This is a genomic window from Halovibrio salipaludis (assembly GCF_002286965.1).
Classification (GTDB): Bacteria; Pseudomonadota; Gammaproteobacteria; order Pseudomonadales; family Oleiphilaceae; genus Halospina; species Halospina salipaludis.
Map to the genome: position 1 here is coordinate 230,687 of NZ_NSKD01000003.1, position 56,459 is coordinate 287,145.

At 60.2% G+C, this 56,459-nt stretch carries 56 protein-coding genes (2 of these 56 running past the window's edge); 23 read left to right on the forward strand and 33 right to left on the reverse strand.

Annotated features, from left to right (window positions below; all coding sequences use genetic code 11):
• The 5 genes in view from CK501_RS08740 to CK501_RS08760 are tightly spaced (at most 2 nt apart) and all read left to right on the forward strand, a layout consistent with a single transcriptional unit that may run on beyond the window.
• Positions 1-49, forward strand: partial view of an MSMEG_0568 family radical SAM protein gene (locus CK501_RS08740; protein ID WP_198949448.1) — the end only. 1,052 nt of this gene lie to the left of the window's left edge; only the last 49 of its 1,101 coding nucleotides appear in the window; its start codon lies off the left edge, out of view; it ends in the stop codon at positions 47-49.
• Complete coding sequence (locus CK501_RS08745) at positions 39-593, forward strand: MSMEG_0567/Sll0786 family nitrogen starvation N-acetyltransferase (RefSeq protein ID WP_095617354.1); 555 nt, start codon at positions 39-41, stop codon at positions 591-593. Before CK501_RS08740 ends, CK501_RS08745 begins: the two co-directional genes overlap by 11 nt.
• Positions 593-1,573, forward strand: a complete 981-nt coding sequence (locus CK501_RS08750; RefSeq protein ID WP_077531002.1) for a sll0787 family AIR synthase-like protein — start codon at positions 593-595, stop codon at positions 1,571-1,573. The genes CK501_RS08745 and CK501_RS08750 overlap by 1 nt, the downstream gene beginning before the upstream one ends.
• A gap of 2 nt (positions 1,574-1,575) precedes the next feature.
• Positions 1,576-1,863 carry an MSMEG_0570 family nitrogen starvation response protein gene (locus CK501_RS08755; protein WP_095617355.1) on the forward strand — a complete coding sequence of 96 codons (288 nt, stop codon included), beginning with the start codon at positions 1,576-1,578 and terminating at the stop codon, positions 1,861-1,863.
• Complete coding sequence (locus tag CK501_RS08760; RefSeq protein ID WP_095617356.1) at positions 1,860-3,176, forward strand: MSMEG_0569 family flavin-dependent oxidoreductase; 1,317 nt, start codon at positions 1,860-1,862, stop codon at positions 3,174-3,176. Before CK501_RS08755 ends, CK501_RS08760 begins: the two co-directional genes overlap by 4 nt.
• Positions 3,177-3,298: 122 nt before the next feature.
• On the opposite strand, the gene fghA is transcribed toward CK501_RS08760, so the two are convergent.
• Positions 3,299-4,141 carry an S-formylglutathione hydrolase gene (fghA, locus tag CK501_RS08765; protein WP_095617357.1) on the reverse strand — a complete coding sequence of 281 codons (843 nt, stop codon included), beginning with the start codon at positions 4,139-4,141 and terminating at the stop codon, positions 3,299-3,301.
• A 9-nt stretch (positions 4,142-4,150) separates the two neighbouring features.
• Positions 4,151-5,260, reverse strand: coding sequence for an S-(hydroxymethyl)glutathione dehydrogenase/class III alcohol dehydrogenase (locus CK501_RS08770; RefSeq protein ID WP_095617358.1), 1,110 nt, complete (start codon positions 5,258-5,260; stop codon positions 4,151-4,153).
• A gap of 114 nt (positions 5,261-5,374) precedes the next feature.
• Between CK501_RS08770 and CK501_RS08775 the strand changes: the two genes are divergently transcribed.
• Positions 5,375-6,262 carry a LysR family transcriptional regulator gene (locus CK501_RS08775; protein WP_095617359.1) on the forward strand — a complete coding sequence of 296 codons (888 nt, stop codon included), beginning with the start codon at positions 5,375-5,377 and terminating at the stop codon, positions 6,260-6,262.
• Here CK501_RS08775 and eutC read toward each other — a convergent pair.
• The 22 genes from eutC to CK501_RS08880 all read right to left on the reverse strand — a co-directional run bounded on the left by eutC (position 6,256) and on the right by CK501_RS08880 (position 30,564).
• Entirely contained in the window at positions 6,256-7,029 is a 774-nt protein-coding gene (gene eutC, locus CK501_RS08780; RefSeq protein ID WP_095617360.1) for an ethanolamine ammonia-lyase subunit EutC, read from the reverse strand. The genes CK501_RS08775 and eutC overlap by 7 nt on opposite strands.
• Positions 7,026-8,438 carry an ethanolamine ammonia-lyase subunit EutB gene (locus tag CK501_RS08785; protein ID WP_095617361.1) on the reverse strand — a complete coding sequence of 471 codons (1,413 nt, stop codon included), beginning with the start codon at positions 8,436-8,438 and terminating at the stop codon, positions 7,026-7,028. Before CK501_RS08785 ends, eutC begins: the two co-directional genes overlap by 4 nt.
• 64 nt (positions 8,439-8,502) lie before the next feature.
• Positions 8,503-9,171 carry a helix-turn-helix domain-containing protein gene (locus tag CK501_RS08790; RefSeq protein ID WP_095617362.1) on the reverse strand — a complete coding sequence of 223 codons (669 nt, stop codon included), beginning with the start codon at positions 9,169-9,171 and terminating at the stop codon, positions 8,503-8,505.
• 58 nt (positions 9,172-9,229) lie between these two features.
• Complete coding sequence (locus CK501_RS08795) at positions 9,230-10,558, reverse strand: FMN-binding glutamate synthase family protein (RefSeq protein ID WP_095617363.1); 1,329 nt, start codon at positions 10,556-10,558, stop codon at positions 9,230-9,232.
• Positions 10,551-11,252 carry a protein glxC gene (locus tag CK501_RS08800; protein ID WP_095617364.1) on the reverse strand — a complete coding sequence of 234 codons (702 nt, stop codon included), beginning with the start codon at positions 11,250-11,252 and terminating at the stop codon, positions 10,551-10,553. The genes CK501_RS08795 and CK501_RS08800 overlap by 8 nt, the downstream gene beginning before the upstream one ends.
• Complete coding sequence (locus CK501_RS08805) at positions 11,249-12,175, reverse strand: class II glutamine amidotransferase (protein WP_095617365.1); 927 nt, start codon at positions 12,173-12,175, stop codon at positions 11,249-11,251. The genes CK501_RS08800 and CK501_RS08805 overlap by 4 nt, the downstream gene beginning before the upstream one ends.
• A gap of 26 nt (positions 12,176-12,201) precedes the next feature.
• On the reverse strand, positions 12,202-13,536 hold the full coding sequence (gene glnT / locus CK501_RS08810) for a type III glutamate--ammonia ligase (RefSeq protein ID WP_095617366.1): 1,335 nt from the start codon (positions 13,534-13,536) through the stop codon (positions 12,202-12,204).
• A 17-nt stretch (positions 13,537-13,553) separates the two neighbouring features.
• Positions 13,554-14,033 (reverse strand): hypothetical protein, encoded by a 480-nt coding sequence (locus tag CK501_RS08815; protein WP_095617367.1) that lies wholly within the window; start codon positions 14,031-14,033, stop codon positions 13,554-13,556.
• A complete protein-coding gene (locus tag CK501_RS08820; RefSeq protein ID WP_095617368.1) occupies positions 14,030-16,939 on the reverse strand; it encodes an FAD-dependent oxidoreductase in 2,910 nt (969 codons plus the stop codon). Before CK501_RS08820 ends, CK501_RS08815 begins: the two co-directional genes overlap by 4 nt.
• Positions 16,920-17,192 carry a sarcosine oxidase subunit delta gene (locus tag CK501_RS08825; RefSeq protein WP_095617369.1) on the reverse strand — a complete coding sequence of 91 codons (273 nt, stop codon included), beginning with the start codon at positions 17,190-17,192 and terminating at the stop codon, positions 16,920-16,922. The genes CK501_RS08820 and CK501_RS08825 overlap by 20 nt, the downstream gene beginning before the upstream one ends.
• Before the next feature lie 4 nt (positions 17,193-17,196).
• On the reverse strand, positions 17,197-18,438 hold the full coding sequence (locus CK501_RS08830; RefSeq protein ID WP_095617370.1) for an FAD-dependent oxidoreductase: 1,242 nt from the start codon (positions 18,436-18,438) through the stop codon (positions 17,197-17,199).
• 7 nt (positions 18,439-18,445) lie between these two features.
• Positions 18,446-19,300, reverse strand: a complete 855-nt coding sequence (gene purU, locus CK501_RS08835) for a formyltetrahydrofolate deformylase (RefSeq protein WP_095617371.1) — start codon at positions 19,298-19,300, stop codon at positions 18,446-18,448.
• 453 nt (positions 19,301-19,753) lie between these two features.
• On the reverse strand, positions 19,754-19,963 hold the full coding sequence (locus CK501_RS16725; protein WP_143421411.1) for a hypothetical protein: 210 nt from the start codon (positions 19,961-19,963) through the stop codon (positions 19,754-19,756).
• Positions 19,964-20,034: 71 nt separating this feature from the next.
• A complete protein-coding gene (locus CK501_RS08840) occupies positions 20,035-21,336 on the reverse strand; it encodes an ammonium transporter (RefSeq protein WP_095617372.1) in 1,302 nt (433 codons plus the stop codon).
• 301 nt (positions 21,337-21,637) lie between these two features.
• Positions 21,638-22,546 (reverse strand): DMT family transporter, encoded by a 909-nt coding sequence (locus CK501_RS08845; protein WP_095617373.1) that lies wholly within the window; start codon positions 22,544-22,546, stop codon positions 21,638-21,640.
• A gap of 211 nt (positions 22,547-22,757) precedes the next feature.
• A complete protein-coding gene (locus tag CK501_RS08850; protein WP_198949449.1) occupies positions 22,758-25,115 on the reverse strand; it encodes a DUF1989 domain-containing protein in 2,358 nt (785 codons plus the stop codon).
• A gap of 48 nt (positions 25,116-25,163) precedes the next feature.
• Positions 25,164-26,531, reverse strand: a complete 1,368-nt coding sequence (locus CK501_RS08855; RefSeq protein ID WP_095617375.1) for an NAD(P)-binding domain-containing protein — start codon at positions 26,529-26,531, stop codon at positions 25,164-25,166.
• Between the two features lie 83 nt (positions 26,532-26,614).
• Positions 26,615-27,685 (reverse strand): heme-dependent oxidative N-demethylase family protein, encoded by a 1,071-nt coding sequence (locus tag CK501_RS08860; RefSeq protein ID WP_269844188.1) that lies wholly within the window; start codon positions 27,683-27,685, stop codon positions 26,615-26,617.
• Positions 27,686-27,727: 42 nt separating this feature from the next.
• A complete protein-coding gene (locus CK501_RS08865; RefSeq protein ID WP_095617376.1) occupies positions 27,728-28,693 on the reverse strand; it encodes a PDR/VanB family oxidoreductase in 966 nt (321 codons plus the stop codon).
• Positions 28,690-29,316 carry a dimethylamine monooxygenase subunit DmmA family protein gene (locus CK501_RS08870; RefSeq protein ID WP_143421412.1) on the reverse strand — a complete coding sequence of 209 codons (627 nt, stop codon included), beginning with the start codon at positions 29,314-29,316 and terminating at the stop codon, positions 28,690-28,692. The genes CK501_RS08865 and CK501_RS08870 overlap by 4 nt, the downstream gene beginning before the upstream one ends.
• 30 nt (positions 29,317-29,346) lie before the next feature.
• Positions 29,347-29,703: a cupin domain-containing protein gene (locus tag CK501_RS08875; RefSeq protein WP_198949450.1), complete on the reverse strand. Its 357-nt coding sequence runs from the start codon at positions 29,701-29,703 to the stop codon at positions 29,347-29,349.
• Positions 29,704-29,973: 270 nt separating this feature from the next.
• Complete coding sequence (locus CK501_RS08880; RefSeq protein WP_095617378.1) at positions 29,974-30,564, reverse strand: acyl carrier protein phosphodiesterase; 591 nt, start codon at positions 30,562-30,564, stop codon at positions 29,974-29,976.
• Positions 30,565-30,730: 166 nt separating this feature from the next.
• On the opposite strand from CK501_RS08880, the gene CK501_RS08885 reads away from it, so the two are divergent.
• A complete protein-coding gene (locus CK501_RS08885; protein WP_095617610.1) occupies positions 30,731-31,669 on the forward strand; it encodes a sensor domain-containing diguanylate cyclase in 939 nt (312 codons plus the stop codon).
• 473 nt (positions 31,670-32,142) lie between these two features.
• Here CK501_RS08885 and CK501_RS08895 read toward each other — a convergent pair whose 3' ends face one another.
• Entirely contained in the window at positions 32,143-32,763 is a 621-nt protein-coding gene (locus tag CK501_RS08895; protein WP_158223081.1) for a fused DSP-PTPase phosphatase/NAD kinase-like protein, read from the reverse strand.
• A 135-nt stretch (positions 32,764-32,898) separates the two neighbouring features.
• Between CK501_RS08895 and CK501_RS08900 the strand changes: the two genes are divergently transcribed.
• Positions 32,899-33,273, forward strand: coding sequence for an ArsR/SmtB family transcription factor (locus tag CK501_RS08900; protein WP_143421413.1), 375 nt, complete (start codon positions 32,899-32,901; stop codon positions 33,271-33,273).
• Here the strand turns inward: CK501_RS08900 and CK501_RS08905 are convergent.
• Positions 33,258-33,974, reverse strand: a complete 717-nt coding sequence (locus tag CK501_RS08905) for a type 2 periplasmic-binding domain-containing protein (protein ID WP_095617380.1) — start codon at positions 33,972-33,974, stop codon at positions 33,258-33,260. The two genes, CK501_RS08900 and CK501_RS08905, sit on opposite strands and share 16 nt — an antisense overlap.
• A 410-nt stretch (positions 33,975-34,384) precedes the next feature.
• Between CK501_RS08905 and CK501_RS08910 the strand changes: the two genes are divergently transcribed.
• The 4 genes from CK501_RS08910 (at position 34,385) to CK501_RS08925 (ending at position 37,468) form a co-directional block, all read left to right on the forward strand.
• Complete coding sequence (locus CK501_RS08910) at positions 34,385-35,173, forward strand: ABC transporter ATP-binding protein (protein ID WP_095617381.1); 789 nt, start codon at positions 34,385-34,387, stop codon at positions 35,171-35,173.
• A 93-nt stretch (positions 35,174-35,266) separates the two neighbouring features.
• Positions 35,267-36,019, forward strand: coding sequence for a transporter substrate-binding domain-containing protein (locus tag CK501_RS08915; protein WP_095617382.1), 753 nt, complete (start codon positions 35,267-35,269; stop codon positions 36,017-36,019).
• An 18-nt stretch (positions 36,020-36,037) separates the two neighbouring features.
• Complete coding sequence (locus CK501_RS08920; protein ID WP_077530928.1) at positions 36,038-36,742, forward strand: ABC transporter permease; 705 nt, start codon at positions 36,038-36,040, stop codon at positions 36,740-36,742.
• Between the two features lie 3 nt (positions 36,743-36,745).
• Positions 36,746-37,468: an ABC transporter permease gene (locus tag CK501_RS08925; protein ID WP_095617383.1), complete on the forward strand. Its 723-nt coding sequence runs from the start codon at positions 36,746-36,748 to the stop codon at positions 37,466-37,468.
• Positions 37,469-37,482: 14 nt separating this feature from the next.
• Here CK501_RS08925 and CK501_RS08930 read toward each other — a convergent pair whose 3' ends face one another.
• On the reverse strand, positions 37,483-37,968 hold the full coding sequence (locus CK501_RS08930; RefSeq protein WP_095617384.1) for a GNAT family N-acetyltransferase: 486 nt from the start codon (positions 37,966-37,968) through the stop codon (positions 37,483-37,485).
• A gap of 101 nt (positions 37,969-38,069) precedes the next feature.
• Between CK501_RS08930 and CK501_RS08935 the strand changes: the two genes are divergently transcribed.
• Positions 38,070-38,678 (forward strand): trimeric intracellular cation channel family protein, encoded by a 609-nt coding sequence (locus CK501_RS08935; RefSeq protein ID WP_095617385.1) that lies wholly within the window; start codon positions 38,070-38,072, stop codon positions 38,676-38,678.
• A gap of 19 nt (positions 38,679-38,697) precedes the next feature.
• Here the strand turns inward: CK501_RS08935 and CK501_RS08940 are convergent, their stop codons facing one another.
• The gene (locus CK501_RS08940) at positions 38,698-39,171 is read right to left on the reverse strand and encodes a nucleoside deaminase (RefSeq protein ID WP_095617386.1); all 474 of its coding nucleotides are present in this window, start codon (positions 39,169-39,171) and stop codon (positions 38,698-38,700) included.
• Between the two features lie 101 nt (positions 39,172-39,272).
• Between CK501_RS08940 and CK501_RS08945 the strand changes: the two genes are divergently transcribed.
• Complete coding sequence (locus CK501_RS08945; RefSeq protein WP_198949451.1) at positions 39,273-39,956, forward strand: SOUL family heme-binding protein; 684 nt, start codon at positions 39,273-39,275, stop codon at positions 39,954-39,956.
• A 51-nt stretch (positions 39,957-40,007) separates the two neighbouring features.
• The gene (locus tag CK501_RS08950; RefSeq protein WP_095617388.1) at positions 40,008-40,352 is read left to right on the forward strand and encodes a DUF6482 family protein; all 345 of its coding nucleotides are present in this window, start codon (positions 40,008-40,010) and stop codon (positions 40,350-40,352) included.
• Here CK501_RS08950 and CK501_RS08955 read toward each other — a convergent pair.
• The gene (locus CK501_RS08955; RefSeq protein ID WP_233128877.1) at positions 40,345-40,848 is read right to left on the reverse strand and encodes an MOSC domain-containing protein; all 504 of its coding nucleotides are present in this window, start codon (positions 40,846-40,848) and stop codon (positions 40,345-40,347) included. The two genes, CK501_RS08950 and CK501_RS08955, sit on opposite strands and share 8 nt — an antisense overlap.
• 88 nt (positions 40,849-40,936) lie before the next feature.
• Positions 40,937-41,449 (reverse strand): glutathione peroxidase, encoded by a 513-nt coding sequence (locus CK501_RS08960; protein ID WP_198949452.1) that lies wholly within the window; start codon positions 41,447-41,449, stop codon positions 40,937-40,939.
• Between the two features lie 241 nt (positions 41,450-41,690).
• Here CK501_RS08960 and CK501_RS08965 point away from each other — a divergent pair, with 241 nt between their 5' ends.
• From CK501_RS08965 to CK501_RS08985, 5 genes are read left to right on the forward strand one after another with little or no spacing between them, the layout of a single operon-like run.
• Positions 41,691-42,077 (forward strand): response regulator, encoded by a 387-nt coding sequence (locus tag CK501_RS08965; RefSeq protein WP_095617390.1) that lies wholly within the window; start codon positions 41,691-41,693, stop codon positions 42,075-42,077.
• The gene (locus tag CK501_RS08970) at positions 42,070-43,728 is read left to right on the forward strand and encodes a diguanylate cyclase (protein ID WP_095617391.1); all 1,659 of its coding nucleotides are present in this window, start codon (positions 42,070-42,072) and stop codon (positions 43,726-43,728) included. The genes CK501_RS08965 and CK501_RS08970 overlap by 8 nt, the downstream gene beginning before the upstream one ends.
• Positions 43,729-43,736: 8 nt before the next feature.
• Positions 43,737-46,208 carry a GAF domain-containing protein gene (locus CK501_RS08975; protein ID WP_198949453.1) on the forward strand — a complete coding sequence of 824 codons (2,472 nt, stop codon included), beginning with the start codon at positions 43,737-43,739 and terminating at the stop codon, positions 46,206-46,208.
• Complete coding sequence (locus CK501_RS08980) at positions 46,209-48,569, forward strand: ATP-binding protein (RefSeq protein ID WP_095617392.1); 2,361 nt, start codon at positions 46,209-46,211, stop codon at positions 48,567-48,569.
• Positions 48,566-50,341 carry a sensor histidine kinase gene (locus tag CK501_RS08985; protein WP_158223082.1) on the forward strand — a complete coding sequence of 592 codons (1,776 nt, stop codon included), beginning with the start codon at positions 48,566-48,568 and terminating at the stop codon, positions 50,339-50,341. The genes CK501_RS08980 and CK501_RS08985 overlap by 4 nt, the downstream gene beginning before the upstream one ends.
• On the opposite strand, the gene CK501_RS08990 is transcribed toward CK501_RS08985, so the two are convergent.
• Together CK501_RS08990 and CK501_RS08995 are read right to left on the reverse strand one after the other, a co-directional pair.
• Positions 50,315-51,487, reverse strand: coding sequence for a response regulator (locus tag CK501_RS08990; RefSeq protein ID WP_095617394.1), 1,173 nt, complete (start codon positions 51,485-51,487; stop codon positions 50,315-50,317). The two genes, CK501_RS08985 and CK501_RS08990, sit on opposite strands and share 27 nt — an antisense overlap.
• A gap of 72 nt (positions 51,488-51,559) precedes the next feature.
• Entirely contained in the window at positions 51,560-52,999 is a 1,440-nt protein-coding gene (locus tag CK501_RS08995) for an aminotransferase-like domain-containing protein (RefSeq protein WP_095617395.1), read from the reverse strand.
• A 317-nt stretch (positions 53,000-53,316) separates the two neighbouring features.
• On the opposite strand from CK501_RS08995, the gene CK501_RS09000 reads away from it, so the two are divergent.
• The 3 genes from CK501_RS09000 (at position 53,317) to CK501_RS09010 (ending at position 55,743) form a co-directional block, all read left to right on the forward strand.
• Entirely contained in the window at positions 53,317-54,141 is an 825-nt protein-coding gene (locus CK501_RS09000; protein ID WP_095617396.1) for an SAM-dependent methyltransferase, read from the forward strand.
• A gap of 152 nt (positions 54,142-54,293) precedes the next feature.
• Positions 54,294-55,505: an enoyl-CoA hydratase gene (locus CK501_RS09005; RefSeq protein ID WP_198949454.1), complete on the forward strand. Its 1,212-nt coding sequence runs from the start codon at positions 54,294-54,296 to the stop codon at positions 55,503-55,505.
• A gap of 16 nt (positions 55,506-55,521) precedes the next feature.
• Positions 55,522-55,743, forward strand: a complete 222-nt coding sequence (locus CK501_RS09010) for a hypothetical protein (protein ID WP_143421414.1) — start codon at positions 55,522-55,524, stop codon at positions 55,741-55,743.
• 19 nt (positions 55,744-55,762) lie between these two features.
• Here the strand turns inward: CK501_RS09010 and CK501_RS09015 are convergent, their stop codons facing one another.
• Positions 55,763-56,459, reverse strand: the 3' portion of a protein-coding gene (locus CK501_RS09015) for a 5-oxoprolinase subunit C family protein (RefSeq protein ID WP_095617398.1). 278 nt of this gene lie beyond the right edge of the window; the window shows 697 of its 975 coding nt (coding positions 279-975); its start codon lies beyond the right edge, outside the window; its stop codon occupies positions 55,763-55,765.

Below are 56,459 nucleotides of genomic sequence, written 5' to 3' on the forward strand. Positions count from 1 at the left end.
TTCATCACTGTCCGCCTATGAAGAGGAGTCGATCAGCGATGTTACCTGATACCCCCGACAACACGGTGGTTCCCTTCCGCCCCGGCGCCTATACCGTCAGGCTGGCCAACCGGGGCTGGGAGCGGGATCATGCGCTGGCCCTGAGACACCAGGTTTTCTGTGTCGAGCAGGGTCTGTTCAGCAAATCCGACAGGGATGAAGTCGACCGCCACGCCCAGCCAATCGTAGCCCTTTCCTGGTACTCCGGTATGGCGGACCAGGTCGTGGGGACGGTCAGAATCCACGAGGCCAGCCCCGGTCTCTGGTACGGCTCGCGGCTGGCTGTGGCAGAAGGCTACCGCCGCATGGCCTGCCTTGGCACCGAACTCATCCGGCTTGCGGTGGGTACAGCCCATGCGCGGGGCTGCACTCGCTTTCTGGCCCAGGTCCAGCAGCGCAATGTGCCACTGTTCGAGTCCCTGCACTGGCAGGCACTTGAAACCATCGATGTACGCGGTCGGCCCCACGCCCTTATGGAAGCTGATCTGGCCCAGTACCCGCCCTGCGCCGAAAGCGAGCTGGGCATTGTCACCACCAGCCACCGGGTCGCCTGATGCTTGATGCGCTGGTTGAGGCCGTACATGCCAGCCCTGGCATCGCAGGGAAGGCCGACATCGCGCCGGTGATGGAGCGGCTCGCCCCGCATGGCGCCGAATCCGGTGCTATCCGACTCGGTGATGACTGCGCGGCGATTCCGGATGGCGACGGCTGGTTGCTGTTCGCGATGGAAGGCTTCCTGAACACCCTGGTTGCGGAAGAGCCCCATTTCGCTGGCTACTGCGGGGTCCTTGTCAACATCAGCGATATCGCTGCCATGGGCGGTCGCCCCACCGCCGTGGCCGACGCCATCTGGAGCCGGGACCAGGAACACATGACGCCCATTATCGAGGGCATGATGGAGGCCTCCAGGGTCTACAACCTGCCCGTCGTAGGCGGCCACAGCAGCACGGCCAGTGACGGGGAACAGCTGGCAGTGGCCATCATCGGCCGGGCCCGCCAACTGCTGACCAGCTTTGATGCTGCCCCCGGCGACCGTTTGCTCGCCGCCATCGACCTGCGGGGCCACTACCACGAACCCTGGCCCAACTGGGATGCCAGCTCAGGCCAGGACCCGCAACGCCTGCGTCAGGATCTCGCCCTGCTGCCGGAGATCGCGGAAGCCGGCCTGTGCCGTGCGGCAAAGGACATCAGCATGGCCGGATTGATCGGTACCGCCCTCATGCTTTTCGAAAGCTCAGGCGTTGGCGCCACCCTCTACATCGACGATATCCCGATGCCGGAATCCACGGACCCCATACGCTGGCTCGTACACACCTTCCCGAGCTACGGCTTTCTTCTGGCTGTGGCCCCGGAACATGAGGAAGCCGTGATCGAACGTTTCGCTGAAAGGGACATTGCGTGTGCGCGTATCGGCACCTGTGACGCCACCCGAACCGTTCGGCTTCGAAACAACGAGGGTGAGCGTGGGATCTGGGACTTCCACCAGACACCTCTTACGGGGTGTCCAACCGTTACCCCCGAACAAGGAGCCTAACCATGCCCCAGGTCTGGTTTCACGTCCGCTGGCCCGATAACCACGTGACCCGGTGTTACTCGCCATCGACGGCCATCCGGGATTACCTGGCACCGCACACTGATTACCCCGTTACCGATTTTCTGGAACGCAGCCGACAGGCGCTGACGCAGGCCGGTGAGCGTGTTCGCCAGAAATACGGCTATGCCTGTAGCAGTGCGGCGGACCAGCTCGAAACACTGGAGATCACCGCCCAACCCTTTGTTGATCAGACGGATGCCATGATCCGTGTGGAGGAGTTTGAATCATGACTCGGCAGACGCCCTTTGCCCCCGTAAATGACCAGATCCACTGGCCCGTCATCGTTATCGGCGGCGGCCAGGCCGGCCTTTCCGCCAGCTACTGGCTCCAGCAGCACAGCATCCGGCACCTGGTGCTGGAAAAACACTCGGTGGGCCACGCCTGGCGCAACAACCGCTGGGACTCTTTCTGCCTGGTAACGCCGAACTGGCAGTGCCGGCTCCCGGGCTTCCCCTATGACGGCAATGACCCGAACGGCTTCATGCCCCGCGATGCCATCGTTGATTACATCGAACGCTATGCCGCCTTCGTCAAACCGCCCCTGCTTCAGGGTGTGACGGTTGAGACCCTGCAACAGCACGACTCCGGAGGCTACGAGCTGGTAACCACCGAGGGAAGGTTTACCGCAGACCAGGTGGTCATGGCGGTCAACGGCTATCACGTCCCCAACTGGCCAAGGCTCAGCGAACGCCTGCCAACGTCCATCGGGCAGTTGCATTCATCCGACTACAAGTCCCCCGAAACGCTGCCTGCCGGCGAGGTCCTGGTCATCGGCACGGGCCAGTCGGGGTGCCAGATCGCGGAGGACCTGCACCTGGCCGGACGCCGCGTTCACCTCTGTGTCGGCCGGGCACCCCGGGCGCCGCGCTGGTACCGGGGCCGTGATTCCGTGGACTGGCTGGAACGCATGGGTACCTACGATGTGAGCGTGGAGGAACACCCGGAACCGGCCTGGGATCTACGCCACAAGGCCAACCACTACATGACCGGCCGTGACGGCGGGCGCGAGATCGACCTGCGCCGGTTCGCCCTGGAAGGCATGCAACTCTATGGTCGGGTTGCCGACATCCGTAACGGTACCCACCTGATCTTCGGGCAGGATCTCAGACAGAACCTGGACGCGGCGGACGACACCTACTGCCGGATCCGGGAGAGCATTGACCGCTACATCGAAAAGAACAATATCCAGGCCCCCTTAGAGCCCGAGTACCGCCCCGTTTGGGAACCAGAGCGTGAGCCGGCGGAACTGGACATCGCGGACACCGGCATCACCAGCGTCATCTGGGCCACCGGCTTCCACAGCGATTTCAGCTGGGTCCAGCTTCCGGTTTTCGACGGCGCCGGGGAACCAGTGCACCAGCGTGGCGTTACGCCAACGCCGGGCGCCTACTTCCTCGGCCTCCCCTGGCTCCACACCTGGGGCTCAGGCCGGTTTGCCTCCGTGGGTGAGGACGCGCGCCACATCGTGGAAGTCATTGCCAGTCGCCTGGAAAACGCATCACAGGTATCACCGTCCGCGCAGGGGGAGGCTATCCAGGCCTGATCAGCGAAACCATCTCTCCCAGCTTCGATCATGATGCTGGGCAAATATGGATATGCTCCGGGAGCGATTCCCGGAGCACAGGGGACTGTTCGAGGCGTTGACACGGAAATAACCGCCACCAATCACAGGTGGCGGAAATGAAACCGCAGGTGGTCCTCGATGAAGCTGGCAATGAAGAAGTAGGAATGGTCATACCCGGGCTGATGCCGCAAGGTCAGGTCGCCACCAACCTCGCCACAGGCGGCTTCCAATGCCTCCGGCTGGAGCTGACCCGCTTCCAGGAAGTTGTCCGCACCCCCCTGGTCCACCAGAAGCGAATGCGGTGCCCCGTTAGCGCGGATCAGCTCGCAGGCATCCCATGCCTTCCAGGTGTCACGGTCATCGCCCAGGTAGCCCCCGAACGCCTTTTCGCCCCAGGAACAGTTGAGGGGATGACAGATGGGTGCAAAGGCCGAGACGGACTGGTAGCGCTCCGGGTTATGGAGGGCACAGACCAGGGCGCCGTGGCCACCCATCGAGTGCCCTGAAATGGCCTCCTGCCCACTGAGCGGGAAGGCGTTGTGCACCAGGTCCGGCAGCTCATCCACCACATAGCTGTACATGTGATAGTGCTGGTTCCAGGGCGCCTCAGTCGCATCCACGTAGAACCCCGCGCCCGATCCGAAATCGTAGCTGTCGTGCTCACCGGGCAGGTCCGTGCCACGCGGGCTGGTGTCCGGGCAGATGATCGCCATGCCCAGTTCAGCCGCCACACGGTGGGCACCGGCCTTCTGCATGAAGTTCTCGTCCGTGCAGGTCAGGCCCGAGAGCCACCAGAGCAACGGGACGGACTGGGTTTCCGCCTGCGGCGGCAGGTAGATCCCGAAAACCATATCGCAGTCCAGGACCTCCGAGCGGTGGCGGTACCGCCGGAGCCAGCCGCCGAAGCTCTTGTTCTCTGAAACCAGTTCCAGTGTGTCGGTCATGTATGTTCCTCAGTAGTGCAGGACGGTACGGATGCTTTCGCCGCGGTGCAGCAGCTCAAACGCCTCGTTGATTTCCTCGAAGGGCATGTTGTGGGTGATGAACTCGTCGATCTTCACCTTGCCCTTCATGTAGTCATCCACATAGGTGGGCAGCTCACTGCGCCCCTTCACGCCGCCGAAGGCGGAACCTTTCCAGACGCGCCCGGTCACCAGCTGCACGGGCCGGGTACTGATCTCCTCGCCGGCACCGGCAACGCCGATGATGATGGATTCGCCCCAGCCCTTGTGGCAGCACTCCAGGGCGGAACGCATGACGTTCACGTTGCCGATGCACTCAAAAGAGTAGTCCACGCCACCGTCGGTCTGGTCGATGATGACCTGCTGGATGGGATCGTTGTAATCGTTCGGGTTCACGAAGTCGGTGGCGCCGAACTGGCGGGCCAGGTCGAACTTCTCCGGGTTCACGTCGATGGCAATGATCCGCTCAGCACCGATCATCTGCGCGCCCTGGATCACGGCCAGGCCGATGGCGCCGAGACCAAATACCGCAATGGTCGAGCCCGGTTCCACCTTGGCGGTGTTGTGAACAGCGCCAATGCCGGTGGTCACGCCGCAGCCGAGCAGGCAGATCTTGTCCAGCGGTGCCTCCTTCGAGACCTTGGCCAGCGACACCTCGGGCAGCACCGTGTACTCACTGAAGGTCGAGCAGCCCATGTAGTGGTGCAGCGGCTTGCCGTTGAGGGAGAAACGCGAGGTGCCGTCCGGCATGACGCCCTGCCCCTGGGTGGCCCGCACGGAACTGCAGAGGTTCGTCTTGCCGGAGCGGCAGAACTTGCACTGGCCGCATTCCGCGGTGTAAAGCGGGATGACATGGTCGCCGGGCTGCAGGCTGGTCACGCCCTGCCCCACTTCCTGCACCACACCGGCGCCTTCGTGGCCGAGCACTGAGGGAAAAAGCCCCTCCGGATCCGCGCCGGAGAGTGTGTAGGCATCAGTGTGGCAGACACTTGTTGCGGCCATGCGCACCAGGACTTCGCCCTGCTTCGGGCCTTGCACATCGATTTCCTCGAGTACCAGGGGCTTGTTGGCCTCCATGGCGAGTGCAGCGCGTGATTTCATCGGAATCCTCCGGAAACGGTATGCGGGTTTATTGATTGGTATGGCGCAGTATAGGTATCTACGACCAGCGCTTTAATGCACCATACGACAAAGGATTATTGCTGGAGAGCAACAATGCAGCACTGGGACCGGATCGAGGCCTTTGTCCAGGTGGTGCGACAGGGGTCATTCGCCAACGCCGCCCGTCACCTGGGGGTTTCAAGCTCCCATGTCAGCCGCCTGGTAACCCGGCTGGAAACCCAGCTTGATACCCAGCTTCTGTACCGCACCACCCGCCAGCTGGGGCTGACAGACGCGGGCGAAGTGTACTTCAACCACTGTGCGCACCTGTTCGATGGTTTCCAGGAGGCCCTCAACGCCATCGGCGATTACCAGCAACGACCAAGCGGTGTCCTGCGTCTCACCTGTGCCGCCACTTTCGGGGAGCGCTACATTGCGCCACTGGTCAATAACTTCCTGCTCCGCCATCCCCAGCTGACTGTCGACCAGGAGTACACCAATCGCTGGGTGGATATCGTCAATGAGGGCTTCGATGTGGGGGTGCGTGCCGGCTCCATGCCCAGTTCATCGCTGATCGGGCGTCGACTGTGTGACAGGCGTGAATACGTTGTCGGTTCTCCAGCCTACTTCAGGCAGCGACCACGACCTGAGTCGCTTGATGATCTCGCCAGCCACAATTGTCTGGTGGGCTCCAACGACTACTGGAGCTTTGACGTCGCGCAGCAGCACCGCACGCTCAGGGTCCACGGCAACTGGCGGGGCAATTCCGGGGAGGCGCTTCTGGATGCGGTTCTGAAGGGGATCGGCCTGGCACAGCTGCCGGACTACTACGTGCAGCCCTACCTGGAGACGGGAGAGCTGGTTTCAGTACTCGATGACTGTATGTGTACCCACACTGCTGTCTGGGTCGTTTACCCCCGGCATAGGCACGTGTCTCCCAAGGTACGCCAGTTCGTGGATTTCCTGGTTGAGAACATCAACGCCGACGAAACACCTCAGTAACCCTCGATCCCCGGCTCGCCCTGTTCGAGCAACTGGCTTTCATCCTTCAGCGAGACGCCCGTCAGGCCGACCCGGAGTGCGCCCTTGACCAGGTACATCATGGTGTTTGCCGCCACCTCCGGCGCCTGGCCACCATCCCGGATATTCGAAAGGCAGTTTCGCTCGGCATCCGTGATACCCGGGCGCGGGCCATAGGTCAGGTAGGCACCCAGGCTGTCAGCCGCCGAGAGCCCCGGACGTTCCCCGATGAGTACGACCACCAGTTTCGCACCAAGGCCGGCGCCGATCGGATCACCAATGGCCACGCGCCCCTGGCGGGCCAGGACGATGGGCGCGAGACTCAACCCCTCCCCGGCAGCAAGCCTGCCAAAGGCCTGAATGAGCGGAACCGCGTTCTCCGCAACCGCCAGGCCGGACAGACCATCCGTAACCACGATGCTGACATCCCAGGGGGCCCCTTCCATTCCCTCAAGCCGCTGGTTCTCACCCTCTGCCAGCTGTCTGCCCAGGTCCGGCCTCCGCAGGTAGATCTCACGCGAGTCAGCAGCGCTGGCGACCTCCGCGCAGGGGTACCCGAGTTCTTCGATACGCGCCTTCAGGGCGCCGAAGTCGAGTTCGTAGTAGACCGCATCACGGGCTCGGGCCCAGTCATACTGGAAGGCCAGCAATTCCCTGGTGCCCAGGCTTGAGCCTGCAGTGCCCAGGGCAATCCGGGCGTTGGTCAGTTCACGCAGGCGGCGGTAGGCGGGTGGCAGTTCCCGGTTCATGTCGGGTCCTCCATGGCGGCGGCCGGGAGCTGCCGGGCGTGCGCCAGCAACTTCTGGTCCCCGCTCGGGGACAGCAGCCGATTCTGGGCGTCGAATACGCCCATGGCCTGCAGCCACTGCTCGAATTCAGGCGCCGGGCGTTTGCCCAGCAGCTGGCGGATGTAATTCACATCGTGAAAGGAGGTGCTCTGGTAGCCGAGCATAATGTCGTCCGCTCCCGGCACTCCCATCACGAACTGGCACCCAGCGGTTGCCAGCAGTGTCAGCAGGCCATCCATGTCGTCCTGGTCCGCCTCGGCATGGTTGGTATAGCAGACATCGCACCCCATGGGCAGCCCCATCAGCTTGCCGCAGAAATGATCCTCCAGCCCGGCACGGGTGATCTGCTTGCCATCCATCAGATACTCCGGGCCGATGAACCCGACCACCGTGTTAACGAGCAGTGGGTCGAATTCGCGGGCAACCGCATAGGCACGTGCCTCGCAGGTCTGCTGGTCAATGCCATGATGCGCGTCTGCGGACAGGGAACTGCCCTGTCCGGTCTCAAAATACATAACGTTCTGGCCAATGCTTCCGCGCCCGAGCTCAAGCGCTGCTTCATGGGCCTCCCGCAGCAGCGCTAGATCAATCCCGAAGGCGCTGTTCGCAGCTTCGGTTCCGGCGATCGACTGGAAGATCAGATCGACCGGCGCATTGCGCTTCATGGCTTCAATCGCCGTCGTGACATGCGCCAGGACACAGGACTGCATGGGAATGGCGTAGGCCTGGCGGAGATCATCCATCAACTGCGTCAGCGCGATGTAGGACTGGACATTGTCCGTTGCCGGATTGATGCCCACGGTGGCATCGCCGCAACCGTTCAGGAGCCCATCGAGAATGGAGGCCGCAATCCCCGTCGGGTCATCAGTGGGGTGGTTCGGCTGGAGGCGGGAACTGAGCCGCCCTTCTCCACCAATGGTATTACGGAACCGGGTCTCAATCTGGATGCGACTGGCCACGAGGATCAAGTCCTGGTTCCGCATGAGCTTGCTGACAGCGGCCACCATTTCCGGGGTCAGTCCCGGCGCCAGCCGGGCCAGCGCCTCACCGTCGGCCTCGTAGCCCAGGAGCCAGTCCCGCCACTCCCCCACCGTCATGTGCGCAATCGGGCCGAAAGCCCCTGCATCATGCTGGTCCAGAATCAAACGGGTTACCTCATCCTCGTCATAAGGAATGATCGGTTCCTCAAGAAACCGCGAGAGCGGCACATCAGCAAGCGCCATCCTGGCCGCCACCCGTTCCTCGGCTGACTCGGCCGTTACTCCCGCCAGCTGGTCACCCGATCGGAGCGGACTCGCCCGGGCCAGCAACGTGGCCAGATCCGGAAAGGTGTAGCGCCGCGCGCCAAGATCGACCGAATAGCCCTTCATCTTTACCCCCTGTCAACGGCATTCCCTTTCTGGGCCATGCAAGTTGGCTGCCACACGCATCGCGTCACTCCTTCTGGGAGAACACGGTCATGGCGAGAAAGCGAATCGGTACCCGGTTAAGCCGCTCGGGCCCGTGGGGAACCTGAGCGTCAAAGGTGAATGAATCCCCCGGTTCCAGGGTGTAGACATGCTGACCGTGACGGTAATCGATCTGCCCTTCCAGCATGTAGATAAACTGCACCCCTTCGTGCTGGAAGGTGGGGAAGGCCTCGCTTTCATCGTCCATGGAAATCAGGAAGGGCTCGAAATTGCGCTGATGCCCACGGTTGTACGCCAACAGATGATAGGTGTGCCCCTTCTTGGTGCCCCGACGCACCACTTCAAGCCCGTCACCGGCCTTGACGTGCTGGGCACCGCCTTCCGGTGAATCGTAATCGCGGAACAGCTGGGACAGAGTCAGCCCCAGTACACTGGTGAGGCGGGCCAGTGAATCCAGGCTCGTGGCCACCTGCCCGTTTTCGATCTTGCTGACCATCCCGCGGCTGAGCCCCGCCAGTTCCGCTACATCCGCAATCGTGAGCTCCTGGTTGATGCGGGTCTGGCGAAGCACCGTTCCGATGTAGCTTTCAAGCCCCATCTGGCGGTCCTCGTCAACGACCCTAGTCGCCAGTGTCTTGGGCACATAAGGATCTTTCGTCACGGCAACCGGTACCTTCTTCTGATCGACGTTCATCCCGGGGCTACCTCCCGTAACCCCGGGCATGAAGAATCAGTATAGCAAGGGGGCGCGGTCAACCAGGTGTCGATCCGGGAACCCATTCCGTACCAGCGAGGGGCACCCGCGCCATGGCAGCGGCCTCCATGTTCAGGGCCACCAGGTCCTGGGGCTCAAGGTTATGCAGGTGCGACTTCCCGCAGGCCCGTGCGATCGTCTGGGCCTCAAGGGTCATGACCCGGAGGTAGTTGGCCAGTCGCCGCCCCGCCTGCTCCGGATCCAGGCGGGCCGCCAGTTCCGGATCCTGGGTCGATATGCCCGCGGGATCCTGGCCTGCCTGGTAATCGTCGTAGAAGCCAGCTTCCGATCCAATCCGCTGATAATCCTCGCTCCAGCGCGGATGGTTGCACCCCAGGGCAATCAGGGCCGCGGTCCCGATGCCGACGGCATCCGCCCCCAGCGCCATGGCCTTCGCAACATCCGCGCCACTTCGGATGCCACCGGAAACGATCAGTTGTACACGCCGGTGCATACCCATCTCCTGCAGGGCCTGGACCGCCTGTGGAATCGCAGCAAGAATCGGGATACCGACATGCTCGATGAACACTTCCTGGGTGGCCGCCGTACCGCCCTGCATGCCGTCGAGGACCACCACGTCGGCACCGGATTTCACCGCCAGCTTGACGTCGTAGTAGGTGCGACTTGCGCCCACCTTTATGTAGACCGGCGTCTTCCAGTCCGTGATCTCGCGCAGTTCCTCAATCTTGATGGCAAGGTCATCGGGGCCTGTCCAGTCGGGATGACGACAGGCGCTGCGCTGGTCGATGCCTGCCGGCAGGGTGCGCATCTCGGCAACACGGTCACTGATTTTCTGGCCCATGAGCATGCCGCCGCCGCCCGGCTTCGCGCCCTGCCCCAGAACCACCTCGATGGCATCCGCCATGCGCAGGTGATCGGGGTTCATACCGTAGCGTGAGGGCAGGTACTGGTAGACAAGGGTGCGGGACTGACCACGCTCCTCATCCGTCATGCCCCCATCCCCGGTCGTGGTACTGGTCCCCACCGCCGAGGCGCCGCGTCCGAGAGCGTCCTTGGCATTGGCCGACAACGCCCCGAAACTCATGCCCGCAATGGTTACGGGAATATCCAGATGCAGCGGCCGGCTCGCGTAGCGGTCCCCCAGGACCACGTCTGTGGCGCATTTTTCCCGGTAGCCCTCCAGGGGATAACGGGACATGCTCGCCCCGAGAAAAAGCAGGTCATCAAAATGGGGCAGGTGGCGTTTGGCCCCGAAACCGCGGATGTCGTAGATGCCGGTATCCGCGGCGCGCTGAATCTCATGAATCGTGCGCCGGTCAAAGGTGGCGGATTCACGCAGCCCCCAGTCTTCGGTACGGTCACTCATGGCTGTCTCCTTGTTCGATACCGGCATTGTCGACGTGAAAGTTGTAGAGCTCCCGGGCGGAGCCATAACGGCGGAACTCGCTGGGATCGAAATCCATCCCGGCATGCGCCAGAAGGCCCCTGAGTTCCTCCCGGTGTTCGTCACGCATGGGCTTTTCGATGCAGTCCGCTCCAAGTGATTCCACCTGCCCCCGGACATACAGACGGGCCTCGTAGATGGAGTCACCAAAGGCTTCTCCCGCGTCCCCACACACCACAAGCCTTCCAGCCTGCCCCATGAAGGCACTCATATGACCCACGTCACCACCCACGACAATGTCGATCCCCTTCATCGAGATCCCGCAGCGGGCAGAGGCGTTGCCCTCAATGACGAGCAGGCCGCCATGGCCGGTGGCACCGGCGGACTGCGACGCGTTGCCGCGCACCCGCACAAGGCCCGACATCATGTTCTCGGCCACCCCCACGCCCACGGTTCCGTTGACCACAACGGTTGCGTGCTGGTTCATGCCAGCACAGTAATACCCGGCATGGCCGTCAATGGTCACTTGCAGCTCGTCGTTCAGGCCGCAGGCAAGCGCATGGCGCCCGTCCGGGTCACTGACATACCATTCGGTACCTCCATCCATGGCCTGGGGATCGTGAAGCGCTGAGTTCAGCTCGCGCACTGAATGCTCAGCAAGACTCAGTTTTTTCATGTTCCCGTCTCCTCGCTGGCCTGCTGGGCGTTTTCCCAGACATAAACCCGTCCCGGCTCGGGCTCCCACACGCGCGCCCCGGAGATGCCCGGCAGACGCGCCAGTGCCCGGTATTCCGAGGCCATTGCCACATAGGCATCCGTCTCGGCGAGCACCGCTGGTTTGCAGGCAATAGGGTCACGCAGTACGGCGAACCCATCCCGGGTGCCAATGGTGAAGGTATAGAAACCGTCAAGATCCTGGATGGCGCTCTCCAGAGCCTGGGTCAGGGTTTCACCCTCGCGCAGCTTCCAGGTCAGATAGGCCGCGGCCACTTCCGAGTCATTCTCGGTTTCGAACGTCATCCCCTGACGCTCGAGCTCCAGCCGCAACCGGTTGTGGTTCGACAGTGACCCGTTATGCACCAGACAGAGATCCAGGCCCGTGGTGAACGGGTGGCTGCCCTCCATGCTGACCGCACTCTCGGTCGCCATACGGGTATGGCCGATGATATGCGAGCCCTGCATACCGCTGAGGGAGAACCGGTCCGCCACCAGCCTGGGATGCCCAACTCCCTTGAGGATTTCGATACTGTGGCCAACGCTCATGAGGCTCACCGCCGGTGCGTTCCCGGCCAGCCACTCACGCACCCGCTCCTCCCCGGAGTCGGTCTTGATCACAACCGCCGTGGCGTTGCGGAACCAGTCCAGCTGGCCGCCAAGGTCCCGTTCCATGGCGGTGACCAGCCCCTCCCAGTCGTAGCCGGGTTCCGCGCTCTGGAGCGTAAACTTGAGCTGGTCTGACGGCACCTCATCCCCATAGATGGCGAAACCGGCACTGTCCGGCCCACGGTCCGCCATGGCCAGCAGCATGGGCTCGAACAGTTCACCGAGCCGCGGTTCCAGCGACGGATCCTTCAGATACAATCCAACAATTCCACACATAGTCCTGATCTCCTCGCATCACCGACTCAGAAGAACTCCGCGTAACGCGCGACTTCCCAGTCAGAGACATGACGACTGTATTCAATCCACTCATCCCGCTTGATCCGCAGGAATTCGCTGACCACGCCCTCCCCGAGCGTCTCCTTGAAAAGGGGATCGGCCTCCAGGGCATCCAGAGCCTCGTTGAGGTTCTGCGGCAGAAGCCCGATGCCGGCTTCCTCGCGCTGCTGGGGCGACAGGTCGTAGAGATTGATGTTCTGGGCCTTGCCCGGGTCCAGGCCCCGCTCAACCCCGTCCAGCCCCGCAGCGATCATGGCGGCGGTCACCAGGTAGGGATTACAGCCGGAGTCCGGAAGCCGGAACTCCAGCCGGCCGTAGGGCACCCGCACCATCGCAGAACGGTTGTTGTCGCCGTAGGTAATGTACACAGGCGCCCAGGTAGCCCCGGAACTGGAGCCGCCTACCACCAGTCGCTTGTAGGAATTGACGGTGGGTGCGGCGAAGGCGCAAAGCGCGGGCGCGTGGTGCAGCAAACCGCCCAGGAAGTTGTACGCCAGCGGTGACAGGCCCAGCCCCTGGGGGTCGCTGTCGTCACCGAACAGATTGCGGCCCTGCTCATCCGTGATGGACATGTGGTAGTGCATACCATTGCCCGTGCGGTTCGACATGGGCTTGGGCATGAACGAGCAGACCATCCCCATCCGGTTGGCGATTTCCCCCGCCCCCATCCGAAGCAGCACGAAACGGTCGGCGGACGTGAGGGCATCACTGAACTTGTAGTTGATCTCGAACTGGCCGTTGGCATCCTCGTGGTCGATCTGGTACACCTCAAAGCCCACCTCCTGGAGGCTGGACACCAACTCCTCCAGGAAGGAACGGGCACGGGAAAGACCCTTGTAGTCGTAACAGGGCTTATCCAGGTTGTCGGTGTCGTCCACCAGCTGCAGCTGCCCCGAGTCACCACGCACGAACAGCGAGAACTCCGGCTCCAGCCCGGTATTGAAGGTCCAGCCCCGTTCGTTCAGGCGTTCCAGCTGTCGCTGAAGAACGTACCTGGAGTCGTAGGGGTGGGGCTCATCATTGACGTAGCCCGTGCACGCCAGGCGTGCGTAGCCGGGCTGCCATGGGATCGGGGTGAGCGTATTCAGGTCTCCCCGGGCCATGAAGTCAGGACCATGGGGCTCGATCCCCAGGCCCCAGACAGCAAACCCGGCGAACCCGGCACCATCCTCGACCACGTTCATGAGACAGTTCGCCGGTACGGACTTGGTCTTGGCCACACCATGGATATCCACGAACTGCGCCAGAACGTATTGGATGTCATGCTCTGACAACAGTGTTTCAGCTTCTCTTTGCAGCATGGTCCTACTCCTCTCACTCAATTGAATCTCTGATAACGGTCCGCGATGACCGCATCCAGAACACGCCGAAGGTAATCCCCCAGTGACGGATCACACCCGATCAGGACGCCTCCGTCCCCATCGCCGCCCATGGCGTAAAGCCACACATCAACGCCGCCGACACTGCCCATGAACCAGTCTCCGGGGCTCATGCGCCGCATGTCGTGCGAGCACAGCTCGCTCATAACCTCACACCAGGTTTTCCCCTGGAGCCGCAGTAGCCGGTCGCAGCGCTCAAAGCACCAGGGCGGCATGGTCACGTCGGGCGTCCAGCCCAGACGGTGTGCCACCAGATACTCCCGTGCACCGGTTCGCGCGACGAACCCCTGGTCGTGAGGCAACGCCTCCAGTTCGCCGGGGGGCTGGGGCAGCCCACTGTCCGCAAGCGCCTCGGCAGCGCCTGGGCCCACCAGCTGGTGGAGCGCAAGCCTGTGTTCCTCGGTTATCCGTGTACTCATTGGTGACTCTCCTCGCGGCTCTCCGGGTACCCGGCGACCTGACGTTTACCCTCCGGGTCATAGAAGGGAGTGGCCATGCGCCGGGCGCTTACCATCTGCCCACCGTCAATCCGTATCTGCAGGAGGGCTTCACGCTTGGCCAGCCCGCTTTCCACCATTGCCAGCCCAATTGGGTGGCCGAGAGTCGGGCTGTTGGCCACACTTGTGACGCGGCCGGCAATATCGCCCTCCTCGATGATCAGGTGACACTCGCGTGGCAAAGGGGAGTCCGGCGGTAGCGCAAAGGCAACCAGCTTCTGGGATTCTCGCCCTTTCAGGTGAGCCAGCGCCGGACGCCCCCGGAAGAAGGGCTTCTTGAGATGAACCGCCCAGGGCATACCCGCATTGAAGGGTGTGGTCAGTCCATCGGTATCCTGCCCAACGATGATGTGGCCCTTCTCCAGGCGCAGGATGCGCTGGGCCTCCACACCAAAGGGTCGGATGCCGGCACTGGCGCCCGCCTCCATGAGCGCATCCCAGATCCTGCCCATCGCGGAAACGGGGGCGTGGATCTCGTAGGCCAGCTCGCCCACGAACCCCACTCTCAGAAGGCGCACCGGTATATCGTCAATCCGCGATTCACGCGCGCCCAGATTGGGGAAGGCGTCCTCGTCGAGAGGGATATCCACCAGTCTCTCCAGCACGCGCCGACTTTCCGGGCCCGCCAGATTCATGGCTCCCAGCTGACCGGTGCGATTGATCACATGCACGTCCAGTCCCCATTCGAGGACATGGCGCTGCAGCATCCGATAGGTCGCGGCCGCGTGCCCGCTGGTTGCGGACAGGTAGAAGCGATCCTCCGCCAGGCGGGCGACGACCCCGTCATCCTCAATGACACCGGACTCATCAACGATCAGGCCATACCGAGTCATGCCGGCTTTGAGGTTGCCCATCCGCATGGTGTAGGAGCCCTCGAGCAACCTTGCGGCATCCGGGCCCACGACCTCGATCTTGCCCAGAGTTGAGACGTCAATCAGACCCAGGGAACGCCTTACCGCCCTGACCTCGTCGGCAATGGCCGCACTGGGCGACTCCTGGCTGCTGTAATGGGCGACCCTGAGCCATTCCCCAGCCTCCATGAATTCGGCGCTGAGGGCGCGGTGATGATCATGCAAAGGGGAAAGACGGGTTGGCCGCAGACGCCGGCCTGCCAGATCCTCCAGGCGGACCGGGTGATACATGGGACGTGCCGTTGTTGTACCGGTAGCATCCATCCCCTGACCCATATACCGCGCCAGGATCCGGATCGCATTCACGTTGGCATGCTTGCCCTGGCTCGGCCCCATGCCCACGGTGGAGTAGCGCTTGAGCAGCTCGACGTTATCGAAGCCCTCACGCGCCGCCTGTTCCAGGTCCTTGAGCTGGAGATCCTCGTCAAAGTCGACAAAATTCCGACCACGCGGATGCCGGGACACCGGCCAGGCCGCACCATGAGCCACCGTGTCCCGGAACAATGAGCGGGCCTCGTGTTCCGACTCCCCCTCCATGGCGGCAATCAGGCAGCGCACCGCCTCCAGGGCGTCCTCGCGCTGCTGATCGAGCGTAAAGGCCCCGTTCAGACGTCCCGCGGGGACCACCGTATCGGGCCATTCGGAAGGCACCTGCATCTCCAGGGTGTCGTCGTAGCGCAGCCTGCCCCCTGCCTGATACAGCAGGTGGGCCGCCGGTGCCCAGCCGGTACTGACAATGATGCCGTCACAATCAATACGCTCCTGAGCGGCCACTTCGCTTCCCGTGCCAATCAGGGATACTCCGGTAACGGCATTGGTTCCATGGACCTCATTGATGGTGGTCGCGGGCCAGATCGGGACGCCCCCGGAGGCCAGAGCCGCGGCGTCCTCGCCCTCGCGGCCGGATTCGCCACAGGCTGCGATACCGCGAATACTCACCCCCGAGGCCTGCAGCTGACGGGCAGCCGCGTAGGCTTCCGGGTTGGCGGCCAGGACGACCGCCGCCTTGCAGGGCAGGACACCGAAGTGCTCCAGGAGCCGTTGTGCGGCGGAGGCCATCATCACGCCTGGCCGGTCGTTGTTGCGGAAAACAGCAGGCTGCTCAATCAGCCCCGCCGCCACGACGACCCCCCGAGCCCGTACCTTGACTATGCCATCCGGGGTCGACACGGGAAGCCAGTGGTCGTCGTAATAGCCCAGCACCACCGACGAGGTCATCACAGTGATACCCGGATGGGCTTCCAGTTCGTCGAGCAGCCGCTGACGCCATTGAAGGGCGTCCGCATTTCCGCTCCACTGGTACCCAAGGCTCCCGCCCGGGAACGGGTTCTCATCCACCAGGATGACTTCACAGCCACGCCTGGCCGCATCACACGCGGCCGTCATGCCGGCTGGGCCGGCGCCGACCACCAGGACGTCACAGTGCCCGTAACGCTTGGGACGCCGCCGCGCCGGCCATCTCAGATCAACCCGGCCGAGGCCGGCCCGCTGCCGGATCAGCCGCTCGAAGAATGGAAACAGGAACCGGGGGCGATGGAAGGCCTTGTAATAGAACCCCACCGGCATGAAGCGGCCAAACCAGTCCAGGTAGCGGTCACGATCCTTCTCCAACCCATTTCGTACGTTGACCGGCTGGAGTTCCATACCGTCTTCCACGGGTGTGATGTCGCCGCGGATATTGGTATCCGTTCCGGTCGCAAAGAGCGCGTTGACATCATGGTTCGCCATACTGACAACGCCACGCGGCCGGTGATACTTGAAACTGCGGCCGAGGAGAGAAACTCCATTCGCCAGCAACGCCGAAGAAATGGTATCCCCCGGATGGGCCTTGTAAACACGGCCCTCGAACCGGAAGCGGAGCGTGCGTGACCGATCAATCCACTCTCCAGCGCGTACGTCAGAGCATCGGAATGGCATGGGCTACCTCCTCTGGCGTTACAATCCTGTGAACCCGGTCCGTCGCCGTATCCCGCTCCAGGACAAACCAGCGCCCGGTGGGCCGGTGGTACCACCACTCGCGCAGCAGCCCCGGGGCGCCGGCTCGGTAGAAGACCTGCGCCGCAAGCTGGTCCGGTGTCGGGTCCACGATTGGCGGTTCGCCCACCGCGCCGCCGTAGTTGAATTCCGCAACGGGGCGCGGCCCGATAAGCGGACAGTCAATGATTCTCATAGCGTCAATGCCCCACTGAAGCCGCACCCTTCTCCCCGACCAGTTCGAAGTCGCGGAAGCGTGTGTAACGGAAAGGTTCGATAAGCTCGTGATTGCGACCGGTCGCCACTGTCTCGGCCATGGTCTTGCCGCTGATCGGCGTCGCCTTGAAGCCCCAGGTTCCCCAGCCGGCATCCAGATAGAACCCGGACAGCGGCGTGGTCCCCATAATCGGCGCGAAGTCGGGGGTGAGATCGCTCATGCCGGCCCACTGGCGAACAACCCTAAGACGGGCGGTGAACGGCATGAGGTCAACGATGTTATCCGCCAGCCCTTCCACGAAATCGAATGTGGAACGCGTCGAATGGAGCACGAAGGGATCCACCGCCGACCCCATGACCAGCTCGCCCCGCGAGCTCTGGCTGAGGTACAGATGCAGGCTGCCGGAGACCACGATGGTGTTGAGGAATGGCTTGACCGGCTCGGTGACGCACGCCTGGAGCGGGAAGATCTCGATCGGTGTGGGCAGGCCCACCATGTCGGTAATGGTGGGAGTCGACCCGGCCACCATCGAGATCACCGAGTCACATTCAATCGTGCCCCGGTCCGTGGTCACGCCCCGAACACGGCCCCCGTACTGCTGTATGCCGGTGACCCGCGTCTTCTGGTGCAGCTCCACGCCCCGGGCAGCCGCGGCCCGCCCGTATCCCCAGGCAACGGCGTCGTGTCGTGCCACGGCGCCCGGCGCGTGGTAGAGAGCGCCCATCACCGGGCGTGATCCACCACAGTCAGGGTCCAGTCCCGGAACGGCCTCGGCCACCTGGTCCCTGTCCACCATCCAGCTCTCCACGCCCTGATGCCGGTTCACTTCGGCCCGCCAGCGCATGGTGCGCATGGCGTCATCGGAATGTGCCAGGGTGTAATGGCCGCGCGTTGAGTAGAACAGATTGATGTCCAGATCCTCGGAAAGATCCTGGAACAAACGCAGGCTGGCATCGTAGAAGCGGACACCCTCGGGCGTCAGGTAATTGGAACGCACGATGGTCGTGTTCCGCCCTGTATTACCACCGCCCAGATACCCCTGCTCAAGAACAGCGACATTGCGGATGCCATGATCCCGCGCCAGGTAGTAGGCACAGGCCAGGCCGTGGCCGCCGCCGCCGATGATGACCACATCGTATCGGGACTTGAGTTCGCCGGGCTGAGGGAAGAACCGTGGTTCATCGTCCGTTCCTTTCAGTCCCAGTTTCAGCAGATGCAATGACATAGCACACCTATTGGAAAATAACGGTCTTGTTGCCGTGGATAAGGACCCGATCCTGGAGCTGATAACGCAGTGCCCGGGCCAATACGGTCTTCTCCACATCCCGGCCGAGCTGGACCATGTCCGCGACCGTGTTGTGGTGATTGACCCTCACGACGTCCTGCTCGATGATCGGGCCGGCATCGAGATCCGGGGTAGCGAAATGGCTGGTGGCCCCGATGAGTTTCACCCCTCGCTCAGCTGCCTGCCGGTAGGGGTTAGCACCGGCGAAGGAAGGCAGAAAACTGTGATGGATGTTGATGATCTGCCCCCTATAGCGCTCGCACAGGAAAGGCGGCAGGATCTGCATGTATCGAGCAAGGACAATCGTGTCCGCGTCCATGCGCTGGAATAGGCTGTCCAGGGTTTCAAAGGCCGCTTCCCGGTTTTCCGGATCCACCGGCAGATGGATGAACTCAATCCCGTGCCATTCCACGAAATCGCGAAGATCCGGGTGGTTGGAGACAACGCAGGGAATATCAAAGGCCATGTCGCCGCTGCGCCACCGGTACAGCAGGTCCGAAAGGCAGTGGGACTCGCGGCTGGCCATAATGATCACGCGCTGACGCCTTTCGGAATCGGTAACGCGCCACTGCATGGAAAACCGGCGGGCGATGGGAGACAGAACTTCCCGGAAGCCGTCACCGTCGAATGGCAGACTGTCGGCACTGACCTCGTAACGCATGAAGAACCAGCCGTGATCCGGATCCGCGAACTGATGGGCCTCCGTGATCCATCCGCCATGCCGGGCGACGGCATCCGTTATGGCGGCCACGATTCCCAGGTCATCGGGACAGGACAGTATGAGGCGGTAGCTGCGATTCATTGGATGATAGTTTCTCTGTGATCAACTTTGTTTCATTAAAGGAATGCAATCCCCTTGCCAACTCAAACCGTCGCCACACCGCCCTTCAGAGAAATAGAAAAATCTTTTTATTCAGAGTCCTATAGAACAAAGAAGGAAACCGACCTCATCGCCTCCTGCACTTTCTTTGTGCGACTCTTTTTTTACTGATCCAAAAAAGCGCGTCCCCCTTCACCCTTCCGGCGGTATACAGAAACAGTCCGGCGTTCCGGACTGTAATCGGGTAGAAGCAAACAGTTGCCTGAAAGAAATGCGGGCGGGTCTTCACGTGCAGCAAGCGGTGTTGTTCAGAGGGCGTATCCACCTATAAAAATAAAAAAAGCCCTGGGAACTCCAGGGCTTCGAGTGCCCCGGGAAGTCTGTGCCGCTCAACATGCACAAAGCCTCCCGGAGGGGGTCCATGGTCCTGCGGGGTCAAATGTTGGCGCCCCGCAGGCCTCCTTCCTTGACCAGGTCCGGATCCAGGGACCGGAACGTCTGGTTCTCCTGAATGATCATCCGTCCGAGAACGCCCAGACCGACACCAATGGCACCCAGCAGGAACAGCCACATTCCAGCTGATCCGGGCCCGAAGGTGAATACGGCACTGGCACCTTCCCACGCAGCAAATGTACTCGGATCCATAGTTCAACTCCTTCTTTCACAGGTTGATACGAAGGGTCGCCGATTAGGGCGACCCTGAAGCATCCTCCAGCTCACTGATTCGCACGGGCTGGTATGGAGGATTCCGGATAGGCCACGGACGGAACTTCCACTGCGTCCAGGCCAAGCGTCTCGACTTCTTCGGGGACCCTGAGGATTCCCATGGATTTCATCGCCAGAGAAATTCCATATCCCGGAACAAAGCCCAACGCCATCATTACCGCAGCACCGATCACCTGCCCCATAAAGGTAACGTCGGGCAGGTCTCCCACATTCGGGTAACCATGCAGGAAGATCCCGGATGCGATCAGGCTCCAGACACCAGCGAAACCGTGAACCGAGACCGCGCCCACGGCATCGTCAATACCGGCTTTTTCAAGCAGCCGACCGCCAATCGGTGCAATGCAACCGCCCACAAAGGCGACCAGGAAGGCAACCGGCGGGTAATAGACATCCAGACCGGCCGCTGCGGAAATGATCCCAGCCAGCGCACCGGACATCATCCAGAAGGGTTCGCGACTGATCGCGTAGGCACCGATAACACCACCGGCAAAGCCCATAAGCGTATTGAACCCGAAGGCGGACAGATTGGAGGGATTGCCGTAGATGGTGGTCCAGTCGCCGCCAACGTTGTAGATGATGCAGCCCCCAAGGAAGCCGAAGAAACCGACGATGATCAACATCAGGCCGATCAACGCCATGGGCAGGTTATGAGGGCGGATATCGTGGATCTCACCGTTGGGCCCGTATTTGCCCACACGGGCTCCAAGGTTGATCAGAACACCCAGCGCGAAGAAGCCGGCCACGGTGTGAACGACGCCAGCGGCCCCGATGTCGTGATAGCCCAGCTCTGTCAGCATCCAACCGTCCGGATGCCAGCCCCAGGCACCGCCCAGAATCCAGACGCCGGCCCCGAGCACGCACGCCAGGATCACGTAGGCGCTCAGCCGGATCCGTTCGATCAGCGCCCCGGAGAGGATCGAGGCGGTCGTGGCACCAAACAGTGTGAAGGCAGCCCAGAAGATACCGGTGCCCTTATCGGAGAGATTCGGCCCCATGCTCGAACTCCAAGGGGCAGCGGCCGAAGCACCTTCAGTAATCGTAAAACCACCAGGGAAGGCGTTGTAGATCCACCACCCTACAAAATAAAAAGCAGGGATCAGGTAGGCCAGCGCCAGTATATTCTTGACGCCCGCCGTCAACGAGTTCTTAACCCGGGATGCCCCCATTTCATAGGCAAGAAAGCCGGCGTGAATAAGAACCATGATGGCGGTACACCACCAGTAATACATCTCCATCTCGATGGCGCTTAAAAGCTCCACCGTCGATTGCAGTTGGCTCAATTGCTCTTCCATCAGCCTCACTCCCGCAGTTGACAGTTACTTCATTTACTACAAAGAAACTATGTTTCTTCACCGTTATAAAGCATGCAAGCTGCAGGCCACTCAGAGCCAGAAGGAAGTCAGGGTTTGATTAATTAACCGGAATATCAATGCGTTGCAGAAAATAAATACGGGGATCCAAGGGAATGCTGGAGGGATTTATCCTTCAGTCATGCCCCAATGACGGGCGTTTTTGGGGCATGAACCATTCAGGACAGTGCACAGGGCTGACCAGGTAAAGCACACGCAACTGCCACCCCAGCTCTGCGCACGTTCAGGGACGGATTTCCACAGCTGCATGGACCTTTGCTTCACGGGGCCAGGTTTCGATAACGGCCGCTGTCACCACCATGACAGCGCCCAGAGCCATCCAGCCTCCCAGATGTTCCCCCGCAACCAGCACTGCTGAAACCATACCCACGACCACTTCACCCATGAGAAGAATCCCCACACGTGCCGGCTCCATCCGCTGCGTGCTCCAGAGAAAGGCCGTGAGCGCCAATGCCCACCAGAGCCCACCCAGAAACAGGGACCAGACTACAACTCCGGCCAGATCACGAGTACTCACAGCGGGTACGATCATCCCATCCAGACATATGGCCAAAAGAAGTGCGGTGGCAAGCCCCCCAAGGCAGAACACGAAATTGCACTCCACCGCGTTCAGCCCCGGCTGGGTCCGGATTCCGGTCGATGAGATCGCCCAGAGAAGACCGGATATCAATGCCATCCAGTCACCAATCCCACTGGGTAAGGGTACGCCTCCATTGGATGGTCCCATGACCAGCGCAATCCCAAGGAATCCCAGCGCAATGGCAGCCACACGCCATGGCGTGATCGGCCATCCGAACCAGAGCCGGCCAATAAGGGTGCTCCAGATCGGTGTGAGGTAAAAAAGCAGGATGACAACCGCTACCTGTCCGTAAAGCAGCGCGTTTGAGTACAGGACAAACGCGCCACCTCCCGCCCCGGTGACCATCAGTGTACCAAGCCCCACTGACCGGATCCGCCTTAGCGAGACAATAACCCAGGGCGCGAGCAACACAAACGCAAAGAACAGCGCGCAGGCGGTTGACCAGGAACCAAGGGGCGCGGCTTCATTGATCTGGCGCAGCGGAAACCAATAAGTGCCCCACAGACAGCCCACCAGAACAACAACGACACTCCCCAGTCGGTCCTCCTTCATGAGCGTTCATACCGGGTGGAGTTCATGCGGAGCTCAAACAATACCGAAACAACGGCTTTCCGCACGATGGGCACGCTCCAGCTCCATCGCGATGCGTAGGGAATCAAAAGCATGACCTGTTCCTTTATGGATTCATGGCGAACTGGTAGCCAATAGCAGACGGGATAATGCTAATACGGTGCCAGTCTGGATAGCCTTCCCACTTGGCCTCTCAGGAACGCATCCGTTCCCTTCCGGGATCAAAATGGGGCACGGAAACCACCTGTGCCGAAAGCCGCTTCTGAAGCCCATCGAGCTTCCCTACGGCCACTTCGGTGCCCGGGCCAGCATACTCCGGAGAGAGCCGACAGAGCGCGATACTGCGACCGAGCACTGGTGACCGCACAGCACTGGTCACAACCCCCACCTGATGGCGACCTACGAATACACCCTCTCCGTGGGCCGCGGTCTCCTCGTTATTGATCTCAAGACCCACAAGATGTCGATGGGGGCTGGTCTGCCGACGCATCAATGCGTCGCGGCCGATGAAGGCATCCTCCTTTGACCGCAGCGGCACGGTGAAACCGATGCCAGCCTCAAACGGATCCGTACTGTCGTCAAACTCGTGCCCCGCCGCGGCCAGCCCGGCCTCGATGCGCAACATATCGAGCGCCTCCAGTCCCATGGGTGTCAGCCCCTGGTCCGCGCCGGCGCTCTGGAGCTCATCCCACAACATGACGGCATCATCCGGATGGCAGAACACCTCAAAACCCAGCTCGCCCGTATACCCTGTACGCGAGACGATAAGGGGCGGCCCATCCTCGTGATGAAGCCTCGCAATCGAAAAGCGGAAGAGCTTGAGCTCATCCACGGTGGGCTGATCCGGACGGGTCCAGACAATACGCCGCAGGATCGCCCGGCTGTTCGGCCCCTGGACGGCTACGTTGTGGAGCTGGTCGGTCGCGGACTTGATAACCACCCTGTAACCACCGGCCTCTGCCTGCTCACGCAGCCAGTCACCGGCGTAGTCAGTGCCGCAGACCCAGCGGAAGTTATCCCGTCCCAGTCTGAAAAGGGTTCCGTCGTCCATCATGCCGCCATCGTGATGGCACAGGGGTGAGTAACTGACCTGGCCCACCGCGATACGGCGGACATCACGTGGAAGGCAGTACTGCAGCAGTGACTCAGCGTCCGGCCCCATTACCTCGAACTTGCGCAGCGCGGAGAGGTCAATGACAGCCGCTTTCTCCCGGCATGCCCAATACTCATCAATCGCGCCATGCTGGGGATAGTCCGTGGGCAGCCAGAAACCGTGGTATTCCGTGAAATTGCGTGTAAGCGCGGACGTGCGCGGGTAAAAACCGGTTTCCCGGGTCATTTCCACCTCCGAATCAGGTCGCTGACGGAACCCAATTGAACGCCGGGCATTCAGATCAGAGTCATAGACCCGGACGTGGATATCCGTTGGATTCCAGCCATTAGCCGGGTCAATATCGTCGGGGCAGGCCGAGGTCACACAGACCAGATCCGTAAGAGCGCGCAGCAATACATAATCGCCGGGGCGGGACCAGGGCTCGTCCAGAGTCAACACGTTGTGATCGTCGATCGCCGTGTTGTAGAAGAAGTTCATGGACATCCAGCCACGCCGGGCAGTGACACCATAGGGATCCAGTTCGGCGTTGAAGTTGTCCGTGCAGTTGCGATGCCCGAAATACCCCATTTCCTCATAGTATTTGGGGTTGCAGGCAAGGGCGAAGGCGTCGTGGCGGTTGCAGGTGTCCTGGACGATCTGGACCAGGGGCTGGAAATCCACATCGTAGTACTTGGAGTGGAGCCCCGGGTGGGGGGATCCCTGCCCCATGAGGGTGCGGGTGGTGGTAACGTCCAGGCACCGCTCCACCCCCCGCTCGAGCTGGGACATCCGGAAAGCCTGGAAGTCCGAGCACTGGCGTCCTTCCACGTCGATGACCTGGATCCACTGGCCGCTCTTCACGGTATAGGCTCTGGCGGTAGCCCGCTCTACCCGCAGCTCCTCAAGCGGCTCGGCCAGTGGCTCAGGCAGACCTGGTTTCTCACGCTCCACCCGTTCAGGGCTCGCCCGCTCGACAAAGACAGTCAGGTCAGTGGGCGACGCCTGATCGTGGACCGAGCTGGCCCCATCCCCCGCGGCAACAACCACGCATACGCCATCGGCCATGGCCATAAGGCGGGACTCCTGACCCGGACTGCTGCCTTCTGTAAACAGACGGATGGACCGGGCATCGGTCGGATCGAGCCCCCATCCCAGAACCCGTTCCCGCAGCCGGGACTGTCGTGGACTCCGCGATGCAAGCAGAGAACGCAGGCCACCAGCCCAACCATTGGGCTCAAGCGCAAACAGGCCCGCATCCCCCCGCCCCCGGATAAAGCCAGTGACCTCAGCGACCTGGCTTCCCTCAACATCCACCACTGTGAGCCGGTCTCCACCGTATACGGGGAAAACAGTGGCACCACCGCCGTTCACCGGATAGCGTTCCATCCCGCGCGGCAAAGTGGGCTCACCGGGGCTCTGGATGTACGGGTCCGGTTCAGTCCCATGTCTCCGTGCCATCTGCTCCATGCCACCCCCTGACGAGTACTGTCTCCCACCCCGGGCCCGTCAGGCGGACTGGCTGTGGGACTCATTATTGCCTATGTAAGTCTCCATGGAGTCATCCAGCGCATGCCACCAGCCGGTGTGATGGGGCAGCGATTGCGTACCGGTAACCGGGGAGGTGAATCCATGGCGATCCCGATAAGTCACAACGTCTTCGTCCTTGTGGTGCTCCCATTCCTTGAAAATGCTCCGGGTCAGGTCGATATCAAACGCCGGATAATCCGTCAGCCTGACCAGGTCCGCCAGGTGATCAGCCTGAAAGTCTATATCCTCAAAGGCACTACCAAGGGCCTCCTCGCGTGTCCGCCAAGCATCCAGATCCTCCTGTCGCTCGGCGCGGGTCGGCAGCTGGTAGCGTCCCAGGATATAGTCCCTGGCCAGCCAGGCCTCGGCATCGAACAATGTGAAGGTGTAGTACTGGTCCTGCATGCCCAGATACATCACGTCCGGGTTATCCATCCAGAAGACGCCCTTGTAGAGGTTATCCGGATAGAGCCGATTATGGGTCGTGAGCTTGAGGTCTTCCGCCATGAACGGGAAGCTGTGCTGATATCCCGTGCACAGGATAATGGCATCGATCCCCCGGGTACTCCCGTCACGGAAGTGAGCTGTCGACCCATCCATGTGCGTGAGCAGAGGGACCTCTTCGATGCCTTCCGGCCAATCGAAGTTCATGGGCTGAGTGCGGTAGGTGATCGTGATTGGGCCTGAACCATACTTGCGGCACTGGAGCGCGATGTCCTCGGCCGAGTAGCTGCTGCCCATGACCAGTATGCGCTTACCGCAGAATTCCCGGGCATCCCGGAAATCATGGGAATGAAGGATACGACCCGGGAAACGTTCGAAGCCCGGAAACTCGGGGACATTGGGTATGGAGAAATGACCGGTGCCGACAATAACCCGGTCAAAGGTTTCCGTTCGACTCGCCCCGGTATCCAGCGCCTCAATGGTGACCTGAAAACACTGCCTGGTGTTGTCGTACTCAACCCAGCGCACGACGGTACCGAACTTGATGAAGCGTTCCACCTGGTTCTTGCGGGCACGGCCGATGATGTAATCGAAGAGAACCTCGCGGGGTGGGAATGATGGGAGCGGCCCCCCGAAGTGTTCGTCGAAGGAGTAGTCGGCGAATTCAAGAAGTTCCTTGGGCGCATTCGACCAGAGATACCGATACATACTGCCATGTACTGGTTCCCCGTGGGCATCCAGCCCCGTGCGCCAGGTGTAGTTCCACAAACCACCCCAGTTCTCCTGTTTTTCAAAACACACCAATTCGGGCGTCTCGGCTCCCTGTTTGCGTGCTTCTTCAAAGGCGTGGAGTTGAGCAAGGCCACAGGGACCCGCACCTATGATCGCAACACGTTGAGTCATGGCTTTTCCCTCTATTGCAGTTTCAGATTCCATAGAACAGGATCGGCGTTCCCAACCGATATCCTTCCCTCATGCAGGACCCACTACTCGGGCGCCGCCCCGTAGGCCAGCTCCTCCCCGTCGTCAAACTGCGACAGGTATTCCACGACAATGGGACGGTAATCGATGAAGCCTTTGTAGTCCGCCAGGTCATCGGGAAGCGTCTTAAGGACCCGATGGAAGCGCTTGGCCCATTTGGGAATAGTAGCGAGCTCGTTCACACTGATGAGGTAACAGCGGATACTGAAAAGAACGGCGTTACTGCGCGGCAAGCGGTACAGAGCCTGGAGTTCAACACGCAGGTGGGCCTTATCGCCGACGTTCTCGGGGGTCACCGTGGCACGGTCAATGCCCCACTTATGGTAATTCTCGGGCGAGGTATCCATACGCGGGTTGACGGTCATGGTCCAATTCAGGCGCCGTACGGGATGACCAACCTGCAGATTCAGGAGATACTTCAGGGCGCGGTCAAACACTCCCATTTCATGGGCCCGCGGTACCGGCCCGTGCCACTCATAGAAGTTCATACCCAGATCGAACTGGAGTGACCAGTCCGCCTGACAGGTGAGCATACCGCCATCCATGTAGAGCATGTCGTCACGCTGGTCGTGAAGGGTGAAATCCCCCTGGACCTGACGCGTGATGTACTCGAACGGCTCCATCGGCAGGGTCTCCGGGTCTCCGAACGTAAAGGTATCGTGAATGCCGAGTAACCGGTTCTCCCAGGTCCAGCGATCGCCCTCCCGGGTCAGGGAGAAGTGCTGCGGGTAGTCCGTGGAGAGTGACTCCATCAGAAGTTCGAGCGTATCCCACTGGGCCGTCATCATGTGCGGTAATACCGTACAGCGACTCGGATCCTCTTCCAGCACCTTCCGGCGCTCCTCGATCTCCGACAGGTAATGTTCGTCGATGTCGAAGGCCGGCGCGTAAGCCGATCCCGGTGGCCCCCCGTTGTGCGGCTCAATGTTGACCGAGTACATATAGCTGTCCTCTGGGAACGGGAAGGGGAAGCGCCGGATGGCTTCCGGGCTGTTGCTATAGGTAAAATCATCGCGGAACGTTTCCACGGGTTTCACTCTAGGCTCTGCAACCGTTGATTCTGCTTGCATGGTCATGATTCGACTCCTGAGCGTTGACCGCAGCCAGATGCCGCTGGCCTATAGATCGAGAACAACACGTGACGTGCGAGCCCTGGATACACAGATCATCATCCGGCTGTTCGCCGCTTTCACGTCATCGGATAGGAAGTGGTCATGATGCTCGATATCACCTTCGAGCACCCTGGTTTCGCATTCACCGCAGGCCCCGCCCCGACAGGAGCATGCTGGTTCCAGTCCCGCTCCCTCCAGGGCCTCCAGGACGCTGGCGGTGCCGGGCACTTCGATCTCCCGCTCACTTCTGTGACAGACCACAGTGAATGGCTCCCCGACAGGGGGCGCGGTAAACGCTTCGGAATGGACATGGCGAGGCGGCCACCCAAGCTTCGTTGCAGCGGCGCTCACATCGTTGATCAGTCCTGCAGGGCCACAGACGTAGACATGGGTGCCCAGCGGCTGGTCACGCAGAATCGCGAGCGGGTCCAGGTACTCGCCCTGATCACTTTCGTAGAAGCTGGCGGTTGGCTCCCGGGCCGCAATGGCATCCCGGTAGGGAGCGCCGTCGTCATCCCTGAACTGGTAATGCAACTCATAGGGCACGCCGCGCTGACGCAGCTCGTGCATCTGCGCGAGAAACGGCGTTATCCCGATACCGCTAGCGATAAGCACATGCCGGCGGGCAAGGACATTCAGCGGGAACAGGTTGACGGGCGCGGATATATCCAGGAAATCGCCCTCACCGACCCGCTCATGCATGAACAGGGAGCCGCCCCGCCCCGCATCGTCACGGCGCACCGAGATCCGGTAACAGCGGCCGTCATCCGGCGGACTGGTGAGTGAGTAGGGGTTGCGGTGGCAGACCTGCCCCTGCGCATCCTTCATGGTGACAACCACGTGGCTGCCCCCGGAGAAACATGGCAGGGGAATGCCCTCAGTGTGCTCGAGGGTAAAGGTCTTCACCGAGGGTGTGACCTGATCGATTCCGGTCACACGCACCGGGATACTGGGTTGCTGTGAGGTGATCATGAATCAAGCTCCTCCGGCTCAGGCACGTCACCCGGCGCCTCGGCGTCCACACAAACCCCCTGGTAGACACCCAGCCGGCGTGAGAAGTGATCCCTGACGAAAAGGTTCAGGCCACAGCCAGGACACTGGTATACGGTGGTGGACACGGCAGGATCGGTCGTTTTGCAGTGTATACAGCACACTGGCCGCGCCGGCGGACCGCACCGTTCCATCTGGATGGCCGCCTCCGATATGCCCACCCCATCGCGGGCGGTCGCCACAACCCGCCAAAGAAAGGCTTCACTGCCGGCAACGTACAGCCGTACTCCCATACCCGAGTCAGCAAGGTAGTCACCCAGTGCACTGCAAAGGCCCTCGGTATCAGGGAATCGCCAGGGCTGTGGAAAATCACGGCCACCCTCAGCCAACTCTTCACCCTGGTCGGGACCAGCGCCTGCCGTATAGAAGAGAGCCACGGCGGATGCCTCCGGCGCCATGCCGTCATTCCCTTCAGCCAATTCGCGGCGTAGCCGCAAAAGTGCCTCCGCTCCGGGGCCTTCGCCCGCGAGCACATGCTGGCAGCCCCCCGGATCAGGCGTAAGCCCTGTATAGACTGGCTTGCTCTTGATGCCTGGTATCGACATGCCGAACCTCCTGCGTCACGGTCAGCCGCGTTACCCTTCACCTTCCCGGCGCTGGCCACAGAAAAACCCAACACCGAAATCATCGGTTTCGAAGGTAATCTGACTGCCCGCCGGGAAATAGAAGACATCACCAGGGCGGGCCTCAACGCTCTGGCCGGTCTCATCCGTGATGGTGAAGCCGCCGGCAAAAATGCACTTCATCTCGTGATAGGTGTAGTCGTAGACCAGCGGCTTGTCGGACTTCTCCATACGGAAGAAACCACTCACAATGGTTTTGTCAGGATCGTCGGAAGCCGCGACGTCCCCGAGCCAGGCGTTGCACCCCTCCACTTCCATACTGGGAAAACTGCGCTCGGAGGCGCCGGGGAAATGGGTCATCTTCTGCATGACGGATCTCCTTTTTCGTTTCTCTATGGGAAATAAAATTTCCTCTAAAGAATGCAAAAGCTTTGCCAAAAAGGACGCCCTACCATCCACCCTTTTTCGGGAAAACGCAGATCATTGATATTGAAGTAATTTCAAAGAAAGGAGAGTTTACAAGCGCACGGAATGCCTCAGTCCCCACCTGGGAGGAATTGGCCTCAAAACGTTCTTTCTTAGTGCGGCTGCGGCCCGGTTGCACTCTTACAGGACATCAAGGCAACTAATAGCCGGGGCTCAGACTCGGGTAGCTTGAGTACAGACCCCGAGGTCACGCTGCAGCTCCCGGAAGAACCGTAGGAAGCGCGCCTCGAGTTCCTCGTTGTGGTGGTGTATTTCCTCGATGATGCCCTCGAACCGGTTAGGAAACCGGATACGCCCCGCAACCCGGTCGAGCGCATAGCCGATGCTGTCAAAATCCCGGTAATGGCCGAACCAGTCGTCCAGGGTGATCCGCCGCGTCACGCGGATCATGGGATCCGGCATCAGGTGTTCATGTTCCCGTAGTTCACGGTACACCTGCCGGATAAAGGCATCTGGATCCCGGCCACTGAATTCCGGCCAGTACCTGAGCAGGTAATGGTCATAGAGGATGTCCAGGGCCACACCGGCAAAGCGGCGCCGCCGCGAAGAGAACAGGCGCCGGCTCGCCAGGACCTGGGGATGGCGATCCGTGTAGCCGTCCACCGAGAGATGGTGCCGCACGCCCAACTGGACCTGCTCAGGCAGGCCCTGCACCCTGACGCCCCGGCAGAAATCACCGAGAATGCTGCCGACCCTGGCCTCAGGGGAATCCGGGGCCAGAAAGAGGTGGGCCAGATGATTCATCGGAGCGCTCCTGTTGCATTTCCGGATGAATGGCCACATGTAGTCTCTGACGCCGATCCACCAACAAAGGATGCTGGCGGTCCTGTCCGGGTGGCGCTGGCCAGTAATGGGAGCGACAATGCTGTCAGGATCCGCTGTTTCCTCCAAGTCGTAAAGGGTGCTGATATTGGCATACTCACCAGGGTTCCTGGGCGCGATACTTGATTCCATCAGTGAGAGCATCGTCGTTATTGATGGAGTCGGTAACATCCAGTACGTGAACCGGTCCTGGAGTGAGTACGGTGACACCAACAATGCCTGTATACCCAGTGACGACTGGCACACGCTGAATTACCTCACGGAGTGCGACAAGGCATCCGCCATGGGTGATGAGTTCGGCACGAACGCCGGTTCGGGCATACGGAGTGTCCTGAATGGCAGCCAGTCTGAATTCTATCTTGAGTACCCCTGCCACAGTCCTGATGAAAAACGCTGGTTCATGATGCGGGTCGCGCCACTCCAGCTGAACGAGGCCGGTTACTTCGTGATCGTCCACAAAAACATCACTGAACGGAAACTCGCCGAGGAAAAAGTCAGCGCGCTCGCGAGAATCGACGGGCTTACCGGCATCGCCAATCGCCGCGCCTTTGACGAATTCCTTCATGAGGAGTGCCGCCGGTGCATGAGGCTCGGAAAACCAATCTGCCTTGCCATTGTGGATCTGGACCATTTCAAGATGCTCAATGACACCTATGGTCACCAGTTGGGTGATGACTGCCTGCGCCAGACAGCTTCCCTCCTGCAGGAAACCGTGAACAGACCCAGTGATCTCTGTGCGCGATACGGTGGTGAGGAATTCGCCCTGATCTGGGGCGACACGTCACTGGAACAGGCAAGACAACTGCTGAACCAGTTCCTGCGGAGTCTGAGCGATGCAAAAATGCTCAACATACACTCGCCTGCCGGCAAATACCTCACAGCCAGCATCGGCCTGACATCAATGGTCCCCACCACGGATTCGGACATGGACGAACTGATCGGACAGGCTGATCACATGCTCTATATGGCAAAAGCCAACGGACGCAACAGGATCGAATCCCAGGACAAAAGCACCCCCGGAAGATGACGCCATGAAGCGCAACACTGCTAACATTAACCACAGCATCCAGGTCAACGAGGCCCCCACGGCGATTGATGATCGCCCCGTTGGCCCTGCCTAGAGATGGGCCCTTCCCCTAGCCGCTGTCACCACCGGCAACGGGAAGGATGAGACCCACCTGTTCATCAAGGGTCCCATAGCGGTTCATGAAACTGCTCTGGCAGTTCTGATCCACCAGGGTCTGGTACAGGCCTGCTCCTGCTCACCGCCTGACTCGGTATGCCGCATCGTCAGCCTTGGAGGGGCTTCCGTTCCTCCCGGTGCGGTCGCGTTCACGCGGATATTGTGCCCCGCATACTCATAGGCGAGGGACACCGTCATGGCAATGCCATCATGCGCCTGACCAATACCATTCTCCAGAAGCTGGTGGAAAACCGCCTGTCAGGCCGTTATCCCTGATCCTGTCCCATGCTCCGCCGCCCCCTGCGTTCTTAAGGCCGCTACTGGGATTCTTCCAGGCCCAGACGTTCCCGCACGGCCGGCTCCCGGCTGGTCTTCAGCCCGGCGGCCTTGCCTTCCTCCAGAGCGATCTCGGCGGGCACGCCCATCTGATGGCGATACAGGGCCCACATGGCACCTACCCGGTTACTGCTGGCGCAGTGCACCAGAACGGGATAGTTGCCAGTCGTTGAAACAATTCTGGCGAACTCCTCAACCTGTTCTTCTGTAGGGGCCTTGCTGGAAATACTGATGCTGAAAAAATTCAGCCCGGCCTCATGGGCGGCTTCGCGCTCCGCCTCCAGCCCCTCCTCGGGCTTGAGCAGGCTCACAACTGTGGTAAAGCCCATGCCCTTCAGTTCCTCCAGCGCGCCATCGCCCAGCTGACCGCCGGTTCCGATGAACGGTGCCGGGCGGTTGTAGTTCCCCACCGCCTGGGTCATTTCATCACCGTATGGCGCCAGATCAATATCACGGCTGATATCGAAAGGCAGCCCCCGCTGCGCGGCCTTTTCCGTTACGGATGCCTGATGACTTTCAGCCTCATCGGCCTGGAAATGGGCACAGCCTGTTGCCCCCAGACTGAGACTGAGCACCAGCCCGACGGGCAGTGCTGCTTTCATCACGCGATTCCTGATCATCGTTTTCCCCCTGCCTCTATATTAAGTATTTCTAATATAAAGACTGGAGAATATCCAGTGCAAATACAAGAGCCGTTCAACGCAGTATAATTGGATGACAAAACCGGGGAGCAACAGATGGAACCAGACGACTACGCCACTACCCTGCAGCAGTTCAGCGATACATCCGCCCTTACCCCGGATGAAATGGCTGAGCACGCGGCCGAGGCGAGCCAGGTCCTGAAGTCGATCGCCAACCCCAACCGGCTGATGATCCTGTGCACGCTGACCGGGGGCGAGAAGTCCGTGGGGTCCATCAACAGCAGTGTGCCACTAAGCCAGTCAGCGCTCTCCCAGCATCTGGCACGTCTCAGGGATGAAAACCTTGTCACCTTCAGGAAGGAGGGACAGTCGGTGCTCTACCGGATCCAGGACCCGAGGATCGTGGCGCTGATGAGCCGCCTGTACGAGCTTTACTGTGCACCTGATGCAGCTGGTCACGGGGAAGACTGATCACCCACGCTGTCCCTGTTAAGGCACTCCCTTCTAACAGACTGGTTTTCCATAATTTCCGCCAGGGGCTCTACAAGATCCGCGTGACGGCGATGCACATAATGGTACAGGGTAAAACGGGCCACGGGCTCAGGATGGATATGGAACCTGGCCCACTTGCTCTCGCCCAGGGGGGATCCCCCTTCTATGTGCGATACCAGCGCCATATCCACTCGGCGATGCTCCAGCAGATTAAGCGACTGTTCATAGTTCCTGGTCCGCGCCAGGTCCATACCGAGCCTTTCCGCGGTTCGTTCAGCAATCAGCACACCGCGCCGGACCGCAACCCTTTTGCCGGAAAACGCTGGTTCATCTCCCACATCCGCCTCCGGGAATACCGCCATCAGCCTGCCCTGCAGTAAGGGATAGGGAACACGGATCAGGTTTTCCTTTTCCTCCCCGACCATAGGAGTCCGGAACAGATCCGCATCAACCCGTCCCTGCTCGGCAAGAAAAAGTGCCCTCCGGGAAGGCACTTGCAGCGTATCCACACTGATCCCCAGCTGCTGATACGCTGCTTTCACAATGCGCAGTGCAGCACAGGTACTGGGCACATCCTCGATGACGGCGACTTCCACCCGGTCGGTCGCGAAATCACCGTTCGACTCAGGGCTGGAAATCGCCCCCAGCACCAGAGCAGGAACCAGAAGAGCAAACCGCATTTCGGCTATCCATGTGAACGGAGAGTTCTGCTCACAGGATAGACTCCAGGACGGCAATATTCCTGATCAGGATACCTGAATCACTCCAACAGTGTCCGCACTGGCCACAGTGCGCAAGCGACGAAACAGCGGACCGATCACCAATGGTCGATATTCCCTCAAAGCGCGTAATGACACCCACATAAAGGCAATGGCTGGTGGTTGATGGTTAGAAGGACTAGTGTCCTGTGCGGTGCTGGAGGCACGCAAAGACCTGGATCCAGATGCCTATGCCGATCACGTTCTCCAGTTGACGGTTGACCTCGTCGATACGGGACGGGGAAACGCTCATCATCCGTTCGCCAAGGCACTATTGATTTTTACCGCCACAGTCCGTAAAAAGCGCCTACCACGAACCCAGGAGCTCGGACATGGCCGATGACAGCGCCCCTCTCGTCTGCCGCGATATCCATAAATCCTTCGGTGACACGCCGGTTCTCAGAGGTCTGGATCTCGAGGCGCAGAAAGGCGATGTCGTCTCCATGATCGGCAGCTCCGGCTCTGGCAAGAGTACTTTCCTGCGGTGCCTCAACCTGCTGGAAACACCTACCTCCGGGGAGGTCATCGTCCACGGGGAGCCCATCCGGTTCAGGGAGAACCGCAAGGGTATCCGGGTCCCGGCGGATCAGGGCCAGGTGGAGCGGATCCGCGCCCGCCTCTCCATGGTGTTCCAGAATTTCAATCTGTGGTCCCACATGACCGTACTGGAGAACATCATCGAAGCGCCGGTGCACGTTCTGAAAGTGCCGAAAAAGGAAGCCATTGAACGCGCGGAAGCCTACCTGGAGAAAGTGGGCATCCGTGAACGCAAGGACTATTACCCGGCCCAGATCTCAGGCGGGCAGCAGCAACGGGCCGCCATCGCCCGGGCCCTGGCTATGGAGCCGGAGGTCATGCTGTTCGATGAACCTACCTCGGCACTGGATCCGGAACTGGTCGGGGATGTCCTGCGGGTGATGCAGAAGCTGGCCGAGGAAGGCCGCACCATGGTCGTGGTCACCCATGAAATGGCTTTTGCCCGGGATGTGTGCAGCCAGGTGATGTTCCTCCATCAGGGCCGGATCGAGGAGCAGGGTTCCCCGGAACAGGTCTTCAACAACCCATCGTCGGAGCGCGTAAAGCAGTTCCTGGCACCCAACTTCCAGAGATCAAGGTTCTGATGTTTCCCGGGCTGACCTGATCCTTGCTATCATCCTGTGCGTTTTTCGAACGATCGCTCAACATCTCAATCACAGAACCACGGAGTCACCACCATGAAACAATTCCTGATCGCCGCAGGCTGCATCCTTGCCATGGTGACCGGCGTTGCACAGGCACAGGAGCGCCCGCTCCGCATCGCGTTTGACGTTCCCTACGAACCCTTTGAATACAGGACGCCGGAGGGCGAACTGACCGGCTTTGAAGTGGAGCTGGCAGAAGCCATGTGCAAGGAGATGAACCGTGAGTGTGACTTCGTGGTTCAGGCCTGGGACGGCATGATTCCCGGCCTTATGGCGCGCAAGTACGACGCCATCATGTCCTCCATGTCCATCACCGAGCAGCGCGCGAAACGTGTGCTGTTTTCCGAGCCCTATTACCGGACGCCGGGCGGCTGGTTCGCGAAGAAAAGCACCAGCGTGGACGTTACCGACCGCTCTGCGATGGAAGGCAGGGTTGTCGGTGTGCAGCGCGGTACCACCATGGATAACTACGTGACCGAGAACCTGGGCAACATTGTTGAGGTCAAGCGCTATACCACCGCCGATGATATGAGGCTGGATCTTGAAAGCGACCGGCTCGACCTGGTGTTCGTGGATTACCCCGTGGGCGAGGAATACTTCCTGACCAAGGACAACTTCAGGGAAATCGGCGAACCGGTCAAGCTTGGCGAGGGCGTGGCGGTTGCCATGCGCAAGCGTGACAGGGAGCTGGCGAAGGAGATCAACAAGGCACTGGAAACGCTGAAGAACGATGGTACCTATGACACCATCATGAACCGCTATTTCGATTACAGCATCAAGATGTAGTAACGGATGGCCGCGTCCATGCTTGATTTCCACGGCTATGGCCCGGAGCTGCTCCGCGGTGCCATCGTCACCACGGAGCTGGCCTTCGCCTCCCTGGCGCTGGCCCTCGCCATGGGGCTGCTTGGTGCTTCCGCCAAGCTCTCCGGCAGCCGGGCAGCCAGGGGCGCCGCGACCTTCTACACCACGGTGATCCGCGGCATCCCCGACCTGGTGATGATGATGCTGTTCTACTACGGCGGCCAGGTTCTGATGAATCAGCTGTCGGACTACCTCTATTACAACCACGGGATCGACTTCTTCGTTCAGTTCGACCCCTTCATGGCCGGTGTACTGACCATCGGACTGATCTTCGGGGCCTACATGACGGAAACATTCCGGGGTGCCTTTCTTGCCGTGCCGACGGGGCAGATCGAGGCGGGGCGCGCCTATGGCATGAACCGCTTCCAGGTCTTCTTCCGAATCATGTTCCCCCAGATGCTGCGCCATGCCCTGCCGGGCATCGGCAACAACTGGCAGGTACTGCTCAAGACCACGGCTCTGGTCTCGGTCATCGGCCTGTCGGATATGGTCCGCATCGCCGAGCAGGCCAGCAAGGCGGAGCACGCCCCGTTCAAGTTCTTCATTCCGGTTGCCGTTATGTACCTCTCACTGACGGCGATCACCGAACTGGCCATCAAGTGGCTTAACCGGCGCGCCAACGCCGGCGTCGTGGGAGGCATCTGAGCCATGCCCGAATTCCTCGCGGAGCTGCTCAACCAGAACGAGATCTTCAACGCCACCACGGTCATTCACTACTGGGGCGGGCTGGTCACGACGGTTCAGCTGGTGTTCCTGTCGCTGGTCATCGGCCTGTTTCTGGCGGTCCCGCTGGCGATTCTGCGCACGGTCAGGAACCCGTTCGTCTCGGGCCCGGTCTGGCTCTACACCTACATCTTCCGGGGCACGCCGCTGCTCATCCAGCTCTACATCATCTACTACGGGATCGGGCAGATCGAGGGCATCCAGGAAACATTCTGGTGGGATATCTTCCGGGATCCATTCTACCCGGCGCTGCTGGCGTTCACCCTCAACACCGCCGCCTATACCACGGAAATCATCCGCGGCGCCCTGATGGCAACGCCCCAGGGCGAGGTCGAGGCGGCCAAGGCCTATGGCATGTCCTGGGCCCTGCGCATGCGCCGCATTGTCCTGCCCAGCGCCTTCCGCCGGGCGATCCAGGCCTATTCCAACGAGGTCATCTTCATGCTCCACGCCAGCGCCATCGCCAGCGTGGTCACCATTGTGGATCTGACCGGTGCCGCACGGGATATCTACTCACGGTTCTATGCGCCGTTCACCGCGTTCGTTGCGGTCGCCCTGGTCTATATGGCCCTGACGTTCCTGATCGTCTATGGCTTCCGCCGTCTGGAACAGCATCTTCTGAAACACCAGAGGCCCCTCAACCAGTAGCCCTGACTGCAGGCCTATGGGCTGGCGGCGAAGTCCGCCAGTGCCTGCCCTGCCAGGCGGTAGTTCACCCACTCACCCTGTGGTTCCGCCCCAATGGACTCATAGAACCGTCTTGCCGGTTCATTCCAGTCCAGAACCGTCCATTCAAAGCGGCCGCAGCCCCTTGATACGGCGAACCGCGCAAGGTGCTTGAGCAGTGCTTTCCCGGCGCCACTGCCCCTGTACTCAGGAGACACATACAGATCCTCAAGGTACAGACCATGCCGGCCGAGCCATGTCGAGAAATTGAAGAAATAGACCGCAAAGCCGATGGGCCTGCCAGCAATGCTGCAGATCACGGCCTCCGTGGTTGTTTCACTGCGGAACAGGGCGTTTTCGATATCGGCTACCGTTGCCGATACTTCGTGCTCCGCCTTCTCATAAATGGCGAGTTCCCTGACAAACCCCAGGATCAGGGTCGAGTCTTCAATGGTAGCCTGACGGATCTCGATCTCGGACACTTACTTCTCCTGTAACCAACAGAACACTGCCAGCCCCCTGATACAGTAGACAGCTGAGCGCATTATACTAACCACGTTTTCCAGTTCATTAAGATGATCCCATGCTTCTCTATTACCTGGACCTGATCGGCGTTGCCGTGTTCGCTGCCAGTGGCGTACTCGCAACCCGTGACCGTAACCTCGATATTTTCGGGGTGGTCATTGTCGCCACACTGACGGCGATTGGCGGTGGCACACTCCGGGATCTGATCCTCGGGCACCATCCGATCTTCTGGGTGGTCAACGAGTGGTACCTGGTTACGATACTGGCCTCTGTTGCAGCCACGGTTCTGTATCTTGCCAGGCGACCGCCTCCCGGGTTCCTCTTTCTGGTTGCCGATGCCTTTGGACTGGCCATTTTCGCGATGTCCGGGGCAAAGCTGACCATGGAAGCGGGTCATTCACCGCTGATTGTGGTCATCATGGGCGCAATGACAGGCGTCATGGGCGGGATGCTCAGGGATGTGATTACAGCCCGTGTGCCCCTGGTCCTGCAGAAGGAAATCTATGCCACTGCCGCGATCGCAGGGATCGCGGTGTATCTCACACTGCTGGCACTATCCACTCCGGGAACGCTGGCATTTTCCGCCGGTGTGGTGGTTGTGATTGCTCTGCGTCTGGTCGCGATCCGCCGCGGCCTGCATCTGCCCTCCATTCCCAAGGGCCGTTAAACCCCCATTGATCCAGCCTTTACTCATGACATCGGTAATGGAGCTCACGGACCTGTTCTGCCAGTCCGCTGACCGGCCCGTCCACCCGAACCCCGGGGGCAATGTCCTGAACCGGCAGGAGATGCACGGGGAATGCCTCAACACCCAGATCCGAGAGCCACCCTTTCAGCTGCTCCCCGGAACTGGCAAAGACAATCCGCCCAAGGCCGGCCCACGCATGCGCGGCTGAGCACATGGGGCAATGTTCTCCCGAAGTGTACACAGTAGCTTCCGCCCGCTCCTCAGCCGTCATGTTGATGCCCGCCCAGCGAGCCAGATCAAACTCCGGATGCCGCGTGGGATCACCGGTAATGCTCTGGTTTCGGGCCTCTGCCCGCACAGTGCCCCTGCCATCGACCAGGACTGAACCAAAAGGCAGATCCCCCGCCTCGAGCGCTTCCCGGGCCAGTTCAATGCATCGGTTCAGGTGCTGGGTATCACTTTCTTTCAACATGGCATGCCCCTTGGATGGAGACCTCATGGGTCGGAGTGGTATGCAACCGATAGTGCACAACAGAAACGGATATCACCAGTGATCAATTGGCCGGATTCGTAATGATCGCCATTCTCTCAGGCCACGTATTCACCTTTACTCTTGGAGAAGATTCAATGGCCTTGAGATACGTTTCAAAACTTCTACTACTCGGCGTGATTGTTACCTGTGGCTCTGGGTGTTCAATGTTTGTGGATCAGCCCGCCTACAGGGTTGTACAGGGAAAGGGCGACTTTCAGGTCAGAGACTACGACAGCACCATCGTCGCCGAAACCATCGTCGATACTCCGTTTGAAGAGGCCGGAGGCAAAGCATTCGAGCGTCTGTTCGGCTACATATCCGGCGACAACAGGGCCCGCGCCGATATTTCAATGACGGCACCGGTCACGCAGTCCGCGAATCCAGTGCAAATCGATATGACCGCGCCAGTGGAACAGCGGAAAGCGGGCACAGGCTGGGCTGTGTCATTCGTGATGCCAGCTTCCTACACCCTTGAAAGCCTGCCGGAACCCACTAACCCGGAGGTGACACTGAGGGTTGTTCCCGCACGCCGTGTCGCAGTGATCGAGTACTCGGGAACCTGGACGGGAGAACGCTACCGCCGCCACCTTGAAAAACTCCGGGAGTGGATCGCTGAGGAGAATCTGGAGATTGAGGGCGAGCCAGTGTGGGCGCGCTATAATCCGCCATTCACACCCTGGTTCTTACGGCGGAATGAAATCATGATCCCAGTCCACAATGAATAAATAGGCCTGTGCAATCAGGTCTACCCGATAACAATCAGCTGAGGCACAACCATGGCAATTCACAAATATGAATTGGGCGATCATGCGACCCTCAAGGAACTGTCCCAGGCGATGAGCAATGGACTAGCGCCTCTTGTTGAGGTTCAGTCAATGGATGGCATCTATACCGTACGCCTGCATGATGGTGAGAGTAATACGCAGCTCAGCAACGACCAGGGTCGCACTCTGACGTTTCACGGCACAGGCAAGATTCGGGAGTTGCTCGGGAGCATTGGGCTGACCCACGGGGTGCTGACGTGGCGCGACCAGTGTGGGGACGAAATGATTGGCATTGAGGGCCAGGCGCAAAGCCAGGAAGAACTCCTGGCCAATGGCACAAGGATCTCTTTCAGGTAGGCGATGAACCAGCCTGCCATACGGCATCGCCGAGCGCGATTTCGCCCTCTTCCAGCACCCGGGCTGTAATACCACCATGACCACGCATGGCATTGTATCCGCCTGCTCCCAGAAGGGCTTCCATCTTGCTGCATGGGTCACAGGGCCCTGTATATTCAAGAAGCACCTCACCAACGCGGAACCGCTTATCCTTCAGGGCCAGCAGGTTGATGCCCGAGACCACCAGGTTACGCCGCAAAGCTGCTGCCTCCACGCTTTCGTGACCTGCGCACGAAGCGATCACCGGAAGATGTTCCTGTTGGATCAGGGTAACCTGCCTTCGGCTGGTTGCCCGCCCATTATACCGGTCGCCCTCAAGGCCACTGCCCTTGTGAACTCTTACCCGTTCCAGTGACTCCATCGGCGCGCCTCTGGCCGGACGAATGCCGATCCAGCCGACTTCTCCCACCTGAGGCAGGGTATCAAGAAGCGTTGTGAGAGACTCTGACTTTGACACGACAGCTATTCCCTATCCTGTAACAGACCCTGTCAGACACCGATCAGCAGAGGGCATCCTGCTCAGAAACGACTGTTTCAGAACTGACTCAACAGCACCGACCAGTTCCGCGTCTGAGGGCGCAACCCCGGCTGGGGAAGCTGGCCGTCAGCTCCCCTTCCGGATTGAGGACGTACTTGTAGAAGTTCCATTCCGGCCCTTCTCCCTCGGATCGGATCATGCTGAAAAGCGGATTCGCATTGTCTCCGGTTACCGGCATGGGAGCAATCATGGTGAAGCTGACCCCGTAATTCACCCTGCACACGTCAGCCGCCTCTTTCTCAGTATCCGCCTCCTGATTGAAATCATCACTGGCAAAACCCACAACGGCCAGGCCCCGGTCCCGGTAGGTCTGATACAGTTCCTCGAGCTCCCCGAACTGCCCCCTGAAGCCACAATGGCTCGCCGTATTGACGACCAGCATTGGCTGCCCTTCGTAAGCCTCACACAGGTTGATGCTGTCTTTCGAATGAAGCTGTCGGTACGTCTGATCCAGATAGCCGGGGCAACCCCAAGCACTGTTTGCTGCCAGAACCAGTATGGTTGCAACGATTCTTTTCATGACTGCCCCTTTTCTGCCTCTAAAATACTACGTGCAGGGTGTTACTGTCGGATCAGGGGGCGCTGGACCAGAACCGCGCTGATAAGCTGCCACCCCAGCCCCAAACGCTGACCTGACGAAGCCGCGGCCTTGCCTGCTTTTGCCTCAAAAACATCGGCCAAACTTCATTAGCGCCTCTGAAACATCGCAGCCAGGCCCCTTCTTTTCTATACTTTGCGTATCCTTGACCAAGAGCTGATAGATGCCCGAACTCAACCGCATTCTGTACGTCGAAGACGATGACGACATTCGACAGGTTTCCCAGCTGGCACTGGAAGACGTTGGCGGATATGAGGTCATGCTTTGCGAATCCGGCCAACAGGCCCTGGATAGCGTTGCCTCTTTCAATCCGGACCTGATCCTGCTCGACGTCATGATGCCCGACATGGATGGCATCGAAACCTTCCACAGACTGCAGGATCAGGGAGCACTGGATGGGGTTCCGGTGATTCTGATGACTGCCAAGGTCCATCCTGAAGAGATGGCACGATACAGGGAGATGGGCGTAGTCGACGTGATTCCCAAACCCTTCGATCCCATGACTGTCTCCGAGGAGATAGCCCGTATCTGGGAGCGCTACCATGACTGACAGCTCATCCGATAGCCAAGTGAATTCCAAACTGAACAAGCTGAGGTCAGCCTACCGGTCCCGGCTGAACGAGGAGCTGGAGCGGATCAGCGAACAGGCGCAAGAGGCCCATACTCACGACGATCGTGGAGAAGCACTCGCAAAGCTGCGCCACAGGCTGCATAAACTGGCGGGCTCTGCCGGCACTTTCGGGTTTCACCAGCTGGGTAATCATGCACGGTACCTGGAGCAGCAGGTCCAGCGATGGATCAATCAATCGGAACCGGTAAAACCACAGGAGCTGGAGCAACTCAACAAAGAGCTGAGTGATCTTGCCAGGCACCTGGGCTCGGATGAAGCCATGTCCTCCGCCGTGGGCGTCGAAAGCACGGAACAGAGTGCTGACTCAAACTCCCCCGCCATTGCCCTGATCGAACGCGACAGCATCCTGGCGGATTACATCGCCCACCAGCTTGAAAGCTTCGGCTTCCGGGTTCAGAGCTACCAGGATCCCCATGAGCTGCTCAACAACGACCAGGGCGGGATGGACCTTTTATTACTTGACCATCGCGCCGGCGCTTCCGAAGTCGCCGCAACACCGACGGACCACTGGAAGGCTCTGCTCAGAGAGGTGGCATGCCCGGTTATTTTCATGGGCGGACACGAAGACTTCCAGGTGCGCCTGGAAGCGGTACGGGCCGGCGCAGAGGGGTACTTCGTCAAACCCCTGAATATTCCCAATGTAGCCGCGAAAATCACCCGCTCAATTCGTAAACGCCGCCAGGGGGAAGAGCGGGTTCTGATCATCGATGACGATGTAGATCTTCTGGCATACCTTGACACCGTCCTGACCCACGCGGGGATGACCGTGGAAACCCTCCAGGACCCTTCCCACCTGCTTGATAGGACGTCCTCTTTCCAGCCAGAACTGGTACTGCTCGACCTGCATATGCCGGAGGTTTCAGGGGATGAGCTCGCGGCCATGCTCAGACAGTTCGAAAAATGGAACAACCTGCCCATTCTTTACCTGACCCAGGAGCAGGATCAGCAGGAGCGCGCGCACGCGCTGATGCGCGGCGGTGATGACTTCATCAACAAACCGGTAGGCGAAGAATTCCTGATCAAGACCTGCCGCAACAGGGTCAGGCGGCTGCGGGACATGCAACAGGCGATTGCCCTTGACGGTCTTACCGGCCTTTTAAGGCACGCCAATATTAAAGATGCCCTTGAAACCGAACTTCAGGGTGCAGCCCGAAGCGGCAATCCCCTGTCCGTTGTGATGCTCGATATCGACCATTTCAAACATGTGAACGACACCTATGGACATGCTCTGGGCGATGTTGTCATCAGCACGGTTGGAACCTTGCTCACACAGCACTTCCGACGTTCCGACCGCCTTGGACGTTATGGTGGCGAGGAATTCGTTGCCGTATTACCCAACTGTGACGCCAACGCTGCAGAAAGGCTCGTCAACAGGCTCCGTGAAGCGTTCGCGGAAATCAAGTTCGTGGACCGGGAAACCAGCTTCTCCTGCTCCCTTTCCGCTGGTATAGCGGACACACGCAATTTTCCCGGTCTGATGGGAGAACAACTGCTGGAACTGGCTGACGCCGCGCTCTATACGTCCAAGCAGAACGGACGCAACTGCGTCTCCGTCGCACCGGCGCAATAAGGTACCTCATGAAAGCCCCCCGCCAGCCCTGCAACGAGAGCGCCCGCCAGCGGGCCCTGGAGGGGGCCGGCCTACTGCAGTCGCCAGCGGACAGCCGGCTTGACCGCTTAACTGAAGTCGCCCGGTTCAGTCTTTCCGTTCCCATCGCTCTGGTGACCCTTGTCGATAACGAGCGCCAGTGGTTCAAATCCCGCCAAGGACTGAACGTACCGGAAACGAGCCGCGAGATCTCATTCTGCGGCCATGTAATCTACTGGGATACCCCAATGCTCATCCCCGACGCCACTGAAGACGAGCGTTTCGCGGATAATCCACTGGTAACTGGCTCCCCTGGCATCCGCTTCTATGCCGGCGTACCCATTCATGATGAAAGCGGGTACCCCCTGGGTACGCTCTGCGTGATCGATACTCAGCCCCGGACGTTTGATGAATCCCAAATGGAATGCCTGCAGCGCCTGGCAGACCTGGCCGAAGAGAGCATACGCCAGGACCAGCGCCAGGCCCGCTCCCTGGACCAAGCACAACGGCAAAGGGAACTTGAGCTGGCGCGCACCAACCGTGCCCTGGCGCTGCTCAATGACATTGCTTTCGAGCTGCAGGGCAGCCTGGATGAACAGATCCAGCAGGCACTGGCCCTTGGACGGCAGTTCCTGGGACTGGATATCGGCATTGTCAGTGACATAACCGGTGGCTGGTACACGGTCCGCTGGTGTGATGCCACTGACGGAGTGCCACTGGAGCCGGGCCAGCAGTTTCCCCTCGGCGACACCTACTGCGACATGGCTCTATCGCAAAAGCGGGAACTGGCCATCAGCAGCATGAAAGATTCGGACGCCAGCGCTCACCCCTGCTATGAGGCGTTCCAGCTGGAAGCCTATATTGGAACACGCCTTGAAGGGGAAACACAGGATGACGTTTTTGGCACCGTCAACTTCTCATCGCCCCAGCCGAGAGAGCCATTCAATGACAGTGAACGCCTTTTCATTCGGCTTCTGGGCCAGTGGGTCAGCCACCAGCTCATTCACCACAACCGTCAACACGAACTCGAAAAGCTGCTCCAGCAGATTCCAGGCGCAATCTATCAGTTCAGGCTCTGGCCGGATGGCACGATGGCATTCCCCTTCATGTCAAGCGGTGTGGAGGCACTTTATGGTGTGACGCCTGACGAGGCCATGCGGGACGCGCAGAGTCTTTTCTCCCAGACCCATCCCGAGGATCTGCCGACCATTAATGCCTCGATTCAGCGCTCTTTTGAGACGCTTGAGCCATGGAACATTGAGTTCCGCACCCAAAGGGATGATGACTTACCCCGCTGGATGAAGGGGTCCTCCGTACCCGAGAAGCTACCTGATGGAAGTGTGCTCTGGCACGGATTTCTTGGCGACATACACCAGCGGAAACAGGCCGAACTGGCACTTGAATCCAGCGAAGCACGCCTGCGCGGTCTGTTTGAGTTTTCCCCCATCGGCATTGCCCTGAATGACCTTGAAACAGGCCGGTTTCTTGAACTGAACGATGCTCTGCTGGCACCTACAGGCTACACGCGGGAGGAATTTCCCCAGCTGACCCACTGGGAACTCACGCCCATCGAGTACGAACCCCGGGAGCGCAAGGCCCTGGAAACCCTGAGGACCACTGGACGCTATGGTCCGTATGAGAAGGAGTTCATCCGTAAAGATGGCAGCCGGTATCCGGTGCGCCTTCAGGGCATGCAAATCAGGGACGCCAATGGCAAGCCATTGATCTGGTCGCTCATTGAGGATATTACCGAGAGCAAACAGATCGAGAACATGAAAAACCAGTTCATCGCCACTGTCAGCCATGAACTGAGAACCCCTCTGACCGCCATAATGGGATCACTGAAACTGGTCAACTCTGGCACTGCCGGACAATTGCCGGAAAAGGCCGGGAATCTGCTGACCATCGCCCAGCGTAATAGTGAGCGTCTGGCGCAGTTGATCAATGACCTTCTGGATATGGAAAAGCTGGTTTCCGGCAAGCTACGGATCAGTACGCGGATTGAACGCCTCAACCCGATCATCGACGAAGCCCTTGAAGCCAACAGAGAACTGGGAACAGAACGGGGCATTACCCTCGCGTATCAAGCCTGTACGGCCAACTTTGCCGTTGACGTGGACCGCGACCGCCTGATTCAGGCGCTGTCCAACCTGCTTTCCAATGCCATCAAGTTCTCGCCGGACCATAGCAGCGTCGAGATCCGATGTTCATGCGATGATCAACTGATCGCGATCCATGTCCAAGATCGGGGACCGGGCGTGCCACAAGAGTTCGAGTACAACCTGTTTGACCGCTTTGCCCAGGCGGAAGCCTCCAACCGCAAAAAACCGGGGACCGGCCTCGGGCTGGCCATCACCCGCGAGCTGGTGGAACAGATGGGCGGCTCGATCCACTACCAGGCACGTGAGGGTGGGGGCGCAACCTTTACCATTGTGCTACCGATAGCTGAGCCCACTTTCTGAATGATCCGATCCAACGGGTATTTCCTTCTCGCTACCATCTTTCTGTCCGTTGCCTCCTTCGCCGGCAACATGGCAAGCGTCCCGCTTTTCTTCGGGGTGGACCTGATCTTTGGGTCCATCGCCGTTATCCTCGCCGCCATGCTGCTCGGTGTCGTGCCGGCCGTTATCGTGGCGCTTATCGGCAGCGTTTACACGCTCCTGCTCTGGGGTCACCCCTATGCCATGGTGATATTTGCAGCCGAAGCCGTCACTGTTGCTTTACTTTACCGCCACAAAGGGCTCAACCCGGTCATTGCGGACGCAGCTTTCTGGCTTATCGTGGGCGCTCCCCTGGCGTTTGTGTTCTACAGCACCGTAATGGACATGCCCACGGAAGCGGTTAGGACCATCCTTTTCAAGCAGCCCCTCAACGGCATTTTCAACGCCCTTATTGCGTCCCTCCTGATACTGGTTGCTCAACTCACAGGCGCCGGCAGTGGCTTACTGTCACAGAGGGAAGTCAAAACCCAGGAAATCCTCTTCCATGCCCTGTTCTCACTGGTGCTCATTGCAGGAGCCGCCCCGATTGTCTACGAAGCCCATGCCCAGCTGTGGGGAGAACAGGAGCGCCTCTCAAAACAGTTGAGCGAAGACAACCGGAGACTCGCCGCTCACCTTGATGACCGGCAACTGGGGTACCACCGCTTTTGGACCACCAAAAACCGGGATACACTCGCTCAAGCCTTGCTGACTGGAGAGAGAGAAGCGCTTCTTCGGACGGGGACCCTGAAATCCCTTTCTGGACAAGGAGAGTTCCGTAGCATTGATGGCCATTTCGGCGTGTGGCTGCCACCGGGTGAGATGTCCCAGACGCAACGCTGGCGTGAGGGGCGCTATGTTTACCGTACGCCGGTCGATAACAGCAGCGACATTACGGCCATTATTTCCGAGGTCCCGGCGGCTCCTGTGATCGATGCCGTCCAGCAGAAGTACATAACGCTGTTCACGGTTCTGACCCTGATACTCTTGCTGGGTATGATTGCCACGAGTGCTCTGAGTCGCTGGCTGACCACCCCCATCCGGGCCCTCACCAGGGCCAGCGAAACGCTGGATGATCGGATAGCCGACCAGGAAACCATCGAACTCCCAGGCAGCAACATTATTGAATTCAACCACCTGAGCGAAACGCTGGCAGCCATGTCAAAAAGGCTCAGCGATAGCGTTGCACAGCTTCGCCAATCCCGAGCAGCCATACAGATACAGGTGGAAGAACGCACCCTTGAGCTGGATGAAACCGCGCGCCTGTTGCGCAGTGTGCTTGAGGCGGCCACGGAATTCGGCATCATTGCCACCGACCTGCAGGGCCGGATCATCCTGTTCAACAGTGGCGCTGAAAAACTACTCGGCTACAGCGTTGACGATCTCGATGAGGACGATACGCCGGCACTGTTCCACGCCCCCGAGGATATCCCTGACCCTGATCCGGCCCACGCCTCGGCTCATAATCAGGATGTGTTCCAGAGGATTGTAGCCCGCGCCACGGAACACGGTCTTGACGCACGCGAATGGACCTTCATCCGTAAAGATGGCGAGCGCATTCCCGTCTGGCTGACCATAACGCCGACGCGCTCGGAATCCGGCCAGCTCACCGGCTACCTCGGTATCGCTGAGGACATTACGGAACGCAAACGCCTGGACCGCATGAAGAACGAATTCATCTCGACCGTCAGTCATGAACTGAGGACCCCGCTCACGTCCATAGCCGGCGCACTGGGGCTTATGACCCAGGGCGCTACCGGTGACCTCCCGGCAAAAGCCCAGAAGATGGCCGACGTGGCGCACCGTAACACCGATCAACTGAGCGCTCTGGTCAATGACCTTCTCGATATGGAGAAGCTTGTATCAGGCAAAATCAGAATGAACCTGAGACGGGAGGATATCCGGGGTATCACGCGGGAAACCCTGGACAACCACACCGCCTTTGCGGATCAGAGAAGCGTCACGCTGGCGGTGGATGAGCCGGAGACCCCCCTTTATGCCAGCGTCGACCCTCAGCGCCTGAACCAGGCGCTGTCGAACCTGCTCTCCAATGCCATCAAGTTTTCACCGGCTGGATCACGCGTCTGGATTGACTTCACCTCGGACAGCGCGGGGATCGCACTCCGGGTACACGACAAGGGACCGGGCATTCCGGAACACTTCCGGGACAGGCTCTTCCAGCGATTCAGCCAGGCCAACACATCCGACAACCGCCAACAACCAGGGACCGGTCTCGGTCTCGCCATCACCAGGGAACTGATGACACAGATGGGTGGGGATGCAGGTTTTGAATCGGTCGAAGGAAATGGATCCACATTCTGGCTATGGTTGCCCAAACAATGAACTCTCTGCGTAATCGCGTCATCGCCATTGTTACCCTGACCAGCCTGCTCACAGTTCTTGCCATCACCATCACTGCCTACCAATCGCTGGGGGAAGATCAACGCAAGCTGATCGTTCAGAAGGAAAAGCTCAAAACCGAGCGCCTGACGGAAAAGGTCAGCCAGAACATCCGGCAGCGAGTCATGGTCCTGTCGGTGGCCCGACCGCTGCTTACCCGTAACGGGCAGCTTCTTGAGCCAGAGGCACTCGAAAGCGTGATCAGAGAGCAGGACTACCTGAACCGTGCGTTTCCCGGCGGCATCCTGGTCTTTGACGCTCAGGATACCGCCATCGCCGAAAACACGTATGTGAGCGGTCGAATCGGTACCAATTACGCCGATCGCGATCACTTCAAGCGTCTGCACAGTACTGGCGACCCCGTGATCTCCGAGCCCATCATGGGCAGGACCACGGAAGTTCCGCTGCTCTCATTCCTGGTGCCCATCCATCACGAAGGCAGGATGATTGGCAGTATCGGAGGCATCATCAAGCTCGGAGACGAATCCATTCTGCCGCCGCGGGCCGGGCGCGACGACTCACCAGACAGCACGCTTTCGCTGATTCTTGACAGACAACACCGGCTCTTTATCGAGTCACCGGATTCAAAGCCCGGTAATGAACTCCAACCCCTGCCTCCCGCCGGAGAGGATTCCCTGGTCGACGCGATCCTGGAAAAAGGGAGTCAAACCAGGGTGATTGATTACCAGGGAGAGCAATACCTGCTCGCCACAGACTCCGTTGACAGGCTCAACTGGGTATTCGCCCGCGCTGCTCCTTACGATCAGGCTATGGCGCCACTCATCGCATCGCTGAACCACTTCCTGTTCATCAGCGCTGGCGTCACCCTGTTGCTGCTGGTGATTGCATGGCTTGCGGCACGTTCGCTGACACGCCCTCTCACCAGAGCAACCCGCACCATTAACGCCATGGCTGAGGCGCCAGAAAGCAGCAAGGCTCTCCCCGAAAAGGGGCCCAGGGAAATCCGTGAACTGTCCATCGCTTTCAACCGTCTCTCACACGAGCGACACCAGCTCGATGAACTCAAGAACGACTTCATATCCAGCGTCAGCCACGAACTGCGCACCCCTCTCACCTCCATTGAAGGCAGCCTGAAGATGATGGTTGCCGGCGTCAGCGGGGAACTTCCTGACAAAGCCCTCTCCATGGCCCGTATCGCGTTGCGCAACAGTGAACAGCTGAACGGCCTGATCCGGGACCTGCTTGACTTCAACAAACTGCTCGCGGGTAAGCGGGAATTCCGGATTGAGAGCTGCTCTGTTGACGAAAGCGTCCACAATGCGATCGAGGGCAACCAGAGCATGGCCAGGATGTACCAGGTACACCTGGTACCCAATGCCCCCACTGGATTGTACGTGAATGCGGACCCCCAGGCCCTGCGTCAGGTTCTCGACAACCTCATCAGCAATGCCATCAAGCATTCACCAAAAGGTGGCGAGGTCAAAGTCGATGCGCGCAAAGAAGCCCCGGAAAAAGCCTGCATCACCGTACGCGACCAGGGCAACGGAGTTCCCGATTGGTTCCGGAACCGTATCTTCGAGCGCTTCGCCCAGGCCGATGGGGGCACCACCCGCGCCACTTCCGGCACCGGTCTCGGCCTGGCAATCAGCCAGGAGCTCATCCAGGGTATGGATGGGGATATCGGGTTCTACAATGAGCAGGGGGCACACTTCTGGATCACCCTGCCTCTATCCAGCCTGATCGGCAGCCAGTAGCGCATCCTTATCAATACCCAGCCGACCAAGAAGCTTGTCCAGCTCGGGCTGATCCTGCTGCCCCGTTCCCAGCAGCAGCGCGGACCTCATAACGAGGCGGTCCGCCGGCTGATGGCCGCCACTCAGAACGTGGGTCGCCCCGATCATGTCCCTGAGCTCAAGCGGCAGGCGCCAGTCCGCCTTCAATCGATTGCCGAGCGCGGGACTCCACTCACTCAGCACGCTCTCCAGATGCTCGTCCACAAGCTCGCCGCCGGCATCCAGAAAGCGCTGACACACGCTCAGCACAGCAAACTCCCCCAGGCAATACAATTGCCCGGCCGTGAAACAGAGGGCGGTTTTGCCTCGGACTGTCCGGGCCAAGCGGCTTGCCCAGGCACCAACATCCGCGCTTCTTTGCAGGAGTTCGTCCGCACGCGCCAGCAACCGCGAATCGCGTAAGGCACCGCGGACGTCCAGCGCCAATGCAGACGCATGCCCAAGACTGATCTGGACCCCCAGAACCGCGAGGGCCTCCCTGAGCGTGCTGCACGCCTGCCCCGAACGCCGCAGACTGGCGGAGTTGGCAGCGTTCAGCAGCACCGCCACCAATTGGGGGTGCCCGCCCCAACGCACGGCCAGGTCATTGATGGACAACGACTCCGACTTGTTCAGCAGTTCCGAGAGCTCTACCGGATCCATTCCACCCGGGAGGCGTACACCATGCTCCCAAGCCTCATTGAACATAACCTCAAGGTCAGGGCCGCTTTCGGAGGCGAAAGCACTGTCTTCCGGAGGCGGCAGGATGGACTCAAGTCGATCCTTAAGGGCCTCAATATCAAACGGCTTCGCGATAAAGCCCTGAATCCCCAGTCTGGCGGCCTTTGACACGCTTTCGCGGTCCGAACGTCCGGTCAGCATGATCACTGGGGTATCCCTATCGGTTTTCCGGATGGTACGGATCAGCTGTGTGCCATACCCATCCGGCAGATTCCAGTCCACAATCGCCAGAGCAGGCTGATGGGAGTGCCAGTATATCTCAGCCTGTTCCAGATACCCGGCCATCAGAATCCTCGCCCGCGGATAGGTGGCTTCCAGCAGCGTATGAATCAGCTCCTGTATCCAGACATCATCCTCCAACACCAGGATCGACCAGGGATCTGCCATATATTCGCCTCTTGTCTGAGCGCCTCCCCACCCTCCAGGCAAGTGTAGCAGCAGAAGCCGGTCTTAAGGGACTCAGGACCCTGTGTGCAACTCACTGGCAAGTTCACCGACACGCGCCAGAGCCCGTTCCAGACGAGCATCCCGCGGCTGCGCACAATTGAGCCGAATACAGCGCTGGAACCTGCCCGTGGGCGAGAACATGGGCCCGGGCGCGATACTGATACGCTCGGCAAGCGCTCGGCGGTAAAGCTGGATGGCATCGACGCACTCGGGAAGCTCCACCCAGAGCACGAAACCACCCACGGGCCGGGTGGTACGCGTACCTGCCGGAAAGTAGCGCGCCACGGCCCGGCGCATGGCCTCCACTGCCCTTGTATAGTCGCTGCGTACGCGGCGCAGGTAGCGATCATAGCCACCGCGTTCCAGGAAATCCGTCACGGCGAAACCGGGCCAGGCGGGACTTGCCGCACTGTGGGCGTACTTAAGATACTCCAGCCGGTCGTGGAAACGTCCGGGCACCGCCCACCCCAGCCGCAGCCCGGGCGAGAGGGTCTTGGAAAAGGACCCGCAGTAGAGAACCCCATCATTGTTTTCATACGCTTTAGCCGCCCAGGGGCGCGGTGCCTCGAAGCTGAGATCGCCGTAAACGTCGTCCTCGATCAGCGGCACCTGCCGGGCCTCGCAGAGCTCTACCAGAGCCTGCTTGCGCTCGTCCGAGGCACGATGCCCCAACGGGTTACCGAAATTGGGCATCACAAGCACCGCGGCTACCGGCCACTGATCGAGAGCCAGCGCGAGTGCGTCAGGCGCAATGCCCTCGTCGGGATCCGTGGGAATCTCAAGCGTCCGCAGCCCCTGGGCTTCGATGGTCTGGAGCAGGCCATAGAAAGTGGGTGACTCGATGGCGATCACGTCGCCGGGCCTGGACACAGCCCGCAGCGACAGAGCAATAGCCTCCTGGGCTCCATTGGTGACAATGATCTCCTCGGGCGCGTGCTGGCAGCCGGCATCGGCCATGCGCCGGGCAATCTGCTGTCGCAGCTCCGGCGGTCCGGGCGGAAAGGCGTATTCCAGGGCACGATCGCCCCAGTTCCTCGCCACCCCGGCGAAACAGCGTTGCAGCGCATGGGCGGGCAGAAAGTCAGCGTGTGGCACTGCCGCGCCAAGACGTACCTGGTCCGCCGCATTGGCCGCCTTGACCACCTGCAGCACCAGATCCTGCCCGGTCACCGCCGTGGGCGTGGTCTCCGGAGTGGAGCGCTCCGGCGCCTCAGGCGGCTGCCAGGGGCGTTCCCGCACATAGTAGCCTGAGCGCGGGCGCGCCTCGATCAGCCCCCGGTCCTCCAGCAGCTGCTCTGCGGTAACGATGGTGGAAACACTGACTCCGAACTGCGCTGCCAGCTTGCGCATCCCTGGCAGCCGTGCTCCAGCGCCCCAGGTTCCCGCCTCGATCTGGGCTTCAAGGGCATTCGCCACTGTCTCGTAGCGCCAGGGTCCGGTTGCATCGGTCATGGCAGTTTTCGCCTCCTCCAATCAGTACAGCTTGGCCTTCAGCGAAACTGTACCGATACATCAGTCATCCATTGAATCTGTAATGATATCCGGATCCCCGCCAGACTACACCTCGTTGACGGAGGAACCGTCGCAACCAACGGAGACAGAATGACTATTCAGAATCTCGGAACCGGCAACCAATACGGCCAGTACACACCCGACTTCCTCCAGCAGGCGGCGATCAAGCCGAAAGTCTGAACACACTTCCGCTTTGACTGCCGCGGGCCCATGCGCCCCGGAGCTTCCCATCAATCCGACCAACCTGGAGGATCACCATGAACACTGCCATTGACGAAGTGGTAGCGCAGACGCGCAACTACTACGACGGCGCCGCTAACGCCATCTACAAGGACATCTGGGGCGAGAACATCCACATGGGCCTGTTTGCGGACGCGAATGAGGACCTGCCCACAGCCATGGAACGCACCAACCGCACCATGAGCGAAAACCTTGGGCTTGGCCCCGCCGATCAGGTTCTGGACGTAGGCTGCGGCTACGGTGCCATGGCGCGCTATCTGGCCCGCGAATACGGCTGTTCCGTGCTCGCCACCAACATTTCCGACAGGGAACTCGAATGGGGCCGTGAGCTTACCCGTGAAGCCGGTTTCGACAGCAAGGTCGACTTCGCCTGGGCGGACTTCCATGCCCTGCCCTACGACGCTGAGCGCTTCTCCGTCTACTGGTCACAGGAAGCCTTTCTACATGCCGCCGACAAATACAGGGTCTTGCAGGAAGCGCATCGCGTCCTGAAACCCGGCGGTAAGCTGGTGTTCTCAGAGCTTCTGGTCCGCAAGGGGACGCCGGAAACCGACCGCCAGCGCATCTACGAGCGCGTGGGCGCACCTGAAATGTGGGACGACAGTGACTACGAGCACGCCCTGACCGACCTGGGCTTTACCATTCAGCGCCACGAGGACTGGTCGCTCAACGTCGCCCTCTCCTACGGCTGGGTGCGCTCCGAGCTGGAACGCCGACGCGAAGAATTCGAACACCGCGTGGGCCGGGACGTCGTCGATGCCACCTCACAGGCGCTGCAGTTCTGGGTGGATCAGGCCGACGCCGACAGCATCGGCTGGGTGCACTACGTCGCGGAAAAATAGTCAACGGATCACCCATCCACCCGTTCGCCCGGGGTGGCGGAGCGCTAAGGTTCGGCGTTCCGCCATGCTGGAACCCAGCTTCCGCAGGCACTGACCTTGTGGCGTTCCTACCATAGGGCTAAGGTCGGGCAATGAGCGGTGGGAGAGAACCTATGACGAATACCCGATACGGTGCCAAGTATTCAGATGACTATATTCAGCAGCTTCTGGGATCAGTCCGAAGCATTGCCATGGTGGGTGCCAGCGCAGACCCGGGCAAGCCAAGCAATCAGGTGCTGCAGTTCCTGACTGGAGTCGGATACGAGGTGATTCCGGTCAATCCCCGGCCGGATGTAACTGAAATCTGCGGCCTCAGAGTCTATCCATCACTGCAATCCATCGATCGGCCCGTCGATATGGTGGACGTCTTCCGGCCCTCCAGTGAGCTGGAGGGGATCGTCCGTGAAGCTCAGCAAATCGGAGCCAATGTATTCTGGGCACAACTCGGAATCCACGATGAAAAGGCTGAACGCATTGCTGAACAGGGCGGCATGAAGGTTGTAATGGACCGGTGCCCCAAGATCGAACTGGCTGATCCCATTCTTCTGCGGGAGACCAGCAGCGAGGGCATCCTGCGTCTGACCCTGAATGACACCGAACGGCGCAATGCCCTCTCCATGGAGATGCTGAGACAGTTGCGGAAGGCTCTGGAACAAGCCGCAGAGGATACCTCCGTCCGCGTTATCATCCTCGCAGCGAACGGTCGCGCATTCAGTGCCGGTCACGATCTGCGTGAGATGACACAGGCACGCCAGGCACCGGATGGCGGCCGGACCTTCTTCGAGGAAACGATGGCCGCCTGCTGTGGCGTCATGCAGGGTATTGTAAACACCCCCAAACCGGTAATCGCCGAGGTTAAGGGCGTTGCCACGGCTGCCGGGTGCCAGTTGGTCGCCAGCTGCGACCTGGCCTACGCCTCCCCCTCGGCCCGTTTCGCAACCCCGGGGGTCACGATTGGCCTTTTCTGTTCCACCCCGATGGTGGCGCTTTCCCGGAACGTTGGAAACAAGGCAGCCATGGAAATGCTTCTGACGGGTGAGATGATTGATGCGGAACGGGCTGCGGAAATTGGCCTGATCAACCGGGCAGTGCCGGATGAACAGCTCAGTGACTACACCCAGGGGATGGCACAGACGATTGCCTCGAAATCCAGCATGACCCTGAAAACCGGCAAGGAAGCGTTTTACCGGCAACAGGGAATGTCACTCGCCGAGGCGTATGAATACACCTCCAGGGTCATGGTCGATAATCTTATGAAACATGACGCGGAAGAAGGCATCAGTGCTTTTATCGAAAAGCGTGGACCACAATGGTCGGATCAGTGAATAGAGAGGAATGACCATGCAGGTAGACCAAGCGATTGATACACATGGTGCTGAAGCCGTTTACCAGGCGGCTGCGCGATACCTGGAAGGCGACTCTGACGCACTGGCGGCTGTAGGACTGGCAGTCGAGGATCTGGGCGAGGCATGGCGTGTCCAGTCGGCCGCTTGGCAATCAATGCCGCTGGAGGACCGGGCAGCGGAGTACCTGGAAAGCTACAGGTCTTTAGCGGGCTGCTGATCCTTTATATCGAGATGGATTAACCCCTCCCAGCTGCACAGGTTTTTTGGCCCTGAAAGGAGCCTATCGCCTTCTGGGCCCCAAAATACTCGTGGCGTGCCCGCTCGATTCCAGTAGCTCGAAGCCGGACGGTTTCCCCGGTCTGGCACTGGGCAAGCCTTGCACGGGCCAGTGGCGTCAGGGTGCCCAGCCTGGGATAGCCACCAATGGTCTGGCGATCGTTCATCAGACAGATGGGCTGGCCGTCGGGCGGCACCTGGATGGCGCCGGCGGCCAGGCCTTCGGAGACCATGCCCGGATGGTGGCAGACCAGTTCCGGGCCGAGAAGCCGTATCCCCATCCGGTCAGCGCGGGTGTCCACCTGCCAGGGCGCGTTGAACGCCTCGTACAGACTGGCCCCATCGAAGAAAGCGGTCTGGCCCCCGGGGATCACGCCCAACGCCGCGGGCTGGCCATAGTCGGGCTGGTATTCCGGTGGCACATACGAATACGAAGGCAACGGCTGTGAGCGGACTTCTGGCTGGAGCTGGTCGCCATCGTCCAGTGGGAGCCCATCCCCTTTGTGCCCACCAAAGCCCTCACGCCCAACACAGGCCACACTGCCCAAAGCGGGCACTCCCCGCCAGCCGCCACAGCCCCCCAGGTAGGCGCGAACGCCGCAACGCGGCATCCCGAAGGCCAATCGGTCCCCTGCCCGGAGGGTGAACCGTTGCCAG

Excerpts from the sequence above, each read along its gene's own strand:
- CK501_RS08965 (WP_095617390.1), top strand. The coding sequence starts at position 41,691 with ATGCCCGAACTCAACCGCATTCTGTACGTCGAAGACGATGACGACATT.
- CK501_RS08980 (WP_095617392.1), top strand. The coding sequence starts at position 46,209 with ATGATCCGATCCAACGGGTATTTCCTTCTCGCTACCATCTTTCTGTCC.
- CK501_RS08815 (WP_095617367.1), bottom strand. The coding sequence starts at position 14,033 with ATGAGTACACGGATAACCGAGGAACACAGGCTTGCGCTCCACCAGCTG.
- CK501_RS08760 (WP_095617356.1), top strand. The coding sequence starts at position 1,860 with ATGACTCGGCAGACGCCCTTTGCCCCCGTAAATGACCAGATCCACTGG.
- CK501_RS08915 (WP_095617382.1), top strand. The coding sequence starts at position 35,267 with ATGAAACAATTCCTGATCGCCGCAGGCTGCATCCTTGCCATGGTGACC.
- CK501_RS09005 (WP_198949454.1), top strand. The coding sequence starts at position 54,294 with ATGACGAATACCCGATACGGTGCCAAGTATTCAGATGACTATATTCAG.
- CK501_RS08840 (WP_095617372.1), bottom strand. The coding sequence starts at position 21,336 with ATGGAAGAGCAATTGAGCCAACTGCAATCGACGGTGGAGCTTTTAAGC.
- CK501_RS08880 (WP_095617378.1), bottom strand. The coding sequence starts at position 30,564 with ATGAATCATCTGGCCCACCTCTTTCTGGCCCCGGATTCCCCTGAGGCC.
- CK501_RS08870 (WP_143421412.1), bottom strand. The coding sequence starts at position 29,316 with ATGTCGATACCAGGCATCAAGAGCAAGCCAGTCTATACAGGGCTTACG.
- CK501_RS08945 (WP_198949451.1), top strand. The coding sequence starts at position 39,273 with ATGATCGCCATTCTCTCAGGCCACGTATTCACCTTTACTCTTGGAGAA.
- CK501_RS08750 (WP_077531002.1), top strand. The coding sequence starts at position 593 with ATGCTTGATGCGCTGGTTGAGGCCGTACATGCCAGCCCTGGCATCGCA.
- CK501_RS08800 (WP_095617364.1), bottom strand. The coding sequence starts at position 11,252 with ATGAAAAAACTGAGTCTTGCTGAGCATTCAGTGCGCGAGCTGAACTCA.
- CK501_RS08985 (WP_158223082.1), top strand. The coding sequence starts at position 48,566 with ATGAACTCTCTGCGTAATCGCGTCATCGCCATTGTTACCCTGACCAGC.
- CK501_RS08910 (WP_095617381.1), top strand. The coding sequence starts at position 34,385 with ATGGCCGATGACAGCGCCCCTCTCGTCTGCCGCGATATCCATAAATCC.
- CK501_RS08960 (WP_198949452.1), bottom strand. The coding sequence starts at position 41,449 with ATGAAAAGAATCGTTGCAACCATACTGGTTCTGGCAGCAAACAGTGCT.
- CK501_RS08990 (WP_095617394.1), bottom strand. The coding sequence starts at position 51,487 with ATGGCAGATCCCTGGTCGATCCTGGTGTTGGAGGATGATGTCTGGATA.
- CK501_RS08795 (WP_095617363.1), bottom strand. The coding sequence starts at position 10,558 with ATGAGTGACCGTACCGAAGACTGGGGGCTGCGTGAATCCGCCACCTTT.
- CK501_RS08940 (WP_095617386.1), bottom strand. The coding sequence starts at position 39,171 with ATGTTGAAAGAAAGTGATACCCAGCACCTGAACCGATGCATTGAACTG.
- CK501_RS08975 (WP_198949453.1), top strand. The coding sequence starts at position 43,737 with ATGAAAGCCCCCCGCCAGCCCTGCAACGAGAGCGCCCGCCAGCGGGCC.
- CK501_RS08745 (WP_095617354.1), top strand. The coding sequence starts at position 39 with ATGTTACCTGATACCCCCGACAACACGGTGGTTCCCTTCCGCCCCGGC.
- CK501_RS08770 (WP_095617358.1), bottom strand. The coding sequence starts at position 5,260 with ATGAAATCACGCGCTGCACTCGCCATGGAGGCCAACAAGCCCCTGGTA.
- eutC (WP_095617360.1), bottom strand. The coding sequence starts at position 7,029 with ATGAACCGGGAACTGCCACCCGCCTACCGCCGCCTGCGTGAACTGACC.
- CK501_RS09010 (WP_143421414.1), top strand. The coding sequence starts at position 55,522 with ATGCAGGTAGACCAAGCGATTGATACACATGGTGCTGAAGCCGTTTAC.
- CK501_RS08755 (WP_095617355.1), top strand. The coding sequence starts at position 1,576 with ATGCCCCAGGTCTGGTTTCACGTCCGCTGGCCCGATAACCACGTGACC.
- CK501_RS08820 (WP_095617368.1), bottom strand. The coding sequence starts at position 16,939 with ATGCCATTCCGATGCTCTGACGTACGCGCTGGAGAGTGGATTGATCGG.
- CK501_RS08775 (WP_095617359.1), top strand. The coding sequence starts at position 5,375 with ATGCAGCACTGGGACCGGATCGAGGCCTTTGTCCAGGTGGTGCGACAG.
- CK501_RS08935 (WP_095617385.1), top strand. The coding sequence starts at position 38,070 with ATGCTTCTCTATTACCTGGACCTGATCGGCGTTGCCGTGTTCGCTGCC.
- fghA (WP_095617357.1), bottom strand. The coding sequence starts at position 4,141 with ATGACCGACACACTGGAACTGGTTTCAGAGAACAAGAGCTTCGGCGGC.
- CK501_RS08920 (WP_077530928.1), top strand. The coding sequence starts at position 36,038 with ATGCTTGATTTCCACGGCTATGGCCCGGAGCTGCTCCGCGGTGCCATC.
- CK501_RS08925 (WP_095617383.1), top strand. The coding sequence starts at position 36,746 with ATGCCCGAATTCCTCGCGGAGCTGCTCAACCAGAACGAGATCTTCAAC.
- CK501_RS08860 (WP_269844188.1), bottom strand. The coding sequence starts at position 27,685 with ATGACCATGCAAGCAGAATCAACGGTTGCAGAGCCTAGAGTGAAACCC.
- CK501_RS08790 (WP_095617362.1), bottom strand. The coding sequence starts at position 9,171 with ATGAACGTCGATCAGAAGAAGGTACCGGTTGCCGTGACGAAAGATCCT.
- CK501_RS08905 (WP_095617380.1), bottom strand. The coding sequence starts at position 33,974 with ATGCGGTTTGCTCTTCTGGTTCCTGCTCTGGTGCTGGGGGCGATTTCC.
- CK501_RS08850 (WP_198949449.1), bottom strand. The coding sequence starts at position 25,115 with ATGGCACGGAGACATGGGACTGAACCGGACCCGTACATCCAGAGCCCC.
- CK501_RS08825 (WP_095617369.1), bottom strand. The coding sequence starts at position 17,192 with ATGAGAATCATTGACTGTCCGCTTATCGGGCCGCGCCCCGTTGCGGAA.
- purU (WP_095617371.1), bottom strand. The coding sequence starts at position 19,300 with ATGAATCGCAGCTACCGCCTCATACTGTCCTGTCCCGATGACCTGGGA.
- CK501_RS08950 (WP_095617388.1), top strand. The coding sequence starts at position 40,008 with ATGGCAATTCACAAATATGAATTGGGCGATCATGCGACCCTCAAGGAA.
- CK501_RS08970 (WP_095617391.1), top strand. The coding sequence starts at position 42,070 with ATGACTGACAGCTCATCCGATAGCCAAGTGAATTCCAAACTGAACAAG.
- CK501_RS08855 (WP_095617375.1), bottom strand. The coding sequence starts at position 26,531 with ATGACTCAACGTGTTGCGATCATAGGTGCGGGTCCCTGTGGCCTTGCT.
- CK501_RS09000 (WP_095617396.1), top strand. The coding sequence starts at position 53,317 with ATGAACACTGCCATTGACGAAGTGGTAGCGCAGACGCGCAACTACTAC.
- CK501_RS16725 (WP_143421411.1), bottom strand. The coding sequence starts at position 19,963 with ATGGATCCGAGTACATTTGCTGCGTGGGAAGGTGCCAGTGCCGTATTC.
- CK501_RS08830 (WP_095617370.1), bottom strand. The coding sequence starts at position 18,438 with ATGTCATTGCATCTGCTGAAACTGGGACTGAAAGGAACGGACGATGAA.
- CK501_RS08995 (WP_095617395.1), bottom strand. The coding sequence starts at position 52,999 with ATGACCGATGCAACCGGACCCTGGCGCTACGAGACAGTGGCGAATGCC.
- CK501_RS08895 (WP_158223081.1), bottom strand. The coding sequence starts at position 32,763 with ATGAAAGCAGCACTGCCCGTCGGGCTGGTGCTCAGTCTCAGTCTGGGG.
- CK501_RS08865 (WP_095617376.1), bottom strand. The coding sequence starts at position 28,693 with ATGATCACCTCACAGCAACCCAGTATCCCGGTGCGTGTGACCGGAATC.
- glnT (WP_095617366.1), bottom strand. The coding sequence starts at position 13,536 with ATGCTGCAAAGAGAAGCTGAAACACTGTTGTCAGAGCATGACATCCAA.
- CK501_RS08785 (WP_095617361.1), bottom strand. The coding sequence starts at position 8,438 with ATGAAGGGCTATTCGGTCGATCTTGGCGCGCGGCGCTACACCTTTCCG.
- CK501_RS08875 (WP_198949450.1), bottom strand. The coding sequence starts at position 29,703 with ATGCAGAAGATGACCCATTTCCCCGGCGCCTCCGAGCGCAGTTTTCCC.
- CK501_RS08805 (WP_095617365.1), bottom strand. The coding sequence starts at position 12,175 with ATGTGTGGAATTGTTGGATTGTATCTGAAGGATCCGTCGCTGGAACCG.
- CK501_RS08845 (WP_095617373.1), bottom strand. The coding sequence starts at position 22,546 with ATGAAGGAGGACCGACTGGGGAGTGTCGTTGTTGTTCTGGTGGGCTGT.
- CK501_RS08900 (WP_143421413.1), top strand. The coding sequence starts at position 32,899 with ATGGAACCAGACGACTACGCCACTACCCTGCAGCAGTTCAGCGATACA.